51 protein-coding genes, 1 pseudogene and 1 riboswitch (1 of these 53 cut by a window edge) are annotated in these 56697 nt (G+C 73.0%); of the genes and pseudogenes, 25 read left to right on the forward strand and 27 right to left on the reverse strand.

Annotation, left to right across the window (positions count from 1 at the left end):
• Window positions 1-44: 44 nt before the first annotated feature.
• From fxsT to STBA_RS10480, 8 genes and pseudogenes are all read right to left on the reverse strand, one after another.
• A complete protein-coding gene (gene fxsT / locus STBA_RS10445; protein WP_077058983.1) occupies window positions 45-3035 on the reverse strand; it encodes an FxSxx-COOH system tetratricopeptide repeat protein in 2991 nt (996 codons plus the stop codon).
• 109 nt (window positions 3036-3144) lie between these two features.
• Window positions 3145-4476, reverse strand: coding sequence for an HEXXH motif-containing putative peptide modification protein (locus STBA_RS10450; protein WP_077058984.1), 1332 nt, complete (start codon window positions 4474-4476; stop codon window positions 3145-3147).
• A complete protein-coding gene (locus STBA_RS10455) occupies window positions 4473-5642 on the reverse strand; it encodes an FxsB family cyclophane-forming radical SAM/SPASM peptide maturase (RefSeq protein ID WP_077058985.1) in 1170 nt (389 codons plus the stop codon). Before STBA_RS10455 ends, STBA_RS10450 begins: the two co-directional genes overlap by 4 nt.
• A 149-nt stretch (window positions 5643-5791) precedes the next feature.
• The gene (gene fxsA, locus STBA_RS10460) at window positions 5792-5965 is read right to left on the reverse strand and encodes an FxSxx-COOH cyclophane-containing RiPP peptide (protein ID WP_253194632.1); all 174 of its coding nucleotides are present in this window, start codon (window positions 5963-5965) and stop codon (window positions 5792-5794) included.
• A gap of 153 nt (window positions 5966-6118) precedes the next feature.
• Window positions 6119-9412, reverse strand: coding sequence for an SAV_2336 N-terminal domain-related protein (locus tag STBA_RS10465; protein WP_077058987.1), 3294 nt, complete (start codon window positions 9410-9412; stop codon window positions 6119-6121).
• Window positions 9413-9418: 6 nt separating this feature from the next.
• A complete protein-coding gene (locus STBA_RS10470) occupies window positions 9419-10420 on the reverse strand; it encodes a MoxR family ATPase (protein ID WP_077063235.1) in 1002 nt (333 codons plus the stop codon).
• Window positions 10421-10618: 198 nt separating this feature from the next.
• Complete coding sequence (locus STBA_RS10475; RefSeq protein WP_079251840.1) at window positions 10619-12748, reverse strand: trypsin-like peptidase domain-containing protein; 2130 nt, start codon at window positions 12746-12748, stop codon at window positions 10619-10621.
• 17 nt (window positions 12749-12765) lie between these two features.
• Window positions 12766-13149, reverse strand: a pseudogene (locus STBA_RS10480) (CU044_2847 family protein); the annotation flags it as partial.
• A gap of 102 nt (window positions 13150-13251) precedes the next feature.
• Between STBA_RS10480 and STBA_RS10485 the strand changes: the two are divergent.
• From STBA_RS10485 to STBA_RS10495, 3 genes are all read left to right on the forward strand, one after another.
• A complete protein-coding gene (locus STBA_RS10485) occupies window positions 13252-13446 on the forward strand; it encodes a DUF6104 family protein (RefSeq protein ID WP_077058989.1) in 195 nt (64 codons plus the stop codon).
• Between the two features lie 128 nt (window positions 13447-13574).
• Window positions 13575-14438 (forward strand): DUF4097 family beta strand repeat-containing protein, encoded by an 864-nt coding sequence (locus STBA_RS10490; protein WP_077058990.1) that lies wholly within the window; start codon window positions 13575-13577, stop codon window positions 14436-14438.
• 1 nt (window position 14439) lies between these two features.
• Window positions 14440-15336: a PadR family transcriptional regulator gene (locus STBA_RS10495; RefSeq protein WP_077058991.1), complete on the forward strand. Its 897-nt coding sequence runs from the start codon at window positions 14440-14442 to the stop codon at window positions 15334-15336.
• A gap of 300 nt (window positions 15337-15636) precedes the next feature.
• Here the strand turns inward: STBA_RS10495 and STBA_RS10500 are convergent, their stop codons facing one another.
• Both STBA_RS10500 and STBA_RS10505 read right to left on the reverse strand, forming a co-directional pair.
• Window positions 15637-16311, reverse strand: a complete 675-nt coding sequence (locus STBA_RS10500) for a permease prefix domain 1-containing protein (RefSeq protein ID WP_077058992.1) — start codon at window positions 16309-16311, stop codon at window positions 15637-15639.
• The gene (locus tag STBA_RS10505) at window positions 16308-16649 is read right to left on the reverse strand and encodes a helix-turn-helix transcriptional regulator (RefSeq protein WP_077058993.1); all 342 of its coding nucleotides are present in this window, start codon (window positions 16647-16649) and stop codon (window positions 16308-16310) included. The genes STBA_RS10500 and STBA_RS10505 overlap by 4 nt, the downstream gene beginning before the upstream one ends.
• Before the next feature lie 96 nt (window positions 16650-16745).
• Between STBA_RS10505 and STBA_RS10510 the strand changes: the two genes are divergently transcribed.
• The 3 genes from STBA_RS10510 to STBA_RS10520 are packed head-to-tail and all read left to right on the forward strand — an operon-like array spanning window position 16746 to window position 18147.
• Complete coding sequence (locus STBA_RS10510; RefSeq protein ID WP_077058994.1) at window positions 16746-17183, forward strand: DUF2269 family protein; 438 nt, start codon at window positions 16746-16748, stop codon at window positions 17181-17183.
• Window positions 17184-17188: 5 nt separating this feature from the next.
• A complete protein-coding gene (locus tag STBA_RS10515) occupies window positions 17189-17461 on the forward strand; it encodes a DUF3817 domain-containing protein (protein WP_079252378.1) in 273 nt (90 codons plus the stop codon).
• Complete coding sequence (locus tag STBA_RS10520) at window positions 17458-18147, forward strand: HD domain-containing protein (protein ID WP_077058996.1); 690 nt, start codon at window positions 17458-17460, stop codon at window positions 18145-18147. The genes STBA_RS10515 and STBA_RS10520 overlap by 4 nt, the downstream gene beginning before the upstream one ends.
• Here STBA_RS10520 and STBA_RS10525 read toward each other — a convergent pair.
• Window positions 18137-19099: a zinc-binding dehydrogenase gene (locus STBA_RS10525; RefSeq protein ID WP_077058997.1), complete on the reverse strand. Its 963-nt coding sequence runs from the start codon at window positions 19097-19099 to the stop codon at window positions 18137-18139. The two genes, STBA_RS10520 and STBA_RS10525, sit on opposite strands and share 11 nt — an antisense overlap.
• 82 nt (window positions 19100-19181) lie before the next feature.
• Here STBA_RS10525 and STBA_RS10530 point away from each other — a divergent pair, with 82 nt between their 5' ends.
• Window positions 19182-19715 carry a hypothetical protein gene (locus STBA_RS10530; protein WP_253194634.1) on the forward strand — a complete coding sequence of 178 codons (534 nt, stop codon included), beginning with the start codon at window positions 19182-19184 and terminating at the stop codon, window positions 19713-19715.
• 90 nt (window positions 19716-19805) lie between these two features.
• Here the strand turns inward: STBA_RS10530 and STBA_RS10535 are convergent, their stop codons facing one another.
• Genes STBA_RS10535 through STBA_RS10545 form a run of 3 tightly spaced genes read right to left on the reverse strand, consistent with a single transcriptional unit; the run spans window position 19806 to window position 22503 of the window.
• On the reverse strand, window positions 19806-20582 hold the full coding sequence (locus STBA_RS10535) for an amino acid ABC transporter ATP-binding protein (RefSeq protein ID WP_290443782.1): 777 nt from the start codon (window positions 20580-20582) through the stop codon (window positions 19806-19808).
• A complete protein-coding gene (locus STBA_RS10540; protein ID WP_077063238.1) occupies window positions 20579-21523 on the reverse strand; it encodes an amino acid ABC transporter permease in 945 nt (314 codons plus the stop codon). Before STBA_RS10540 ends, STBA_RS10535 begins: the two co-directional genes overlap by 4 nt.
• 5 nt (window positions 21524-21528) lie before the next feature.
• On the reverse strand, window positions 21529-22503 hold the full coding sequence (locus STBA_RS10545) for an ABC transporter substrate-binding protein (protein ID WP_077058998.1): 975 nt from the start codon (window positions 22501-22503) through the stop codon (window positions 21529-21531).
• Window positions 22504-22914: 411 nt separating this feature from the next.
• Here STBA_RS10545 and STBA_RS10550 point away from each other — a divergent pair, with 411 nt between their 5' ends.
• Complete coding sequence (locus STBA_RS10550; protein WP_077058999.1) at window positions 22915-24111, forward strand: NADP-dependent malic enzyme; 1197 nt, start codon at window positions 22915-22917, stop codon at window positions 24109-24111.
• Between the two features lie 72 nt (window positions 24112-24183).
• Here STBA_RS10550 and STBA_RS10555 read toward each other — a convergent pair whose 3' ends face one another.
• Window positions 24184-24942, reverse strand: coding sequence for a class I SAM-dependent methyltransferase (locus STBA_RS10555; RefSeq protein ID WP_077059000.1), 759 nt, complete (start codon window positions 24940-24942; stop codon window positions 24184-24186).
• Between the two features lie 98 nt (window positions 24943-25040).
• On the opposite strand from STBA_RS10555, the gene STBA_RS10560 reads away from it, so the two are divergent.
• The gene (locus tag STBA_RS10560) at window positions 25041-25661 is read left to right on the forward strand and encodes a CGNR zinc finger domain-containing protein (protein ID WP_077059001.1); all 621 of its coding nucleotides are present in this window, start codon (window positions 25041-25043) and stop codon (window positions 25659-25661) included.
• On the opposite strand, the gene sodX is transcribed toward STBA_RS10560, so the two are convergent.
• Entirely contained in the window at window positions 25574-25960 is a 387-nt protein-coding gene (sodX, locus tag STBA_RS10565) for a nickel-type superoxide dismutase maturation protease (protein WP_311615423.1), read from the reverse strand. The two genes, STBA_RS10560 and sodX, sit on opposite strands and share 88 nt — an antisense overlap.
• A 162-nt stretch (window positions 25961-26122) precedes the next feature.
• On the opposite strand from sodX, the gene sodN reads away from it, so the two are divergent.
• Window positions 26123-26518, forward strand: coding sequence for a superoxide dismutase, Ni (gene sodN, locus STBA_RS10570; RefSeq protein WP_077059003.1), 396 nt, complete (start codon window positions 26123-26125; stop codon window positions 26516-26518).
• A 141-nt stretch (window positions 26519-26659) separates the two neighbouring features.
• A complete protein-coding gene (locus STBA_RS10575; protein ID WP_077059004.1) occupies window positions 26660-27004 on the forward strand; it encodes a hypothetical protein in 345 nt (114 codons plus the stop codon).
• Between the two features lie 1286 nt (window positions 27005-28290).
• Here STBA_RS10575 and STBA_RS10585 read toward each other — a convergent pair.
• Together STBA_RS10585 and STBA_RS10590 are read right to left on the reverse strand one after the other, a co-directional pair.
• Window positions 28291-29658 carry a cation:proton antiporter gene (locus tag STBA_RS10585; RefSeq protein ID WP_077059006.1) on the reverse strand — a complete coding sequence of 456 codons (1368 nt, stop codon included), beginning with the start codon at window positions 29656-29658 and terminating at the stop codon, window positions 28291-28293.
• A 192-nt stretch (window positions 29659-29850) separates the two neighbouring features.
• A complete protein-coding gene (locus STBA_RS10590) occupies window positions 29851-31206 on the reverse strand; it encodes a cation:proton antiporter (RefSeq protein ID WP_077059007.1) in 1356 nt (451 codons plus the stop codon).
• Between the two features lie 152 nt (window positions 31207-31358).
• Here STBA_RS10590 and STBA_RS10595 point away from each other — a divergent pair, with 152 nt between their 5' ends.
• Complete coding sequence (locus STBA_RS10595; RefSeq protein WP_077059008.1) at window positions 31359-31619, forward strand: hypothetical protein; 261 nt, start codon at window positions 31359-31361, stop codon at window positions 31617-31619.
• Between the two features lie 6 nt (window positions 31620-31625).
• Here the strand turns inward: STBA_RS10595 and STBA_RS10600 are convergent, their stop codons facing one another.
• A complete protein-coding gene (locus tag STBA_RS10600; RefSeq protein WP_077059009.1) occupies window positions 31626-33914 on the reverse strand; it encodes an ATP-binding domain-containing protein in 2289 nt (762 codons plus the stop codon).
• A 161-nt stretch (window positions 33915-34075) separates the two neighbouring features.
• On the opposite strand from STBA_RS10600, the gene STBA_RS10605 reads away from it, so the two are divergent.
• The 3 genes from STBA_RS10605 to STBA_RS10615 all read left to right on the forward strand — a co-directional run bounded on the left by STBA_RS10605 (window position 34076) and on the right by STBA_RS10615 (window position 36152).
• Window positions 34076-34552 carry an NUDIX domain-containing protein gene (locus STBA_RS10605; RefSeq protein WP_077059010.1) on the forward strand — a complete coding sequence of 159 codons (477 nt, stop codon included), beginning with the start codon at window positions 34076-34078 and terminating at the stop codon, window positions 34550-34552.
• 284 nt (window positions 34553-34836) lie between these two features.
• Window positions 34837-35250: an anti-sigma regulatory factor gene (locus STBA_RS10610; RefSeq protein ID WP_077063240.1), complete on the forward strand. Its 414-nt coding sequence runs from the start codon at window positions 34837-34839 to the stop codon at window positions 35248-35250.
• A complete protein-coding gene (locus tag STBA_RS10615; protein ID WP_077059011.1) occupies window positions 35247-36152 on the forward strand; it encodes an RNA polymerase sigma factor SigF in 906 nt (301 codons plus the stop codon). Before STBA_RS10610 ends, STBA_RS10615 begins: the two co-directional genes overlap by 4 nt.
• A 19-nt stretch (window positions 36153-36171) precedes the next feature.
• Here the strand turns inward: STBA_RS10615 and STBA_RS10620 are convergent, their stop codons facing one another.
• A complete protein-coding gene (locus STBA_RS10620; RefSeq protein WP_077059012.1) occupies window positions 36172-36606 on the reverse strand; it encodes a hypothetical protein in 435 nt (144 codons plus the stop codon).
• 62 nt (window positions 36607-36668) lie between these two features.
• On the opposite strand from STBA_RS10620, the gene STBA_RS10625 reads away from it, so the two are divergent.
• Both STBA_RS10625 and STBA_RS10630 read left to right on the forward strand, forming a co-directional pair.
• Complete coding sequence (locus STBA_RS10625; RefSeq protein ID WP_077059013.1) at window positions 36669-37637, forward strand: diacylglycerol kinase family protein; 969 nt, start codon at window positions 36669-36671, stop codon at window positions 37635-37637.
• Window positions 37638-37973: 336 nt separating this feature from the next.
• Window positions 37974-38231, forward strand: a complete 258-nt coding sequence (locus tag STBA_RS10630; protein WP_059012246.1) for a WhiB family transcriptional regulator — start codon at window positions 37974-37976, stop codon at window positions 38229-38231.
• Window positions 38232-38407: 176 nt separating this feature from the next.
• Here the strand turns inward: STBA_RS10630 and STBA_RS10635 are convergent, their stop codons facing one another.
• Both STBA_RS10635 and STBA_RS10640 read right to left on the reverse strand, forming a co-directional pair.
• Entirely contained in the window at window positions 38408-39898 is a 1491-nt protein-coding gene (locus tag STBA_RS10635) for a PAS domain-containing sensor histidine kinase (protein WP_077063241.1), read from the reverse strand.
• 311 nt (window positions 39899-40209) lie between these two features.
• Window positions 40210-40809 (reverse strand): TetR/AcrR family transcriptional regulator, encoded by a 600-nt coding sequence (locus STBA_RS10640; RefSeq protein ID WP_077059014.1) that lies wholly within the window; start codon window positions 40807-40809, stop codon window positions 40210-40212.
• Window positions 40810-40890: 81 nt separating this feature from the next.
• Here STBA_RS10640 and STBA_RS10645 point away from each other — a divergent pair, with 81 nt between their 5' ends.
• Window positions 40891-41652: an SDR family oxidoreductase gene (locus STBA_RS10645; protein ID WP_077059015.1), complete on the forward strand. Its 762-nt coding sequence runs from the start codon at window positions 40891-40893 to the stop codon at window positions 41650-41652.
• Between the two features lie 12 nt (window positions 41653-41664).
• On the opposite strand, the gene STBA_RS10650 is transcribed toward STBA_RS10645, so the two are convergent.
• The 5 genes from STBA_RS10650 to STBA_RS10670 form a co-directional block, all read right to left on the reverse strand.
• A complete protein-coding gene (locus tag STBA_RS10650) occupies window positions 41665-42738 on the reverse strand; it encodes an SIS domain-containing protein (RefSeq protein ID WP_077059016.1) in 1074 nt (357 codons plus the stop codon).
• A 29-nt stretch (window positions 42739-42767) separates the two neighbouring features.
• Window positions 42768-44315, reverse strand: coding sequence for a glycoside hydrolase family 3 protein (locus STBA_RS10655; protein WP_077059017.1), 1548 nt, complete (start codon window positions 44313-44315; stop codon window positions 42768-42770).
• 9 nt (window positions 44316-44324) lie between these two features.
• A complete protein-coding gene (locus STBA_RS10660) occupies window positions 44325-45137 on the reverse strand; it encodes a carbohydrate ABC transporter permease (protein WP_077059018.1) in 813 nt (270 codons plus the stop codon).
• Window positions 45134-46114 (reverse strand): sugar ABC transporter permease, encoded by a 981-nt coding sequence (locus STBA_RS10665; protein ID WP_077059019.1) that lies wholly within the window; start codon window positions 46112-46114, stop codon window positions 45134-45136. Before STBA_RS10665 ends, STBA_RS10660 begins: the two co-directional genes overlap by 4 nt.
• A gap of 127 nt (window positions 46115-46241) precedes the next feature.
• A complete protein-coding gene (locus STBA_RS10670) occupies window positions 46242-47501 on the reverse strand; it encodes an extracellular solute-binding protein (protein ID WP_077059020.1) in 1260 nt (419 codons plus the stop codon).
• A gap of 273 nt (window positions 47502-47774) precedes the next feature.
• On the opposite strand from STBA_RS10670, the gene STBA_RS10675 reads away from it, so the two are divergent.
• The 7 genes from STBA_RS10675 to STBA_RS10705 form a co-directional block, all read left to right on the forward strand.
• Window positions 47775-48593 carry a GntR family transcriptional regulator gene (locus STBA_RS10675; protein ID WP_077059021.1) on the forward strand — a complete coding sequence of 273 codons (819 nt, stop codon included), beginning with the start codon at window positions 47775-47777 and terminating at the stop codon, window positions 48591-48593.
• A gap of 210 nt (window positions 48594-48803) precedes the next feature.
• Complete coding sequence (locus tag STBA_RS10680) at window positions 48804-50924, forward strand: carbon starvation CstA family protein (RefSeq protein ID WP_171987874.1); 2121 nt, start codon at window positions 48804-48806, stop codon at window positions 50922-50924.
• Window positions 50921-51136 carry a CstA-like transporter-associated (seleno)protein gene (locus STBA_RS10685; RefSeq protein WP_077059023.1) on the forward strand — a complete coding sequence of 72 codons (216 nt, stop codon included), beginning with the start codon at window positions 50921-50923 and terminating at the stop codon, window positions 51134-51136. Before STBA_RS10680 ends, STBA_RS10685 begins: the two co-directional genes overlap by 4 nt.
• A 127-nt stretch (window positions 51137-51263) precedes the next feature.
• A complete protein-coding gene (locus STBA_RS10690) occupies window positions 51264-52760 on the forward strand; it encodes a DUF2079 domain-containing protein (RefSeq protein ID WP_253194636.1) in 1497 nt (498 codons plus the stop codon).
• 90 nt (window positions 52761-52850) lie between these two features.
• Window positions 52851-53378, forward strand: coding sequence for a GNAT family N-acetyltransferase (locus tag STBA_RS10695; RefSeq protein WP_077059024.1), 528 nt, complete (start codon window positions 52851-52853; stop codon window positions 53376-53378).
• Between the two features lie 16 nt (window positions 53379-53394).
• Window positions 53395-53534, forward strand: a riboswitch (cobalamin riboswitch).
• Window positions 53535-53601: 67 nt separating this feature from the next.
• The gene (locus STBA_RS10700) at window positions 53602-56010 is read left to right on the forward strand and encodes a ribonucleoside-diphosphate reductase subunit alpha (RefSeq protein ID WP_079251843.1); all 2409 of its coding nucleotides are present in this window, start codon (window positions 53602-53604) and stop codon (window positions 56008-56010) included.
• Window positions 56001-56697, forward strand: partial view of a ribonucleotide-diphosphate reductase subunit beta gene (locus STBA_RS10705; RefSeq protein WP_077059026.1) — the 5' portion only. 329 nt of this gene lie beyond the right edge of the window; 697 of the gene's 1026 nt are visible here — the first part of the coding sequence; the start codon lies at window positions 56001-56003; the stop codon falls past the right edge of the window. Before STBA_RS10700 ends, STBA_RS10705 begins: the two co-directional genes overlap by 10 nt.

Raw genomic sequence — 56697 nt, forward strand, 5'->3', positions numbered from 1 at the left:
CACCGGCCCGTTCGTGCGTCCGTTGAAGACGGACCCTAGGTGACCTAGGTGAGCAGCGGCTCGAAGTCCCAGTGGGGCCTGACCCTTGAGCGGGCGCTGACGGTGTGCGCGTGCTGGGAGCCGAGGCCGGAGATGAGGCCGGACAGCGCCTCTTCCTCCACCTTGTCCGCCTCCTCGCGCAGCCGCAGCCCGCGCAGATCCGTGGCCAGGCCCACCTGGGAGGACAGCACGAGCGGGTGCTTGCGGCCGAGGCGCTCCACGCCGCGGCGCACCGTCTCGCGGCTCAGCTCCACGGCGCCCTCCACGTCGCCTTCCAGATTGCGCCCCGCCGCCGTGTTGAGCGCAATGCCGAGGGTCCAGGGGTGGTCGTCGCCGAGCGCGCCGCTCATGTCGGCCAGGCACTCCTCGATCAGCAGCAGCGACTGCTGCCGCTCGCCGGCGGCGCGCAGCACCAGCGCGTGGTTGGCGCGGGAGCCGATGGTGAACGGGTGCAGCTCGCCGAGGCCGGTGCGGTAGCGCTCCATGGTGCGCTCGCCGAGCGCCCTGGCCAGGTCGAGGTGCCCGTGGGCCCGCTGCACGAAGGAACAGCAGGTGGCGACGGCCTGGGTGAGCGGCGAGGTGTCGCCGAGGACACGCTCGGCGCGCTCCAGGAGCGCGGAGAGCTGGGCGTGGGCCTCGGCCCTGTCACCGGAACGCAGGACGCACATCGCCAGATTCAGCTCGGCGGTGATGGTCTGGGGATTGTCCCGGCCCATGACGAGGCGGTGCGTCTGCACGCTGTTCTCCATGACGGACAGGGCTTCGCCGTAGCGGCCGAGCAGGCGCAGGTCGAGGGCGTAGTCGTGCTCGGAGTTGAGCGAGAGGGTGTGCCGGGGCCGGTGCAGCTCGCGGCGGGCCCTGAGATTGTGCCGGTCGGCGGCCAGGGCTTCGTCGTAGTGCCCGAGCAGGCGCAGGGAGGCCGCGAGATTGTGCCGGGCGTTGAGCGTCCTGGGGTCGTGCTCGCCGACCAGCTCCAGGTAGGTGTCGTAGACCCGCTGGTTGACGCGCAAGGACTCGTCGTAGCGGCCCTGGCCGCTGAGGTCGGCGCCCAGACCCTCCTCGGCCCGCAGCACGGTCAGGTCGCGCGGGCTGCGGTGGACGCCGAGGCGCTCGATGACCTGCCGGTCGATGCGCTCCGTCTGCCGGTAGGCGCCGGTGGCGCGCAGCAGCGTGGCCTTCTGGGAGGCGAGGTCCCACACCAGGGGGTCGTCCGGGCCGAAGACCTGCCGCCAGGCGCGCTCCGTGCGCTCCGCGAGCTGGATGCCGGTGCTGTACTCGCCGGCCAGGTAGAGGTAGCTGAGGGAGTGGAAGATCAGCTGGTGCATGTCCGTGTCGCGGCTGGTGAGGGCGCCCGAGGCGTCCAGGTGCGGCACGACCTTGGCGAAGCGGGACCAGCGGCGGGTGTCGGAGGGCCGCCCCGGGTTGGCGGCGGACAGGGCGCGGCGCACGGCGCGCGAGAACAGCTCCTGGTCGTCCTTCGACATGCCGTCGCGCACGGTCTGGTGGACCATGCGGTGCACGTGGATGGTGCCGGTGTTCTCCGGGTCGCTCTCCTCGTCCGGCGTGTCCCAGCGGATCACCGAGTACTGGACGAGCTTGCTGATCGCCGCGTTCCACCGGAGGGAGTCGTCCATGAGCCCGGACAGCTGCTCGGGCAGGCTGGCGGCGGGGACGCCGCGGACGAGCTGGACCGGGATGGCGCCGGGCGCGAAGTAGGCGCAGAGCCGCAGCAGCTCGACCGCCTCGGGAACCGTCTCGCGCAGCCGGTTCAGCAGTATGGAGAAGGCGGTGTAGTACGTCATCGGGAAGTCGGCCGCCACCCGCAGCCCCACATCGAGGTCGGAGCCGCTGCTCAGCAGCTCGATGTACTCGGCCACGGACATCTGCGAATCGCTGAGCCAGCCCGCCGTCTGGTCCAGGGCGAGCGGCAGGTCGCCAAGCGCGGCGGCGAGGGCGTCGGCGTCGTCGGAGGGGATGCGGGGGGCGCGGCGGCGGATGAACGCGACGGACTCGTCGCGGTCGTAGACCGCGACCTCGTGCAGCGCCGTATTGTGCTCGGCCCACTCGCGGTTCTGCGAGGTGATGATGACGTGGCCGGGGCCGCTGGGCACCAGGTCGGCGATGGGGCCCGGATCGTCGGCGCCGTCCAGGACGATCAGCCAGCGGCGGTACGGGTCGCCGCGGCGCAGGGCGTCGCCCACGGCGCGCAGCCGCTCGCCGTACTCGGGCCCCGTGGTGAGGCCGAGGGCGGGCGCCAGCTCGGCCAGGCGCTGCCGCAGGGTGCCGCGCTGGTCGGCCGGGACCCACCAGACCATGTCGTACTCGGAGCCGAAGCGGTAGACGTACTCGGCGGCGATCTGGGTCTTGCCGACGCCGGACATGCCGAGGAGGGTGGCGACGCCGGCGCCCGGCTCGGCGCGCTGGAAGAGGTCGTAGACGTGCTGGAGGGTCTCCTCGCGGCCGGTGAACCTGATGTTGCGCCGGGGGACGCCGCCCCACACGTGGGGCTGGTCGTGCGGGTAGCGGGGGGAGCCCCGGCCGCCCAGGGTGGCGGTGGAGACGGCGCCGGGGGCGGGCCCCAGCACGTTCATCAGGCGGCGCTCGGCCTCCCTGGCGCCGATCCCCCACAGCTCGGTGGTGCCGCCGAAGGCGGCGGCGGCCGTGGGCATGGGCTCGGCGGCCACGGAAACGGCGGCGAAGCGGTGGGCGTTGGGGGCGACGACGGAGCGGAGCGCCACATTCCACTCGGCGTCGGTGCGCGGGCCGAGCTTGAAGTACCAGTCGCTGAGCACGACCAGGATGCGCCCCTCGACGAGCAGCAGGTCGCGCAGCGCGACGTCGAGCGGGACTTCGACCGGCGGGTTCCACCGCTGGAAGATGACCTGCCAGCCGAACCGCTCCAGGCGGTCCCCGATCCAGGCGGCCCAAGCCCGGTTGAACCCCGCGAAGCTGACCGTCACCCGCGGGCTGTGCACGCGACTCTCCTCTGCGGCCATCCGACCGTCTCCCTCGTCCTTGCGGACGGACCCCCGCGCTACGGACGGTCCGTCAGATGTCCATGCTGGGAACATACACCTCGGGTACGACAGGTAATCACGCTCGCCCCTACCGCCGGTGCTGGCGCAGCCACACGGTGCGCGCGGTCTCCACGTAGGCCGCGGCGCGCACCAGGTGCCCGGTGGGCGGCGCGGGCGCGCGCAGCCGTTCGTGCCGCTCTGCCATGGCGTCGACGAACACGCGCCCGGCGTCGGTGAGTCTGCGGGTGCCGCGCAGCATCGGCAGCACGGCGCCGACCTGCGTGCGGCAGCGGGCGTGGGCGGCCCACGCCTGGTCGCGGATCTCCGCGTCGTCCAGGGCGACGGCGAGCCGCTGCCAGAAGCCGGCGAGCGCGAGGTGGGCGTACGTGCCGTGCAGGAGGCTGTGGAACGGCCGCGGCTCCGGGCGCCAGGGGGCCCAGTGGCGCGGCTCGTCGTCCACGGTGTGCAGGGGCACCAGCTCGCTGAGCGCGGTGAGTTTGGCGTGCTGGAGTTCGTGGGCGAGCCCGGCCGCGAGGTGGGCGGGCCCGGGCGGCGGGCTGGCCATGACGGCGCCGAACGCGGTGGAGCTCGTGCCGCTGGTGTGGGCGCCGTCGTGGGCGTCGGCCGCCGGGCCGAGGGTGGGCACGATGCAGTCGAGCAGGGCGAGTTCGGCGGAGCGCGCGGCGCCGCCGAGGCCGAGCAGCGGCAGCGCGTCGCGCCACAGCTCGCTCCACCGGGCGCGCTCCTCGGGGCGCAGCGCGGCGCGCGCGCCGATGCCGAACGGGCCGGGGTCGAGGTCGTCGAGCAGCACGGGCCGCGGGCCGCCGTCGAGGGTGTGCAGCGGCAGCCAGCCGGGGTCCGCGGAGCGCCAGGTGCCGGTGGCGTCGCGGTGGACCTCGGCCGGGGGGCGGCCGGCGGGGTGCAGCACGAGCCGGTCGGACTCGCCGTGGAGCTCCGCGGGCGTGCCGTCCGGGGCGGCGCAGTGGAGCGCGCCGAGGGTGGGCAGGGTGATGCGCCCGCCGTGGACGGGCACGCGGGTGGCGAAGCCGATGCCGGAACGGGCCGCCGCCGCGGCGGCGAGTGCGCCCAGGCGCGCGAGGTCGCGGGCCGCGCCCGGGTGCGCGCCGGGGTGGCTGCCGGTTTCGAGCCACTGCACGCACCGTTCCGCCCAGGGGCCGGTGAGGGAGTAGAAGAGCACCTGGCGCGCGGCGGCGGGGGCGGCGCGTTCGACGGTTTCGAGCAGCCCGGCGTGGTCACGGGCCGCGCCCGCCGCACCCGTCGCGTCCACGGCGTCGAGGAGGACGCGGAGCAGCAGGAGGCGGCGGGTGTGCTGGCCGGCGGCGAGGCGGGCGATGGTGGCGCTGCCGCCCTCGGTGTGGCCGAGGTCGCGCACTTCGTCCGGCGTCAGCGTGGCGGTCACGGGGTGCCTGCCTCGCGCAGGGCGGCGGCGATGTGCCGGATGAGGCGGCGCAGGTCGGCGCAGTAGACGGAGGGGTTGCAGAAGCCGTGGCCCTCGCGGTAGCGGTGCGCGTAGTGCCCGCCGCCGCAGACGTCGACCACCGGGCAGCGCAGGCAGGTGACGGGGAGCGCGGCGCGCCCGGCCTGCCGGGCGGCGACGCCGGGGTGGGCCAGCGCCTCGTCGAAGGCGTGGCGGTGGACGTCGAGGCCGGTGGCGGCGGCCCCTTCGTAGGCGGTCTTGAGGGAGTCGACCTGCTCGATGCTGCCGTCGGTCTCGATCACGACGGCGGTGAACGGCTGGAGGCCGAGCGCTTCGGTGGCGGCGGGCAGGCCGAGGAGGAGGGCGATGCACTCCTGGAACAGGCGCACGCGCACGGTGCGCCGTTCGGCCTGCCACCAGCGGTCGAAGACGGCGCACAGCCAGTCGCCGTAGGGCGCGGGCGCGGCCGCGGGGGCGGGCAGACCGGCGGGCGGGCGGGTCCAGTTGCCGTGCGGGAGGAGGAAGTCGACGGCGGGCGGGCCGAGCCGGACGAGGGAGTCGTACACCTCGACGGGGTCGGTGTCCAGGTCGATGACGCACAGCACCCCGGACCAGGCGTCGCGGTGCCGCCGCTGCGCGAGCAGCCGGGCGGCGCGGCGCGCGGCGGGCCAGGCGGGGCGCCCGGCGTGGTCGACGCGCTGCCGGTTGTGGTGGGCGTTACCGCCGTCGAGACTGAGGCCGATGCGGATGCCGTGGGCGGCCAGCGCGGTCAGCCGGTCCTCGGTGAGGAGCACGCCGTTCGTCTGCACGGCGGCGTGCACGGTGCAGCCGGCGGGCACCTGACGGCGCACTTCGCGGACGAACGCGCCGAGGTCGGCCGGGTCGGTGAGGAGTGGTTCGCCGCCGTGCAGGACGAGGGAGAGCGCGCGCAGCCGGTGGACGGTCGCGTGCTCGCCGATCCGGCGGGCGGTGCGGTGCAGCATGCCCGGTGCGGCGGTCACCGGCTGGCGGCGCCAGCCGGTGTCGGCGGCGAAGTACATGTAGCAGTAGCGGCAGGCCAGGTTGCAGCGGCTGTTGACCTTCACGATGAACTGCTGGAAGGGCGCCGTCGGCGGTCCTTCACCGGCCGTCTGCGCTGTCGCGTGCACGTCCCGCGGGTGTCCCCCTGTTCTGGTCTCGTTCCGCCCCGCGGGGGAGTCTTCCGAAACCGACGCACCATAAACGAAATCGGTCAACTTCTGTCCGTTTCACGACGCGTCAGGTCTGAAAGCGACTACTCGCGCCGTCGCAGCACGCCTCACAGATCGACATTGTTGTCGAACTGCGTGAACCCCCACAGGCCCTCGCCCTGCCTGACCACCCGCTCGCGCAGCTCGTCCAGCACCTGACTGAGCACAGGGTGATTCAGGTCGCGCAGCTCCGCCAGGCTCAGACCGAGCAGATCCGGCAGCGGCTCGCGCCCATCGTTCACGGCTCCTCCCCTCCCCAACTCCTCGCCGGCTCATCTCGCCAACGCCTCTCGTCGGCTCTGCTCGCCAACAAGGGCCGAAGGGAGATTCCCGCCCGCGCCACCGCGAAAACCCCCGGACCGCCGGCGGGCGCGGGCGGCGGGGGCCGCAGGCGCTCAGTGCTCGCGCCGCAGCGCGTCCAGACGCGCGGTCGTGTCCGCCGCGCCGGACGCCTCCTCATCCGGCAGCCGGCTCCACAGGCTCAGCGCCGAACGGTACGCCTGCCCCGCCGCCAGCGGCTTGCGCGCCGCCTCCAGCACTACGCCCCGCTGGTGCAGCGCCATCGCCGCCAGCCGCGCCGGCTCCCCCGGGCCCGCCGGCCCCGGCGTCGCGACGCGCGCCACCGCCGCGGCCCGCCGGTAGGCGTCCGCCGCCTGGTCGAGCCGCTCGGTGCGGCGCGTGTGCCGGTAGGCCCTGCGGTGCGTCTCGCCCAGCTCGAACCACGCCCTGGCCTCGACCAGCGGCGTCTGGGCATCGTGCGCGGCCCGTGTGAACAGGTGCTCGGCCTCCCGCAGATCCACCAGATCGGTGCCCTCCTGGTAACGGACGATCAGCGCCTGACCCAGCATCAGCAGCCGCCCGGGCAGCCGCGGGTCCCCGGCCGGGGTCTCCATCCGGCAGTCCCGCAGCACCCGCACGGCCCGCGAGATGAACGCGCTCCCGTCCAGCCGCGACGCGCGCCGCAGCAGCACCGCGCCCCACTCCTCGATCAGATCGCCGTACCCGGCCAGATCCCTGGACATGATCCGGCCCGCCTCCTCGAACCTGAGGGCCGCCACCTCCAGGTCCCCCGGGCCACCGCCCGCGTCGTACCGGCGCACGGCGAGCCGCCCGGCGCGCGTCAGGCACGCCACTACGAGAGCCGGCCGCTCGGACAGCCGCCGCGCCCGGTCGATGACCTCCGCCGCCCGCGGCCAGTCGTGCTCCGTCAGCAGCAGCGCGTCGACGAGGTCGAGCAGCGCCCACGCCCGCGGCACCACCGGCGCGCTCTCCGCCTCCAGCGCCCAGCATCCGCGCCGCAGCGAATCCGCGGCCTGCCCGGCCCACACCCTGGCCCGCTCCGCGTCCGGCGCCGCCACCGCCAAGCGCAGCAGCGCCCGGCCGTGGGCCAGCGGCAGCCCGCTCGGCTCCGGCTCGTCGGCGGGCCAGGCGTCCGCCACGGCCTCCACGATGCCGATGCTCTCCTGGAGCAGCGCCGAGTCCTCGCTCAGCCGCCACTGCTCGGCCAGCACCTCGACCCGCTCCAGGGTCAGGCCCACCGCCACCCTGCGGTCCAGACCCGGCGTCGCGCACACGGCCGCGAACTCCGCGTCGGCGCGCCGCCACAGATCCAGCGCGGCGCCGCTGTCCCCTGCCGCCCGCCGCTCCCCCGCCATCGCGCGCAGCACACGTGCCAGCGCGGCGCGCGCCACCGTCGAACCCGGATGCGTCGCCGCGGTCCGCGCCGCGTCCTGCGCCTCGTTCAGCAGCGCGCCGTCGCGCTGGGTCCGCCACAGCCCGAGCAGCTGCTCGGCCAGCTCGCTCCACAGCTCGGGATCGGTGCCGAGCCCCGCGGCACGCTGGCTGCTCGCGGCCTGCCGCAGCAGCCGCACCGCGTCAAGACGGTGCTGCACCTTGCCGTCCGCGGCGAACCGCTCGGCCAGCGCCCTGGCCTGCCCGACGGCGACCGAAGGCTCGGGCACGTGCACATCGCCCTGCGGCCCCTGCACGAGCAGCGGCGCCTCGGGCAGGAAGCGGCGCAGCACCTTTGCCGCCACCTCGGCGAACGGCCGCGGCAGCCCGGGGCCCTGCTGCTCCTCCGGCGCGGGCGCCGGCTGCTCGTCCTCGCCGGATAGCTGGGCCAGCGCGAGCGCCGGGAAGTTGGGGCCCGTTCTGCCGAAGCGCTGCTCGACGTACCCCGAGCAGTGCTTGAGGACGAGCAGCGCCTCGTCGTGCCCCAGCTCGCGCAGCAACTCGTCGTGCACGCCGTCGGCGAACTCGTACCAGCGGCCGTCGTCGGCCGCGCCCGGCAGGCGCCGCAGCAGCCCGCTCAGCAGCACCTCCGACAGCTCGGCCGGTCCCGAATCGGGCAGCATGGTGCGCTGGATCAGCTGCATCACGGGCAGGTACAGCGGCGCCGCGGACAGGTACACGGCGAGCTGCCCCGCGCCGGGCGACGCCGTGGAACGGAACCGCGCCACCAGCGCGGCCGAGGTGCGCGGCACGCCGCCGGGCCGCCTGGGCGGCGCGGGCGGCTGATCGGCGCGCAGCCAGCCGACCGCGCCCTGCACCGCGCCCGCGCCCGGTCCTGACAGCAGCCCGGCCCACGCGCCGAGCGAGGCCGGGGCGGGCGGCAGCACCGGCACCGGCACGGCGCCGGGCGGCTGGGCGGCCGGCTGCCCGGCGCCCGGGGTGAACCGCAGCCTGGCGGAACCCGCGGGCCCCTCCTCCCGCGTCAGCAGCCCCTGCCGCACCGGCAGCCGGGTGCGGGCCCACAGCCGCTGCGGCAGGGGCTGAACGACGGCGACCGGGGCGTAGCGGGTCAGCCGGTGCAGCAGCCGGTGCGCCGCGCCGGAGCGCCACAGCGGCCCGGTGCAGTCGCTGACGACGACGGTCAGCCGCCGCCCGGTGGGGTCGGCGAGCTGGCTCGCGGGGTGCAGCGGCGCCTCGGCCGGGTCGAAGCGGCGGCTGATGGCCGGGCTGCCGTCGGGCGAGGCGTGCAGGTAGTGCACCTGGATGTCGCGGAACGCGCCGAGCCTGCCGAACACTTCGGCCAGCTCGCCGAACATCCGCTGCCAGACCCGCATCGGCGAGGCCGCGTCCATCAGCAGCTGGAGCTCGGTGTGGCCGCGTGCGCCCTCGCGGAACGCGGGCGTCAGCAGACCGCCGGCCCGCGCCGTGCGGTCGACCGTCTCCCGTTCGTCCAGATCGCCGGCCGCGGGGCGGCGGGGCGGCCGGGCCGGGGGCCGGTAACGCTGTAACGGCCGCAGCGCACGCTCCAGGTCGAGCAGGCTGGGCAGCGCCCTGGCCTCCGGCACGCCGACGCGCAGCGCGTCCTCAGGCAGCCCGGGGGCGGGCCGCCCCGATCCGCCCGGGTCGGCGTACAGCCGGACGGTCTCGTCCGCGGCGTGCGGCGCCCGGCCCGGGGCCGAGGGCGGCACCGGCTCGTGCCCGCCCGGCGCGCGCCCGGCGTCCGCGCCGGGCGCGGGGCGGTGGGCTTGCCCCGGACCGGGACCGGCGCCCGCGTCGCGGTGGCCGTCCGGCCGGTCGTCCGCGCCGTCGCCGCGGGCCGCGGTGCCGCAGGGGCGGGAGAACTGGGCGAGCCACAGCGCGTCTGCGAGGCCCGCCCAGTCCGGGTCGAGCCCGGCGCCGCGGAGCGCGCCGATGAGGGTCGCGAGGTCGTCGCGCCGCCCTTCTGCCGGATCGGACATGACGGCCTACCTTGGCCGGTCGAGGCGCTGGATGAGCATGTCGGCCAGCCTGTCGCGGGTCGGGGGCTCGGCGTGGTGGGTGAGGTAAATCGCGTTCAGCAGCTGATCGGTGGCCAGCTGCTCGGTGCGGGACCGTTCGAGGAAGCGGCTGATCAGGTCCTCGCCGACGCGGGTCAGCTCGTCCCCCAGGTGCGCGCGCACGACGGTCGCCAGCCGCTCGTGGTCCGGCTTGCCGATCTCCAGGTGGATGCAGCGGCGCAGCAGGGGCGCGGGGAAGTCCCGTTCCCCGTTGCTGGTGAGGACGACGAAGGGGAACGCGTGGCAGCGGATGCGGCCGTCGCGGACGGTGACCTTCGAGCCGTCGTCCGTCAGGACCTCCACCTCGGGCTCGCGCTCGGCGATGCGCTCCAGCTCCGGAATGGAGAACTCGCCCTCCTCCAGCACGTTCAGCAAGTCGTTGGGGAGGTCGATATCGCTCTTGTCCAGCTCGTCGATGAGCAGCACCCGGGGCTTGGCCGTGGGCAGCAGCGCGGTGCCCAGCGGGCCGAGCCGCAGATAGCTGCCGATCCCGCCGGGCACGGTCGCCGCGGGCAGGCCGTCGGCCCGGCTGCTCGCCGCGATCTGCATGTCCTGGAGGCGGGCGATGGCGTCGTAGTGGTACAGGCCGTCGCCCAGGCCGGTGCGGCTGACGATGGGCCAGTGCAGCACGCGGCCGAGCCCCAGCTCGTAGGCCACGGAGTGGGCGAGGGTGCTCTTGCCCGTGCCGGGACTGCCGGTGACGAGCAGCGGGCGCCTCAGGTAGAGGGCCGCGTTTATGATCTCCAGCTCCTCGGCGCTCGGCCGGTGCATCTCGGCCAAGTGCCGGTAGGCGCCGAGGCGGCGGGTGGAGGCGCTGTCCGTGTCGGGCCCGGGCGCGACGAGCGGGCGGCCGTCGAAGTCCCGCCAGGGCGGCGGCTCGGGCAGCGCGCGGATGCCGTCGTGCGGCTCGCCCGCGCCGCGGTAGATCAGCCACTCGTCCGCCGGCCTGCCCTGCTCGTCGGCGGTGGGCGCCGGCCCGCCCGCGGCCGGGTCGCCCTCGGGGCCCGGGAACGTGTCAGTCACTGCCACAGCTTGCTCCTCGTCGCTTGGTCACCGTCCGGACACGCCGCTGTCGACCGTATCGGGGCGGGCCCGCGCCGCGGGAGGCTTTCACCCGCTTCGGCCTGTTCACAGCGCCTCCAGGGGATCGTCCGTGCCCGGCAGGGGCCCCAAGGGATCCGCATACAGCAGGGCCAGCCCCCTGGCCCAGCGCGCGTCGGCCATTCCACCGCCGAGGGCGGCGCGCAACTGCCACAGGGCGCCGGGCAGTTTGCCGGCGTGCCCGGCGCCGGTCACCGTGCGATCGACGCCGCGGTGGAAGTCCCCGCAGTCCGGGTCCCGGTCGCTCATCTCGCGTCGCCACAGAATGACGTTGTACCCACTGGCCATCACCCGATGCAGGGCGGCCGGCTCCCCGCCGGTCGCGGGCGTGCGGCACAGCACGGGAACGGTCGCGGGATCGCGGCTGACGAGGGCGGCGGGCGCGGGCAGCGGGCGGGGCGCGCCGTCCGCGCAGTCCAGCACGTCAGAGGCCATACGGCCCACGTGGATCTTGGTCCAGCGGGCCAGGCGCAGCGCGTGCACCTCCTCGCTGTCCTCGGCGTCCGGCACCGGATCGGTGCAGCGCACGACCACCGGCCGCTGCTCGCCCAGCTGCGGCCCGTCCGGCGCCAGGCGCCACTCCTCGACGGGGAAGCCGAGCAGCGAGTACGGCACGGCGACCTGGAGCGGCACAGGGCCGTCCGGCTCGTCCCCGCGGCGGAACGCCTCGGCGAGCGCGGCGCACAGCCGCTCCGGCGGCCGGTCGGGGCCGACGGCGCGGTAGTCCTCGTCGATGGACGTCAACTCGCCCGTGGCGCGGGCGGCGCACACACGCCAGTCGTACCGGCCGCGCTCCCAGCCGTGCGGGGTGATCTCCAGCAGCACGAACGGCTCGGGGCTCGGGCCCGGCTCCGACAGCTCGGCGTCGAGGTACCACGTGTCGGCCGGGGCGCCGCCGGCCGCCTGGACCATGGCGCCGGCGCCGGGAGCCAGGGGGCCGGCGGCGGCGCGGCGGGCGTCGCGCTCGCGGATGCGCGCGTCCTGCTCGATGCGGAGGTTGGCGCGGAACCAGCGGGAGAGCCCGGCGTTCGCGGCGGCGGCGCCGGCCCAGTCGCGCAGCCGCCCCTCGATCCCCGGCTCGGCCGGGTAGGGGCGGTCGGCGGTGGCGGCGTGCACCGCGTAGCGCAGAATCAGCTCCAGCTCCGCCGGGCCCTGCCGCAGCTCGTACAGCAGCCCAAGGCCGTCGCGCCAGCCGCGGGGCGCGGGCAGAGTGCCCTCGTAGGGGCGGCCCCGCAGCGCGGTGATCATCTCGTCGAGCCGCCTGGTGGACACCGGCGGCGGCAGCTGTGCGAGCAGCCCGAGCAGCTCGACGCGCTGCCCGGGGGTCAGCGCGCGGCCCACGGCGGCATGCACGTCGCTCTGCGCGTCGGTCCAGGTCTGCTCGGCCAGGTCGGCGACGTCGAGATGGCGGTCGGCGTGGTGGCGGTCGTGCGCGCCGAGGACCTGCTGGTACAGGTCGTCGGGCCCGGGGTCGGGCGGCAGCGGCATGCGGCGCAGCTGAACGATGGAGGTGGCGAGGCCGCCGTCGCGCCCGGCCGAACGCCTCGCCTTGAGGATGCCGATGACCTCACCGCGTGCCAGGTCCACGACGGGGCCGCCGGAGACGCCCTCGGGCACCTCGTCCTCCCCGCCCAGCTTCAGCAGCCCCTCGCTGCCCAGCTCGCCGCGGATGGTGCACCGGCCGCTGATGTCCTCGATACCGTCCTCGGTCTCCAGGCAGCCGAAGAACGCGACCTCGCTGCGCGTGAACACCTTGGCCGTGCGCTCGGACAGCCACACGCAGGCGTGGGGAACGGGGTCGAGGACGCGAACGAGCGCGAGGTCGGGCGCGGGCCACAGGCCACCCGCCGGATTCTCCGCCGGGCGCGCCCACTCGACCCGCCCGCGGACCGGCCGCTCGACTCCTCGGACCGTCAGCCCCACTTCGCGCCGCCCTCCTTCGCCTCTTCCCCCGCGAAGCGCGACATGGGCGCAGGTGAGCACCCAGTTCGGAGCTACGAAAAATCCACTGCCCCACGGCCGGGAAGCCGGCTCGCCCCCGTCATACCCGGTGGGCGCCGCATGGATGCGCACGGTGGCCGCGGCAGCGAGCGGCGCCAGAGTCTCGAAGGGGTCCACATCCATCGGCTGCACGCCCCCGCCGTCCGCCCATGTCATTCAATCTGCCCCAGCTCCTCCGGCGGTCCCCCCTGCCAGGTGAGCGTGACCGTGATGGCGCCCTTGGCCTCGCCGTCGGCCAGGAGGCCGACGACCCGGCCCGCCTTGGCGGTCAGCTCGATGCCGAACGTGACGCTGACCTCGTCGGGGCGCGCGGCGCGCAGCCCGTCGGCCACGGAGGAGGCGACCCCCGTGATCAGCTCCTGGAGGCTCTCGACCTGGGCGGCGGCCCGGTCGAGCAGCCCGGTGTCGACATAGCCGCTGCCGCTGCCGCCCGCGGTGCCGGTGTCCGCGTAGCCGGACCCCGCGCGGGGCGGGGGCAGCACCTGCTCCACGTCCGAGATGCGGGCCCATACCGGCGTACCGTCCGGCAGGCTGACCCGGGTGACTCCGCTGCTCATCCGACCCCCCGTCGCGCGTTGTGTGCATGCAGGTTAACCGGCAGTACCGACAGCTGCCTATCCTGGCTTTTTCCTTCCCCTTCTGGCGTCCGGGAGCACGTCGTGTACTTCACTGACCGCGGTATCGAGGAGTTGGCACAAAGGCGTGGCGAGGAGGAGGTCACGTTCGACTGGCTGGCGGACCAGCTGAGGGTGTTCGTGGACCTGAACCCGGACTTCGAGGTGCCGGTGGAACGGCTGGCGACATGGCTGGCCCGGCTGGACGACGAGGACGAGGACGAGGAGGAGGAGGAGTGAGGGCGCGCGGGCGGCGGTGGTCCTCGTGCGGGTGATGGGTCCTTGACTTCCGCGGTACGCGATATATCGTGTCTGGTGAAGACGCGATATATCTTTGCGTGCTGTGCGTACAGCGGGGAGGTCCCACCATGGCGGGGAAGTCCGAGTGGTCCGTCACCGAGGCGCAGACCCTCACTTTCGGCGACCGGCAGATCGACGAGGTCGAAGTGCGCATCGTCAACGGCGCGGTCAATGTGGTGGGCACCGACGACGCGGCACCGCGCATAGAGATCAGCGAGATCTCCGGGCCGCCGCTGGTCGTGCGTCTCGACGGCGGCCGGCTGACCGTCGCCTACGACGACCTGCCCTGGCACAACTTCCTGAAGTGGCTGGACCGGAAGGGGTGGCGGCGGACCGCGGTCGTCTCGGTGTCCGTGCCCTCGCGCAGCCGCCTGTCCGTGGGCGTCGTCGGCGCCTCCGCGGTGATCAGCGGCATCGCCGGGCGCACCGACGTGCGGGGCGTCAGCGGGAGCACGACGCTGGTCGGCCTCAGCGGCCGGATGCGCGCGGACACCGTCTCGGGCGACATCGAGGCGCAGGCCCTCAGCGGCAAGCTGACCTTCAATTCGGTCTCAGGCAATCTCACGGTGATCGACAGCGCCGGCCCCGGCCTCAAGGCCGACTCGGTCAGCGGCGACATGGTGGTGGACCTGGCGGACAGCGACCGCCCCGCCGACATCCGGCTCAACACCGTCTCGGGCGAGGTCGCGGTCCGGCTGCCGCATCCGGCGAGCGCGCGGGTCTCGGCGAGTACGGCGAGCGGCGCGGTCTCCTCGGCCTTCCCCGAGCTGTCGGTCTGCGGCACCTGGGGGGCCAAACAGCTGGCGGGGACGCTCGGTTCCGGCTCAGGAGCCGTGCATTGCTCGACGGTGTCGGGTGCGATAGCGCTGCTGCGCCGCCCACCCGCCGAGTTCGACACCGCCGCCGCCTCCACACTGCGTAAGGATGTCTGAGATGCCCCCCGTCTTCGGCCACGGCCGGCTCCGCCTCTACCTGCTGAAGCTGCTGGCAGAGGCGCCCCGGCACGGCTACGAGGTGATCCGGCTGCTGGAGGAGCGCTTCCAGGGCCTGTACGCGCCCTCCGCGGGGACGGTGTACCCGCGGCTGGCCAAGCTGGCGGCCGAGGGCCTGGTCACGCAGACCGAGGAGGGCGGCCGGAAGATCTACTCGCTCACGGCGGAGGGCGAGCGGGAGCTGACGGCCAGGGACGAGGAGCTGACCCAGCTGGAGCGGGAGATCCGCGAGTCCCTCGCCGCCCTCGCCGCGGACATCAGGGAGGACGTCAGCGGCTCGGCCAGGGATCTGCGCCAGGAGGTCAGGCAGGCCACGGCCGCCGCCCGCACCTCGACCGAGACCGCGGCCGGCCGCGCGGCGTGGGCGGCGCAGGCGCGCCGGGCCAAGGAGGAGTCCCGGCGGGCCCGCCAGGAGGCCAGGCAGGCGCAGCAGGCCAGCGAGGCGGCACGGCACCACTTCGAGGAGGCCGCCCGGCGCATCCACGACCGGGTGCAGTCCCATGCGAACGCGGGGGACTGGCCGGGTGCGGTGCGGGAGGGCCTGGAGGGGCTGAGCAGCGAAATAGGCGGCTGGACCAGGTTCGTCGAGCACCCCTCCGCCCCCTGGCCCGGCGGCTGGGACGCCGGACCGCCGGACACGGAGGAGGACGGGCCGGGCGCGGAGCCGGTGGACGATCCGGTCCGGGAGCTGGAGCGGCTGCTCGACAAGTTCCGCGACGACGTCCGGGACGCGGCCAGGGACCACGGGGTGTCGCAGACCGACCTCGTGGAGGCCAGGCGCCACCTGTCCACGGCTGCCGCCCACTTGGTCGCGCTGCTCCGCTCGCCGCACGGCTGACGTCGCCGCCGGGCCGCGCGGGGACGGCCTCTCCCGCTCCCCCGGCGCCTCGGGCCCGCGGGGCGTGCCCGAGGCAGGGCCGACCGCCGGTGCGGCGGCACTCCCGGGGGGCGCGTCCGTCCGCCGCCCGCCACGAGCGGCACGGCGAGCAGCCGGAGTTCGTCGACGGGCCCGGCCCGCGGGGCGTGCGCGGCCGGGCCCGGGGGCCCGGGGGCGTTGACGCCGTGGTCCCCCGGTCCGCCGCCGTCTTCGGCCCACGTCTTCCGCCCACGTCTTCGGCCCACGCGCGGCCGGGACGGCCTACCCCGGCACCGCGCGGGCGCAGCGGCGGCATGCTCGCGCCGAGGCGGCCACCAGGCCGTGTGAGGTGACCGTGAGCGCTCCGGCGAGGGCGAGCAGCGGCCAGGCGGCCGACGCCGCACCGGCCACGGCGAGCGTCAGTGTCGCCAGCGCCATGGCCACGCTCGCGACGGTGCCGGTCCAGGCGACGGCGAGCGGCAGCCGGTCCGGGGTGGGCAGCCGGCGGGCGAGGGCCCCGGTGGCCGCCAGCGTGCCCGCCGCCAGCAGCGCCGCGCCGGCCGCCACGGCGGCCAGCAGGGCGGCCGTGAGCCGGGCGGCGGGCGGGAGTTCCGCTCCGACGATCAGGTACCAGCAGGCGATGAGAAAGGGGGAGGTGACGGCGACGACCCCGGCGGTCCGCCGGGTCTGGGCGATGGTCAGCTCGCGCTGGCAGGCGGGCGCGAGCTCCTCCGCCGCGCCGAACTCACGGACCGCCTCCTCGGCAGCCCGCCGGTACGGCAGCCCGAGCGCGGCGTGCGCCGCCACCGAGTCCGCGAGCCCGTCGCGGATCTCCCGGACCATCCGCGCCTTCGCGCGGGGCGGGCCGTGCAGCGCGGCGGAGAGCGCCGCCGCGTGCTCCTCGACGGGGTCGGTGTCCTCGTTCGGGCCGGCGGGCCTGGCCGCGGGGGCGCTCATATCGCGGGCCGCGTGGTGGGGCCTGCGTCCAGCACGGAGCCGATGGCGGTGGTGAACGCGCGCCAGGCGGTGCGCTCCTCCGCGAGGGCGCGCCGCCCGGCGTCGGTCAGCTCGTAGCAGCGGCGGCGACGTTCGCCGAGGGACTCCCAGGTGCTGCGGAGCAGGCCGAGCCGCTCCAGGCGGTTCAGCGCGGGGTAGATGGTGCCGGTGCGCAGCTGGAGCGCGCCGGCGCTGCGGTCCTGGACGGCGGTGATGATCGCGTACCCGTGCAGGGGGCCCGGCTCCAGCACGGCCAGCAACAGCCCGTCGAGATGTCCGCGCACTGCGTCTGCCTTCATGAGTAGGCAGACTACCCAATGAAGCAGTAGCTGTGCTACCTATTGGCAGCCAACACATCACCACCCCGCACCACGTACGAGTTGGAGTGTTCCGCGGTGACCAAGCTGCTGCTGTCCGTGCATGTCCTTGCGGCGATCCTGGTGGTCGGGCCGATCGCCGTCGCCGCCTCGATGTTTCCGCGTCACGCGCAACGCTCCGCCCCCGGCGCGGAGTTGCTGCACCGTATATGCCGCGGCTACGCGGTGGTCGGCATCGCGGTCCCCGTCTTCGGTATCGCGACCGGCGCCGCGCTCGGCGTGCTCACCGACGCCTGGCTGATCGCCTCGCTGCTGCTCACCGCGCTGGCCGCGGGCCTGCTCGCGCTGTCCATCCTGCCCGGACAGCAGCGCCTGCTCGCCACGCCGCCCGCCGAGGAGGAGCCGCGGCGCGCCACGGCGGCGCGGCTGACCATGCTCACCGGCATGTTCAACCTGCTGTGGGCCGTGGTCGTCGTGCTGATGATCGTCCGCCCCGGCTCCACCACCAGCGCGTGACGGCCGTGCGCGCGCTGCGCGTCGCGGCGGGCGCCGAGGCCGTGAGCCTGGCCGTGCTGCTGCTCAACCTCGCCACCGTGCACGCCGACGCCGTCTCCGCACTGGCCGGACCCGTGCACGGCACGGCCTACCTGGCGGTGATCGCGACCGCCCGGCCCGTGCCGCCCGCCCGCCGCTGGTCGCTGCTCCCCGGCGTCGGCGGCCTCCTCGCCACCCGTATCGCGGCGGCCCACACCACGGCCGCCACCCCCGCCGACCCCCGGAGCCGGAACCGATGATCCCCTACGCCGAACTGCCCTTCCCCCGCACCGATGCGGCGCTGAACGCCCTCCGCTTCGCCGCGGGCATCGAGGCCCCGGCCATCTTCAACCACAGCCTGCGCACCTACCTCTACGGCCGGGCCGCAGGCGAACGGCGCGGCCTGCGCCCCGGCCGCGACTACGACGACGAACTGCTGTTCCTCGGCTGTGTGCTGCACGACGCGGGGCTCAGCGACGAGGGCAACGGCGACCAGCGCTTCGACCTCGACGGCGCCGACCTGGCGGCCAACTTCCTGACCGAGATGGGAATGCCGCCCGACCGGGTCGAGGTGGTGTGGGACGCGATCGCCCTGCACCTCTGCTTCGACCTCGCGCAGCGCAAGCGCCCCGAGATCGCGCTGGTTTCGGCGGGCGCCGGGCTCGACCTCGGGGACGACGACCCGCCGGTCCTGCCGCCCGGGTACGCGGACCGCGTGCACGCCGCCCTCCCCCGCCTGCACGCGGCAGCGGTGCTGCACGACACGATCGTCGGCCAGGCCCGCGCCAAACCGCACAAGGCGCCCCCGTTCAGCATGCCCGGCGAGCTGCTGCGGCAGCGGACCGGGCAGCGGTGGCCGACCTGGCGCGAGCTGAACGAGGCCGGCCCGTGGAACGACTACGCGGGCCTCCCACCGACAACGGGCCCTGACACCGTCAGGGGTTGAACACGATCTTTCCGAAGACGTCCCCGCCCGCCATCCTGGTGAAGCCCTCCCGGGCCCGCTCCAGCGGCAGCACGCTGTCGATCACCGGCCGCACGCCGGTGGCCGCGCTGAAGGCGAGCAGCGAGGCCAGTTCCTCCTTGCTGCCCATGGTGGAGCCGACGACCTTCAGTTCGAGGAAGAAGATCCGGTTCAGCTCGGCGGACGCGGGCGCCTGGCCGGAGGTCGCGCCGGAGATCACCAGAGTGCCGCCGGGCCGCAGTGACTTCACCGAGTGGGACCAGGTGGCCGCGCCGACCGTCTCGATCACCGCGTCGACGCGGTGCGGCAGCCGGGCGCCGGACTCGAACGCCGCGGTGGCGCCCAGTTCCACGGCCCGCTTGCGCTTCGCCTCGTCGCGGCTGGTGACGAACACCCGCAGCCCGGCCGCCGCACCCAGCGCGATGGCCGCGGTCGCGACGCCGCCGCCGGCCCCCTGCACCAGGACGCTGTCGCCGGGCCGGACGCCGGCGTTCGTGAACAGCATGCGGTAGGCGGTCAGCCAGGCGGTGGGCAGGCAGGCCGCCTCCTCGAAAGACAGCTCCTTCGGCTTCGGCAGCACGTTCCACTTGGGCACGGCGACCCGCTGCGCGAACGTTCCCTGGTACTTCTCGGTCAGAAGCGTGCGCCGTTCGTTCGGGCCGACGCCGTGTCCGGTCGCGCCGATCACGGAGTGGAGCACCACTTCGTTGCCGTCGGCGTCGATCCCGGCCGCGTCGCAGCCGAGGGTCATCGGCAGCGCCTCCGCGCCGATCCCGACGCCGCGCAGGGTCCACAGGTCGTGGTGGTTCAGCGAGGCGGCCCTGACCTCGACGACCGTCCAGTCCTGCGGGGCTTCCGGCTCCGGCCGGTCGCCCAGTTCCAGCGCGTTCAGTGGCTGTTCCCGGTCGAAGCGGGCGACATAGGCAGCAAACATGTCCTCACGCTAGCCGCCGCGGGGCTTTCCATTCCAGAACCGCGCGTGACGTGGGACGATGGACGCTCGCGGGGAGGTTGGCATGAGCACGGTGTTTCTGCGGCGGCTGAGCAGGTGGCAGGCCGAGACCGAACGGACGGACATCGGCGATCTGTACGCCGACGCGCATCGGGACGCGCCGGGCGTGCGCCCGCTCGAACGGGACGCGTTCCTGCGCCGGTTCGTGGACCACGACCTGCAACAGACCGGGTTCGACATGGTGGTCGCCGGCGACCCGGCGCTCGTCGGCTGCGCCTACGGCTTCCGTGCGGACCGGGGCGGCCGGTGGTGGGACACGTTCACCGCGGTGCCGACCGAGATAGAGGAACTGTCCGCGGCCCGGCAGGTGTTCGTCGTCGCCGCGCTGATGGTCGCCCGCCACAGGCGCCGCGCGCACGTCGCGACCCGCCTGCACAAGGAGCTGCTGTCCCGCAATGCCACCGGCCCCGCCATCGCCCTGCTCCAGCCGGGCAACACCCCCGCGCGGGCGGCGTATCAGTCCTGGGGCTGGAACAAGGCGGGCCAGCTGACCCCGCGCGACGGCGGCGAGGCCCCGCTGGAGGCGTGGGCCAGGTAGCGGGCCGGGCCCCGCCGAGGCCCGGGGACCGGGGCACGCGCGAGCGGGGGCACGCACGAAACGGCCGCGCGGCGCGCGCCGCGCGGCCGGCTACAGCACCTTGGACAGGAACGCGCGAGTGCGGGCGTGCTGCGGATCGTTCAGCACGTCCCGCGGGCGGCCCGACTCGACCACGACGCCGTCGTCCATGAAGACCAGCGAGTCGCCGACCTCCCGGGCGAAGCCCATCTCGTGCGTGACGACGATCATCGTCATGCCGTCCGCCGCCAGCCCGCGCATCACGTCGAGCACCTCGCCGACCAGCTCCGGGTCGAGCGCCGAGGTCGGCTCGTCGAAGAGCATGAGCTTCGGGTCCATGGCCAGCGCGCGGGCGATGGCGACGCGCTGCTGCTGCCCGCCGGAGAGCTGCGCCGGGTAGGTCTCCATGCGGTCGGCGAGGCCGACGCGGCGCAGCAGCTGCTCGGCCCGCTCCCGCGCCGCGGCCTTGCCGATGCCCTTGACCTGGACCGGCGCCTCCATCACGTTCTCGGCGGCGGTCATGTGCGGGAAAAGGTTGAAGCGCTGGAACACCATGCCGATGTCCCGCCGCTGTTCGGCGACCTCGCGCTCCTTCATCTCATAGAGCCGGTCGCCCTTCTGCCGGTAGCCGACCAGGCCGCCGTCCACCCACAGGCGCCCGGCGTTGATCTTTTCCAGGTGGTTGATGCAGCGCAGGAACGTCGACTTGCCCGAGCCGGACGGGCCGACGACGCAACTCACCTCGCCCGCCTCGACCTTCAGGTCGATGCCGCGCAGCACCTCCACGGGCCCGAACGCCTTGTGCACGCGCTCGGCCAGCACCATCGGGTGTTCGCGTCCGCCGCTCATACCGTCGTCCCTCCCACCTGGCTCTTGGTGCGGAAGCTCGTCAGCTGCGCCCGCAGCCGTTGCAGCGGCGTGGGCGGCTGGGTGCGCCCGGAACCCTTCGCGTAGTGCCGTTCCAGGTAGTACTGGCCGACGCTGAAGACGGTGGTGAGCAGCAGATACCAGACCGTCGCCACGACGAACAGCTCCATCACCCGGGTGTTGCGCGACCCGACGATGTCGGCCGCCCAGAAAAGTTCCTCGTAGTGGACGACGGACACCAGGGACGAGGTCTTCAGCATGTTGATGAACTCGTTGCCCGAGGGCGGGATGATCACGCGCATGGCCTGCGGCAGCACGATACGGCGCGTGGTCTTGGCACCGTTCATGCCCAGCGCGTGCGCCGCCTCCGTCTGGCCCGGGTCGACCGACAGGATGCCGGCGCGGGCGATCTCCGCCATGTAGGCGGCCTCGTTCAGGCCGAGGCCGAGCAGCGCGGCCACGAACGGCGTGATGATGTCGTTCGTCTCGTCCTTGTAGAAGCCGAAGTTCATCGTGTCGAAGATGAACGACAGGTTGTACCAGAGGACCAGCTGCACCAGGACGGGCGTGCCGCGGAAGAACCAGATGTAGCCCCAGGCGACGTTCGACAGGACCGCGTTGTCCGACAGCCGCATGACGGCGAGCAGCAGGCCGAGCACCAGGCCGATCGCCATGGACAGCACGGTGATCCACAGCGTCTTGGCCGCGCCTTCGGTGATCCGGTCGTAGGTCAGGTACTCGCCGACGACGTCCCAGTGGATGTCGGAGTTCACGAACGACCAGGCCAGCCACGCCAGCAGCGCGCACACCGCGACCGCGCTCACCCAGCGGCCGTAGTGGCGTACGGGTATCGCGACGATGGACTCGGGCGGGATCTGATCGTCGCCGGGCTCCCGGCCCGGCTCCTTGGAGAGATCGGGCACGCCGGTCACCCGTCGGAGCTGCCGGCGTTGATGGTGGCCTCCGCGACGGCGCCGGCCTCGGCGTCCCACTCGGCCAGGATCTCCGCGTACGTCCCGTCGTCGATGATCTCCTGAACGGCGGCCTGGAGGGCGTCCCGCAGCTCCGGCTGGTCCTTCGGCACGGCGATCCCGTAGGGCGCGGCGTCGATCTGCTCGCCGACCACCTCGTACTCCTCGCCGCCGCCCGCCTCCGCCGCGTTGTACAGGGCGACCGGGTAGTCGGTGATCACGGCGTCGGCCCGGCCGCTCTGGAGAGCGGTGATCGACTCGGAGTCGACCGAGCTGATGATGTCCTCGATCGGCTCGTCGCAGGCGGCCGCCTGCTCCTGCACGACCGCTTCGTTCGCCGTGCCCTGCTGCGCCGCGACGGCGAGCCCGCACAGGTCGTCCAGGCCCTGGATGCCCTCGGGGTTGCCCGCGGGCACCAGGATGGCGGACCCGGCCTGGAAGTAGTTGACGAAGTCGGTGCCGCCCTGGGCGTCGTCGGTGCCGCCCTCCTGGCGTTCCTTGGTGTCCGTCATCGCCGACATGATGATGTCGTACCGGCCGCTGTTCATGCCGAGGATGAGGCCGTCGAACGTGCCGTTCTCGAAGACGAACTCGACGCCGAGCACCTCGCCGAGCGCCGCGCCGATGGCCGGGTCGATGCCGGAGACCTCTTCGTTCTCGTCGTAGAACTCGATGGGCGGGTACGCGATGTCCGAGCCGACGCGGATCTCCCCGGCATCACGGATCTCCTGCGGCAGCAGGCCGGCCGCGTCGCCCGCGGCGTCGCCCTCGCCACCGCCACCGCCCGCGGACTCCTGGGCGCTCTCGTTGTCGCCCCCCTCGTTCCCCGCGTCATCGGTCTGGTCTCCGCAGGCGCCGAGCAGCAGCGCGCCGCTCGCGACGAACGCGCCGACCGCGGCAAGGCGCAGACGGCGGGGGGAGCTGGAGATCATGGCGTGATCCTCCTGGGGTGGCGGAAGGTCCGAGAAGCGGCACGCGTCTTCGAGTGTCACGAGCTTGTGCGTTTTTCGATGCACGGCATCCTGCCACCCGAACCAGCGTCCCCGGCCACCCCGAACGTCAAGATCGGATAACGGACACGGAACACCGGTCACCGGGAGTGATACACGGCAACTGGTGACTGCCCGAAGTGCGGTCATTCACCGTCCGGTTACCGAACACTGTCGTTGTCGGTGGACTTCATCGGGTAGAACGAATCGTTATCACCCCTCACCCGGGGACCAGGGCGCGTGTGCGACGCGTCCGGCGTCCGCCGCTCACCCAGGCGGACGTGGTGCCCGCCCGCCCCCTGACCTGGGAGCGGCTCCCACCCTCAACCTGTGATGCGAATAAGGGGTCAATCAGTGGCATCGGAGATCGTCAATCCGAGGAACGAGCTTGCGGACGCGGGGCTCGATCCCGCGTTCGCCCTGCACCGCGGCGGCAAGATGGCGGTCGCCGCCACGGTGCCCGTGCGGAACGCGGACGACCTGTCCCTCGCCTACACGCCCGGCGTCGCGCGGGTCTGCGGCGCGATCGCCCAGCAGCCGGAGCTGGTCCACGAGTACACCTGGAAGTCCCAGGTCGTCGCCGTGGTCACGGACGGCAGCGCCGTGCTGGGCCTCGGCGACATCGGTCCGGAGGCGTCACTTCCGGTGATGGAGGGGAAGGCCATCCTCTTCAAACAGTTCGGCGGCGTGGACGCGGTGCCCGTCGCGCTCGACTGCCGGGACCCGGACGAGATCGTGGAGACCGTGGCGCGGCTCGCGCCCTCGTTCGGCGGAGTGAACCTGGAGGACATCTCGGCGCCGCGCTGCTTCGAGATCGAACGCAAGCTCCAGGAGCGGGTGAACATCCCCGTCTTCCACGACGACCAGCACGGCACGGCCGTCGTCACACTCGCCGCCCTGCGGAACGCGGCGCGACTGACCGGCCGCGACCTCGCCGACCTGCGGGTGGTGATCTCCGGCGCCGGGGCGGCCGGCGTCGCCATCGCGAAGATCCTGCTCGGCGCGGGCGTCGGGGACGTCGTGGTCTGCGACCGCAAGGGCATCGTGTCCGCGGACCGCACCGACCTGACCGACGTCAAGCGGGAGCTGGCCGCGCTGACCAACCGCACCGGCCTGACCGGTTCGCTCGCGGCGGCGCTCGACGGGGCGGACGTCTTCGTCGGCGTCAGCGGCGGCACCGTGCCGGAGCCGGCGGTCGCCAAGATGGCGCCGGGCGCGTTCATCTTCGCCATGGCCAACCCGGACCCGGAGATCCACCCCGAGGTCGCGGCCCGCTACGCCGCGGTGGTGGCCACCGGGCGCAGCGACTACCCGAACCAGATCAACAACGTGCTCGCCTTCCCCGGCATCTTCTCCGGCGCGCTGTCGGTCCGGGCCACGCGGATCACCGAGGGCATGAAGCTGGCCGCGGCCGAGGCCCTCGCGGCCGTGGTCGCCGACGACCTCAGCCCCTCCCGGGTCATCCCCTCCCCCTTCGACGAACGCGTCGCCCCGGCCGTCGCCGCGGCGGTCGCGGCGGCCGCGCGCGCCGAGGGCGTGGCCAGGGCGTGAGACCACGGCCCGGCGCGGCCTCCCATCGGCAGGGAGGCCGCGCCGGGACCGCGCCGGGACCGCGCCGGTGCGTTACTTCAGTGCGATGACCACCGCGTCGGTCAGGGAGCTCCACGCCGTCCTGGCCTCGGCGAAGCCCGCCCCGCGCAGGGTGTCGGTGTGCCACCGGAGGGTGGCGAACTCGCCGTTGCCGTGGTCGCCCTCCCTGGGCCTGCCGAAGATCGCGAACCGCTCGGCCGCTTCCTCGGCCAGCTCGGGCGCCGCGGCGACCGCGTCCCACCAGTCCGCCCAGTCCTGGACGCCGGCCGCCTTCTCCCGCTCCTGCCTCGCCTTCCTGAACGCGCGCTCCGCCGCGTTGATCCGCGGGGTCGACTCGTCCGGCATGTGGTCCGCGTTCAGGAACACCCCGCCCGGCCGCACCAGACCGGCCAGCCGGCCGTACAGCGCACGCAGCGGCTCCTCGCGCAGCCAGTGCAGGGCCGTCGCCGTGAGCACGGCGTCGTAGGAGTCGTAGGGCAGCGTCTCGGCCCAGTCGGGCGCGGTGAGGTCCGCGCGGACGAACTCCACCCGCTGCTCCCCCTCGAACGAGCCGCGCGCGATCGCCAGCAGCGCCGGGTCCAGGTCGACGCCGGTGCTGACCGCGCCGGGGAAGCGCGTGAGCAGCCGCCTGCTGATGCTGCCCGTGCCGCAGGCCAGGTCGAGCACGCGCGGCCGGTCGCCGACCAACGCCTCCACCGCGTCCAGCATGACCCGGAAGCGCTCCTCGCGGTCCGGCAAATACCACTCCTGCTGCCGGTCCCAACTGTCCTGCCACTGCTGCCAGTCGGTCATGTCCACTCCTCCACGCACACCTGCGGTAAGAGACACCTGCGGATGGCGGCCCTTACTAGTACGCTGATGACCATAGCTGGCACGCGTAAGGAACACAATTGGAACTGACCTATTACTCGGACTTCGCCGTGCGGCTGATCAACACCGAGGAGCCACTGCGCGGTACGGACGCGCTGACCTCGGTGGACGCCGTGCGCCGCCTGTTCGGCGAGGCCCAGCAGGCCGCCCGGCGGGCCGGCGAGGGCGACGTGACCCGGCTGCGCGGGGTGCGGACCCGGCTGCGCGCCGTCTTCGCGGCCGCGGCGGAGGGCGACGAGGTGCGGGCCGTCGACCTCCTCAACGCGCTGCTGCTCGAATACCCGGCCAGCCCGCAGATCTCAGGACACGACTACCTGGACGAGGCCGGCCGCCCCCGCTGGCACCTGCACCTGGCCGAGCACCCGTCCAGCGCCACCGCCGGCTACGCGGCCATCGCCTGCATGGGCCTCGCGTTCCAGCTGACCGACCTCGGCGTGGACCGGCTCGGCATCTGCGGGGCCGAGCCCTGCCGCAACGCCTACCTCGACACGTCGACCAACCGCTCCAAGCGCTACTGCTCGGACCGGTGCGCGACGCGGGCCAACGTGGCCGCCTACCGGGCGCGCAAGCGCCGCGAACGGGCGCTCAGCGGGCGCACCGCCGATGGCAGCCCGGTCAGCGCCGACACCAGCGAGACCTGACCCCGGCGGAGCGGCGCGCGCAGCCGCAGCAGCGCACGCGCCACCAGCAGGCCGTCCGGCACCGCCCCGAACTCGCGGCTGTCGTTGACCACTTCCGGGTTGTCCCCGACCACCCACCAGCCGCCGCGGCGGCGGCCGACGGCGCGCTTGACGATCAGCAGATCGTGCTGGAACGGATGCCGCAGCACGACCACGTCCCCCGGCCGCACCCGGGACCCGTAACTCAGCAGCAGCTGATCGCCGGGCCGCAGGGTGGGCAGCATCGAGGGGTTGTAAACCTCGGCCAGCCCCAGCCTCATCGCGCTCCTCCACTCGTCGGCGGCCATCGTCCGCCATCGGCCCCAGTCAAGCATTGGACTTTTGGCCTAAGCCGGGGTACCCGGCCCGGGTCGGCCGAGAAAACCCGCCCTGCACGGAGTAATGTCGGCCAGGAGAAGACGATCACGAGGAAGGACAGCTTCATGCTCTCCCGCCTGTTTGCCCCGAAGGTCAAAGTCAGCGCCCACTGCGACCTGCCGTGCGGCGTGTACGACCCGGCCCAGGCCAGGATCGAAGCCGAGTCCGTCAAGGCCATCCAGGAGAAGTACCAGGCCAACGACGACCCGCACTACCGCGCCCGCGCCACGACCATCAAGGAGGAGCGGGCCGAGCTGGCCAAGCACCACATCTCGGTGCTGTGGAGCGACTACTTCAAGCCGCCGCACTTCGAGAAGTACCCCGAGCTGCACCAGCTGGTGAACGACACCCTGAAGGCCCTGAGCGCCGCGAAGGGCTCCACCGACCCGGCCACGGGCCAGAAGGCGCTGGACTACATCGCCCAGGTCGACAAGATCTTCTGGGAGACCAAGAAGGCCTGACCCCCGGGCCCAGCCCAGCACTCCGCCCCCGGCACACAGCTGCCGGGGGCGGCTGCATGCCCGCACCGCGCCGCGGCGGCCCCGGGGTGTGCGGCCCTAGGATGTGCGCGCAGCCAGTTCTCGAGTGCACCGGGGGAGCGAGTGATTCAGGACCACGGCCGGGCGGGGGCGGGGGACGGGGAGTCCGCACAGGTCGCGCCGGCCCAGCCACCGGTGCAGACACCGGCGGAGACCCTGACGTTCGTCGTGGCGGTCGGCGACGACCCGCACGACCCCGGCGCCGGCGGCGAGATGGGGATTTTCCGCCGCCGCGACGAGAGCGCCACCGCGCTCCGGGACATTCCGGTCGCCGTACTGCGGCGCAACCTCAGGCGCACGGTCCCGGGACTCCAGCAGGTGCTGAGCGAGATCGATCCGCCGGAGGGCGGCATGCGGCTCCGCGAGGCGCAGGTGTCCTTCGAGGTGACGGCGGCGGGATCGCGCTGATGGGCACCTCGGCCGAGACGTCGGCCACCGGCGCCATCACCCTCACCAGGTCGATATCGCGGGCCCCGGCGCGCTGTTCCGCATCCGGCGGCTCGGCCGCGGGCACGACGCGGGCACGACGGTGCGCCTGTACCTCCGCTCGCCCGAGCGCGCCCCCTCGTGCGTCCGCCTGCTGCGGCGCCTGCTGTGGCTCTCGGAGTTCACCGTCACGGCCACCGACGGGGCCGAGACGCAGCGCTGGCGGCCCGGCGTGCTGTCGCCCGCGGCGCCGCTGGACGAGCACTCCCCCGGCTCCCCGGGGGGGGGCAGCGGAGAGATCAGGACCCTCGCCGGCGCCCGCCCGCAGGTGTGGTGGTGCAGCCGGGGCGGCGGCATCCTGGCCGACGGCCTGTGGGCCGGTGCGCCGCTGTTCGGCGCGGTGGTCAATCTCGAAGGTCCGCACGTTCCCCGGCTGAGCGTGGACCGCAACCAGATGCTGGAGCACGACCGGGAGCACGTCGGCCGCCTGCTGCGGGAACAGATCCCGGCGCTGCTCGCGCCGGAGGCGGGAATCCTCGACCACGAGTGGGCGTGCACCGTGGCGCTGCATGACCCGCGGCTCGCGGACGAGGTGTTCGCGCGGGCCGTCGCGACAGGCTTCTCCCCCTGGACGGTCGGCGGGCAGGACGTGGACGCGGCGGCCGTGGGCTGCTTCCAGGGCGATGCCCCGCGTTTCTCCCGCGATCAGCCGCTGCTCCGGCGGGCGCTGTTCAGCGCCCCTTCCGAGCATGTCCCGCAGTGGCGCGCCCTGGCGTGGATCAAGGCGGGAGCCTTCCCCGGGGTGACCGTGACCGAGCCGGAGACGGTGGCACTGACCCGTCCCAGTGACACCGTGCTGCTCAGCCTGGGGGGCGCACGGACGCCCAACTTCTGGCGGACAACCGCTGGCTCGAGCCGGAATGGCTGCCAGGCGACGCGCCCGTGCCCCTCGGCCACATCCTCCGGGCGGCGCGCGACATCGGCCGCACGCCGGCCGACGTCGCCGACCGCCTCACCCACCTCGGCCACCCCCTCCCCGCCGGCCGCCCGCTCCCCGACACCCCCCCCACCCCGACGACATCACCCTCCTCAGCGTCGACCTCGACGGGCAGCCCCCGTGGCTGGCCGCCGGGAAGCCGGTGCCGGCAGGTCACATCCTGCGCGCCGCGGCACTTACCGGTCGCACGCCGGCCGAGGTGGCCGGGCGGCTCGCGGAACTCGGGCTCCCGCTTCCGCCGGGCGTGCGGTTCGGTCCGGCCCGCTGAGCGCTACGCGGGGCTCCTGGGCTCGTCCGGGGCCGGAGGGTCGCGTTCCTCCGCGGCACCGCTCAGTTCGAGGACGCGGCGTTCGCGCAGCCCCTCCTCCGCGGTGTGCTCGACGCGGCTCATCGCCAGCCTGAGCAGCGGCGGTGCCATGAGGGAGGTGAGGACCGCGACGAGCACGATGATGCTGTACATCTCGACGGTCAGCAGTCCGAGTCTGACGCCGATCATCGCGATGATCACTTCGATGACGCCCCGCGCGTTCATCCCGGCGCCCAGGGCCAGCGCCTCCCACCGGGTGACGCCGCTGAACAGGCCGCCGAGGAACGCGCCGAGGAACTTGCCCGCGACGGCCACGCCGACCACCGCCAGCGCCCACAGCGCGATATCGGGATCGCCGAGCGCGGTGAGGTCCATCCGCAGCCCCGCCGTGGCGAAGAAGAGGGGGGCGAGCACGGTGACGACCGTCGTGTTCAGCGGTTCGAGGGCGCGCATGTCGACGCCCTTGGCGGCCCCGATGAGCACGCCGCACAGGAACGCCCCGAAGACCGCTTCGAGTTCGAGGGCCTGCGTGCCCGCGGCCGAGAGGACCACCAGCACGACCGCCGCGACCACCGGCATCCCGCGCACCCCGGAGCGCAGGGCCGCGCTCATCACCCACCGGACGACGAACCGGCCCACCGTCAGCACGATCAGCAGGACCAGAGCCAGGTGCGACAGAGAGGTCAGCACGTCGCCGCCGGTCAGCCCGGCGGTGGTGGCCATCGCGGCGACCAGCGAGACGAGTACCCAGCCGACGGCGTCGTCGACGGTCCCGGCCACCAGGATCATCTGCCCGATGTTGCGGTGGATCAGCCGCAGGTCCATCAGGGTCCTGGCGATCACCGGGATCGCGCTGACGCACATCGCGACGCCCACGAAGCAGGCGAAGACCGTCTGGTCGGCGCCGTCCGCCCGCAGCCGGTCGGGCAGCAGCAGGCCGATCCAGATGCCGAACGCGAGCGGCACCACGAGCCCGGCGATGCTCACCCCGGCCGCCCGGGAGCCCTGCCTGCGGACCAGCTTGAGGTCGACGTGCATGCCGGTGAAGCCGACGAGCAGGATCACGCCGAGCTGCCCGAGCGCGTCCAGCAGGTGCATCTGGCCCGGCTCCTGCGGGAACAGCCACGTGCCCACGCCGGGCAGGAGCTGCGCCAGCAGGGAGGGGCCGAGCAGGACGCCGGCCGACAGCTCGCCGACGATGGCCGGCATGCCGAGCCGGACGGCCAGGCGGCCGAGGAGGATCGCCGCAAGCAGCAGTACGCCTATCTGGAGGAGGAGGACGAGGAGTTCGTGGTGCGCGATCGGGGCTACCACGGAGGTGGCCGGCGTCATCGAACGTCCTTTCGCCGCGGAATGGGCGCGCACGGGGGCGGGAGCAGGAAAGGGGAGGGACAACAATGGCCCGCGTGCCAAATCCGGGCACGCAGGCCATTGTTGCCGTCGGCAAAAGCACCGATCAATCTTTGTCAGGTTATATTCACGCAGTTTCCGAGGCGTAAGGGCGCGCGGTATTCACCACCGGTCTCACCGCTTTTCCTCCGGTCGCGACCGGGCGTCCCGCCCCGCCGGGTGCCGGGGCGGCGGGCGCCGGTCGTCCGGCGGGGACGCGGGGGCGACGACCCCCGCGCCGCGCGCGCCCGGCGCGTCCTGCGGCGGGCGGGGCAGCAGCGGGCCGGCCATCATCGACGTGAGCAGCGCCATCACGACCATCATCGTGAAGATCTGGTCATCCAGAATGCCCAGCTCCATGCCGACCTTGAGGATCACCAGCTCGGTGAGACCGCGCGTGTTCATCAGCACGGCGACCTGCCGCGTCTCGCTCCAGCTGCACCCGGCGAGCCGCGCCGGAACGCCCGCACCGAGGAACTTCCCCGTGCACGCGACACCGATGATCGCCAGCAGTTCGAGCGCGCCGTCCGCGCCCAGCGCGCCGAGGTCGACGGACAGGCCGGTGACGACGAAGAACACCGGCAGCAGCAGCCCGCCGGTCTTGCGCAACGGCTCCCGCACCCGCCGCGCCAGCACGTCCCGCGGCGTCCGCGGCGTCACCAGGCCGAACGCGAAGGACCCGAAGATCGCGTCGATCCCGATCCACGAGGTCGCCCAGCCGCTGAGCAGGAGGCCGGAGAACAGCACGGTCAGTACCGCGGCCCCCGACCGCCCGGGGCCGAGCGCGCCGGCCAGCCACCGGGCGAGCAACGGCCGTACGACGAAGGCGAGCAGCCCCATGAACGCCGCGAGGCACGCCAGCATCGACAGGTAGCCGCTCGGCCCGCTCGCGGTGACGACCGCCGTCACCACGGCGAGCAGCGCCCAGGCCAGCGCGTCGGCGACCGCGGCGCACGCCATGACCAGCGCGCCCACCGGCGTGGACTGGAGCCCGTTCTCCACCAGGATGCGCGCCAGCACGGGGAAGGCGGTGATCGCCAGCGCGGTGCCGAGGAACAGCAGGAACGACAGCCGCGGCACCGTGGCGCCGTCCACCTCGCTGTGCCGCGTGTACAGCATGGCGGCCAGGCCGAAGCCCAGAGCGAACGGGACCGCCATCGACCCCAGCGAGACGGCGACGACCGTGCCGCGGCGTCTGCGCAGCGAACCGCCCTCCATCTCCCAGCCGACCAGGAACATGAAGATCAGCAGGCCGACTTCGGCGATGGCGAGCAGCTGCTCGCGCGCCGCCTCGGGGAACAGCAGCTGCGGCAGATCGCCCGGCAGCAGGCCCAGCACGCTGGGGCCGAGCACGATGCCCGCCGTGATCTCCGCGATGACGACGGGCTGGCGCAGTCTGCGCATCTGCCGGGCGAGGAGCGAGCCGACGATGAGCACGAGGGCGACATCGGCCATGACGATGGCGACCGGGAAATCGGATGAGTGCGTCAACACGTGTTCCGCCTATCGGGCAGGGACAGGTGAGCTGATCAACGCCGGTTCGCCCATGGTCGTCACGATCGCTACTTGACGAACAGTTAAGGATCGGTAGATAGCTTCTCCTGACCCCTCATTACCGTCGGATGAGAAAGGAGGGCCACCCGATGACCGAACATGCTTCAGCCGGGAAACGCCCTACCGGGCTGCGCCACTGGCTGCTCCGCGGGCTGACCACGCTCGGGGTCATGGCCACCGGGTACGCCCCGCGCGCGTGGTGGGACGCCCCGGGCGACGCGTGGTGGGAGCGGGGCGACATCGAGCAACTGCCGCCCGCGCAGGCCGCACCGCCCGGGCCGGCGGAGCCCACGGCGCCCGCCCCCGACCCCAGGCATGCGTTCATCCCCGTCTGGCACCCGGAACGCTGACCCGCCTCATCCCGCCGCGGCGGCCGGCGGGCGCAGCAGCGCCAGCGGCTCGGGCGGGGTACGGCCGGTGTGCAGAACGCCCAGCCGCTGGGTGGCGCGGGTGAGCGCCACATACAGGTCGTTGAGCCCGCGCGGCGACGCGGCGGCGATGCCGTCGGGGTCGGCGACCAGGACGGAGTCGAACTCGAGGCCCTTCGCGCGGCCGACGTCCAGCACGTCCACCCGGTCCGGCAGCCCGGCCGCCGCGGCCCCCGCGGCGAGGGCGGGCACCAGCGCCGCGGGTGCCAGGACGGCGACCCGGCCCTCGGGCGAGCCCGCGCACTCGCGCGCGGCCCGGCGCACGGCCGCCGCCACCAGCTCCTCCCGCGGCACGGCGAGCCGCCACGGCTCGGCCGGAGTGTCGCGCACCGCGCGCGGCGGTCTGGCCGCGGGGTCGATGCGGTGCAGCACCCCGGCGGCGACGGCCGCGATCCGGGCGGGGAGGCGGTAGTTCACAGTCAGCTCGGCCCGCCGGAACCGGCTGCCGACGTGCGGCCCGAGCACGTCCGCCCAGGAGCCGCGGGACCCGCCGGGCGCGCCGGTCTGCGCGATATCGCCGACCACGGTCATGGAGCGGGCCGGGCAACGGCGCATCAGCACCCGCCAGGCCATCGCGGACAGCTCCTGCGCCTCGTCGACGACCACGTGCCCGAACGCCCAGGTGCGGTCGGCGGCGGCGCGCTCCGCGGCGTCGCGCGTGTCCCGTTCCGCCTGCCGCTCGGCCAGCCGTTCCGCGTCGATCAGGTCGAAGGCGGCGAGCTGTTCGGCCTCCTCGCCGTCGTCGAAGTCGGTCGTGCGCGAGCCGTAGGCGATGTCCAGCGCCTCCCCGGCCAGCGCGAGCCGCTCCGCACGCTCCGCGGCCGCCTCCTCCTCGGCCGCGCGCAGCACGGCCGGATCGTCCCCGAGCAGCTCCGCGGCCTCGTCGAGGAGCGGCACGTCGGCCACCGACCAGCCGAGGCGGTCCAGGGGGCGCAGCAGCCCCGCGCGTTCCTCCGCGGTGAGCCCTGGCGCCGCGGCGGCCAGTCGTTCCGGCGAGGCGTACAGCTCCCGCAGCAGCCGCTGCGGCGTGAGCCGCGGCCACAGCGCGTCGAGCGCGGCCGACACCTCGGGGGACGCGGCCAGGTCCGCCGCGATGATCTCCAGGTCCTCCGCGGTCAGCAGACTGCTGCCGTCCAGCACGTCCTGGCCGAACTGCGCGGCCACGCCGCGGGCCAGCGCGGCCAGGGCCAGCTCGCGGAAGACGGCCGCCGCCTGGTTGTGCGGCAGTCCGCTCTCCCTGGCCACCCGGCGCGCCTCGGCGCAGTCGTCCGGGTCGAGGCGCGCGGTGCCCTCGTCGTAGACGATGTCGAACGGGGCGTCCGGCACCTCCTGCCGGTCGCGCACGGCGGCGGCCAGCACGCCGGCCATCGACGCCCGCCCCTTCACCTCGGCCGCCGCGGGCGCCTCCGGGCGCCGGGCGCGCACGCCGGGGTACAGCTCCCCGACCGTGGCGAGCAGCACCCCGCTCTCGCCCAGCGAGGGCAGGACGTCGCCGATGTAGCGCAGGAACGTGGTGTTCGGGCCGACGATCAGGACGCCGCTCCTGGCGAGCCGTTCGCGCTGCGTGTAGAGCAGGTACGCGGCGCGGTGCAGCGCCACCGCCGTCTTCCCCGTGCCGGGTCCGCCCTGGACGACGAGGACCCCGCTGTGGGGGGAACGGATGATGTCGTCCTGCTCCTTCTGGATCGTGGCGACGATGTCGCTCATGCGGCCGGTCCTGGCCGCGTCGACGGCGGCCAGCAGCGCCGCGTCCCCGGCGGGCTCCGCGAGCCCGTCGAACTCCTCGTCCAGCACGCCGGTCACGCGCCGGCCGCTGGTCCTGATGTGCCGGCGCCGCCGCACGCCCTCGGTGGAGCGGGCGGTGGCGGCGTAGAACGGCCGGGCCGCCGGGGCGCGCCAGTCGATGAGCAGCGGCTCGAAGTCGGCGCTGCCGTCGAGGATGCCCATGCGCCCGACGTAGCGCCGTTCGTCGTCGTCCATGTCGAGCCGGCCGAAGCACAGCCCGTTCTCCACGGCGTCGAGCCGGGCCGCGCGCCTGGCCAGTTCGTCCGCGGCGACGTCCCGTTCCGCCAGGCCCTGGTGGCCGAGCCCGGTGGCCGCGAGCACCCCTTCGAGCCGCGCGCCGGCCTCGGCGCGCAGCTCGTCCAGACGCCCGTAGAGCCTGGTCAGATACGCCTGTTCGCCGGTCAGGTCACCGGTTCGCCCGCCTGTTGACACGCAACTCCTCTATTCGCTAAGATGCATTCTGCGAGCAGTCTTGGATTTTCAGGTCCAACGCCTGTCAAATCCAGCAATCTAGCGCGGTCTTCACCTCGTCGCAAACAGCGACGGGGTTTTTCTGTGCGCGCTGCGCGGGCGCCCCCGCCTAGGCTGCGGGCATGCACCGGTCCCTGCCGCCCGCCACCGCCGCCATGACGATGCTCGCCGCCGCCGTCATCGTCCACGACCCCGCCGCCGACCGCGTGGTGCTGCTGCGCCGCGGGCCCGCCGCGAAGTTCGGGCGCGGCCTGTGGGACCTGCCGGTCGGCAAGAGCGACCCGGGCGAGCCCGTCACCGTCACCGCCGCACGGGAACTGGCGGAGGAGACCGGGCTCGTCGTCGACCCGGCCGAGCTGCGCCTGGCGCATGTGATTCACGCCGCACGCGGGGCGGAGGCGCCCAACGGGTTCCTCACCGTGATCTTCCTCGCCCGCCGCTGGCGCGGGACGCTGCGCAACGCCGAGCCCCACAAGCACTCCGAGGTCCGGTGGGTGGACGCGAAGGCCCTGCCGGCGGACATCGTGTTCGCCGCGGACGACATCATCAGGCAAGCCCTGGCAGGCGAGTCCGGCGTCGGGCTGCACGGCTGGGCGTGACGGGCGCCGCCGCACTGCGCACGCCGGCGCGGGTACCATCGGCGATCATTGCGGCGCGCACGCGCAACGCCGCGGGAAAATCGAGGAATTGACGCTTCCACCATGGCCACAGTACGCACCGAATGCATTACGATGAGTAATACCGTCGAGGTGGTCGGAAGGTTCCGCCGCATCCCGGGCCGGGCGACAGCACGCCATGGATCGCGGTAGCGTCGCAAGGCGACCCGGGCATCTCTGCGGTGCCCGGGAGCGCTCAATCAGTATGAGTCTCTGTGGAGGTGAGGGTGTCCCCCATCCCAGGTGAGCCCGGATCGCAGGACTTCGTCGAAGTCCGGCTGCCGGCGGCGGGTGCCTATCTGTCAGTGCTGCGAACGGCCACGGCCGGTCTCGCGGCGCGGCTGGATTTCACCCTGGACGAGATCGAGGACCTGCGCATCGCGGTCGACGAGGCCTGCGCCATCCTGCTCCAGCAGGCAATTCCGGGGAGCGTCCTCGAGTGTGTCTTCACCCTGGTCGGCGACGCCCTGCGGGTCACGGTCTCGGCGCCCACCACCGAGGGCCACGCGCCGGAGCGGGACACCTTCGCCTGGACCGTGCTGACGGCGCTCGCGGGTGAGGTCGAATCGGCCGTCGGAGAGGACAAGACGGTCAGCATCAGCCTGCACAAAAAGCGCGGCGGCGCCCCCGGAGCGCCGTGACCGGCGCACAGGGGCCGCCACGGGACGAGGGGGCCGAGGTGAACGAGGTGGAACAGGCCGCAAGACCCCGCCGGGAGCCGGCCGGGGCAGCCATTCCCGGACAGCAGGAGCCTGCCGCGCCCGCACAGCGGCGGGTACTGCCCGACCCGCACGACCGCGGGGCGGCACGTGATCTCTTCGTCGAGCTGCGCAAGCTGCCCGACGGCTCGTCGGAGCGAGCCGAGCTGCGCAACAGCCTGGTGCGGATGCACCTGCCGCTGGTGGAGCACCTGGCCCGCCGCTTCCGCAACCGCGGGGAGCCGCTCGACGACCTGACGCAGGTGGCGACCATCGGCCTGATCAAGTCGGTGGACCGCTTCGACCCGGAGCGCGGCGTGGAGTTCTCCACGTACGCCACGCCCACCGTGGTCGGCGAGATCAAGCGGCACTTCCGGGACAAGGGCTGGGCGGTGCGCGTGCCGCGGCGGCTCCAGGAGCTGCGGCTGTCCCTCAGCCAGGCGACCGCGGAGCTGTCCCAGCAGCACGGCCGGGCGCCGACCGTGCACGAGCTGGCGCAGCGCCTCAGCATCTCCGAGGAGGACGTGCTCGAGGGCCTCGAATCGGCGAACGCGTACAGCACCCTGTCCCTCGACGTGCCGGACACCGATGACGAGTCGCCTGCCGTGGCCGACACTCTGGGCGCCGAGGACGACGCCCTGGAGGGCGTGGAGTACCGCGAGTCGCTGAAGCCGCTGCTCGAAGAGCTGCCGCCGCGGGAGAAGAAGATCCTGCTGCTGCGCTTCTTCGGCAACATGACGCAGTCGCAGATCGCCCAGGAGGTCGGCATCTCGCAGATGCACGTCTCCCGGCTGCTGGCCCGCACGCTCGCGCAGTTGCGCGAGAAGCTGCTGGTGGAGGAGTAACGGCCGCGGCCACGTCCCCTCAGGCAGTCCCGCGGGGCGCGGCGCCCAGCGCCGCGGTGGCCGTCGGATTGATCAGGCAGCCGAGCGCGGCGATGGCCGAGAGGCCCAGCGCGGCCGCCGCCACCGGCCAGAGCCCGCCGCTGCCGAACAGGGTCCAGGTGACGGGGACGGCGAGCAGCTGCGTCAGCACGGCCGGGCTGCGGCTCCAGCGGCGCAGCCGCCACAGCCCGTGGCCCGCGGACAGCGGCAGCGCGGACAGGGCCAGCAGCGTCACGGCGCCGGTGAGCGCCTGCGTCGGGTCGTCCGGGTCCCCGGTCACCACGAGGAGCAGCATGGCCGCGCCGACCGCCGCGATCGCCGCGCCCTGGAGGCCGTTCAGCACGGCCGCGACGGTCACCGTACGCGGACGTCCGGTCACGTCCTGCCCGCTTTGCTGAGTGCTGTTCTCGCCCACCCCGCAAGCGTATAGCCCACCGGCGGCGCCCCGGCCGCCGTGGCCTGGGTACTCTGCCATGCATGCGCGCACTACTCGTGGTCAACCCGGTCGCCACCACCACCAGCGCGCGGACCCGTGACGTCCTCACCCACGCACTCGCCAGCGACCTGAAGCTGGAGGTCGCCGCGACCGGTTACCGCGGGCACGCGCGGGAGCTGGCCAGGGAGGCAGCCGAGCAGGGGACCGCGGACCTGGTCATCGCGCTCGGCGGCGACGGCACGGTCAACGAAGTGGTCAACGGCCTGCTGCACCACGGCCCGGACACCGGGCAGCTGCCGCGGCTCGCGGTCGTGCCCGGCGGCTCCACGAACGTGTTCGCGCGGGCACTCGGCCTCCCCAACGACGCGGTCGAGGCCACCGGGGCGCTGCTGGACGCGCTGCACGCGAAGTCGGAACGCGCGGTCGGTCTCGGCCTCGCGGCCGGCACGCCGGACACCCAGGACGCCGAAGTCCCGCGCCGCTGGTTCACGTTCAACGCGGGGCTCGGTTTCGACGCGGGTGTCGTCGGCCGGGTGGAGTTGCAGCGGGAGCGCGGCAAACGGTCCACGCACGCGCTGTACGTGCGGCAGGCGATGCGGCAGTTCCTCGGGGACCAGCACCGCACCGCGGGCACGATCACGCTGCGGCGCGCGGGGCACGAGCCGGTGACGGGGCTCGCGCTGGCGATAGTGTGCAACACCGCGCCGTGGACGTTCCTGGGGAACCGGCCGATGTACGCGGCGCCCCGCGCCTCGTTCGACACCGGGCTCGACCTGCTGGGACTCACCCGGCTGTCGTCCGCGGCGGTGACGCGGTACGCGACGCAGCTGCTGCGCAGTTCGCCGGACCGCGGGCCCCGCGGGAAGCATGTGGTGGCCCTCCACGACGAACCGGACTTCACCTTGCAATCGCAGGTGCCACAGCCGTTTCAGCTTGATGGTGACCACCTCGGACTGCGTACAAGTGTGACCTTCACAGGCGTACGCCGTGCACTGCGTGTGATTGTGTGAGCAGAAGCCCGCAAACTCCTTCCAGTCGAACGTTTAGTGCAGGCTCCACCCGTCGGAAGTAGGGCTGTGAGCTAGGCGACACCAAGGATTCAAAAAAAACTTTCCGGAAGGGGTTGTATCCGCAGCCCAGGTTTGCGAACCTCTACATGGCGATCGGGACGGCCGGGACACACCTCGGCCCCCTTGAGAGTCCGAATCCTCTTCGAGCCTGCGGGTGCCGCAGCGAAGGTCCTCACTGAAGATGCCTGAGCAGCAGCCCGATCTTTGTCTGGGGATTCGTGAAAGCGTTCACATTCACAAGCAATGTAACTGCAACGTGCAGGAGATGGAGCAGACATGGACTGGCGTCACAGCGCCGTTTGCCGCGAGGAGGACCCCGAGCTGTTCTTCCCCATCGGCAACACCGGTCCTGCGCTGCTGCAGATCGAGGAAGCCAAGGCCGTCTGCCGCCGCTGCCCCGTCATGGAGCAGTGCCTGCAGTGGGCTCTGGAGTCCGGCCAGGACTCCGGCGTCTGGGGCGGAATGAGCGAGGACGAGCGCCGTGCCATGAAGCGCCGCGCCGCTCGCAACCGGGCGCGCAAGGCCAGCGCCTGAGTTATCGGGCGCGCCCTCACGCCCCCGCCACCCGCTGCCCCGAGCCGCAGCACGCGCAGCACCCGTCAGGTGCCCAACGCGAAACGCGCCGATCCCCGACCCGCGAGCACACATCACCGCGGGCCGGGGATCGGCGTTTGTGCGTCCCGGGCTCAGCAGTTCAACGGCTCAGCGGCTCAGCGCTTGGCCCCGTGCCGCTCCAGCGGCAGGTCGAGCGACACGCGCGTGCCGCCGTCCTGGGCCGGCACCATGTCGAAGGTGCCGCCCAACTCCCCCTCCACCAGCGTGCGCACGATCTGAAGGCCCAGATTCCCGTCGCTGCGCGGATTGAACGTGCGCGGCAGCCCCTGCCCGTCGTCCTGAACGGTGACCAGCAGCCGCCCCGGCTCGCGCGTGCCGTCGGTGCGGGTCGCGTTCACCTCGATCGCGCCGCGCTCCCCCGAGGGGAAGGCGTGTTCAAGTGCGTTCTGGAGCACCTCGGTCAGGACCATCGACAGCGGGGTCGCGGTCTCGGCGTCCAGGATGCCGAAGCGGCCGGTGCGGCGGCCGATGACCCGGCCGTCCGGGGCGAGTTCGGCAACCATGGTGATGACGCGGTCGGCGATCTCGTCGAACTCCACCCGCTCGTCCAGATTCTGGGACAGCGTCTCGTGCACGATGGCGATGGAGCCGACGCGGCGCACCGCCTCGTCCAGGGCGGCTCGCGCGCTGCTGTCGCCGGTGGCGCCGATACGCCGGGACTGGAGGCGCAGCAGCGCCGCGACGGTCTGGAGATTGTTCTTCACCCGGTGGTGGATCTCCCGGATGGTGGCGTCCTTGGTCATCAACTCGCGCTCGCGCCGCCGCAGTTCGGTCACGTCGCGGAGCAGTATGAGGGAGCCGATCCGCTCACCCTTCGGCTTCAGCGGGATAGCGCGCAGCTGGATCACACAGTCGTTGCCCTCGATCTCCGCCTCCCGCGGCGCCCAGCCGCTGGCGAGCTTGACCAGTGACTCGTCCACCGGGCCGCGGGTCGGGGCGAGGTCCGCCGTGGTCGGGCCGAGCGGCAGGCCCACCAGGTCGGCGGCCAGGCCGAGCCGGTGGTAGGCGGACAGCGCGTTGGGGCTGGCGTACTGCACGACGCCCTCGGCATCCAGCCGGATGAAGCCGTCGCCCACGCGCGGCGCACGGTCCATGCCGACCTGCTGCCCCGGGAAGGGGAAGGCGCCCCCGGCGATCATCTGGGCGAGGTCGGACGCGCTCTGGAGGTAGGTCAGCTCCAGGCGGCTGGGGGTGCGCACGGTCAGCAGGTTGGTGTTGCGCGCGATCACGCCGAGCACCCGGCCCTCGCGGCGCACGGGGATGGACTCCACGCGCACCGGCACCTCCTCGCGCCACTCCGGGTCGCCCTCGCGCACGATCCGGCCCTCGTCGAGGGCGACGTCGAGCAGCGGGCGCCGGCCGCGCGGCACCAGGTGGCCGACCATGTCGTCCTGGTAGGAGGTGGGCCCGGTGTTGGGCCGCATCTGGGCGACCGAGACGTAGCGGGTGCCGTCGCTGGTCGGCAGCCAGAGCACCAGGTCCGCGAAGGACAGGTCGGAGAGCAGCTGCCACTCGGACACCAGCAGGTGGAGCCAGTCGAGGTCGTCGTCCGTGAGCTCGGTGTGCTGGCGGACGAGGTCGTTCATGGAGGGCACACGGGCGAGCTTACCGGCGCGCGCAAACACGCTCCGGCGCGCTTGAGCCGCGCTCAAGAACCGACGGCGCGAGCCGGGGCAGTCGGACAAGTGCTTTCAGAGCATGGACACACGACCGCAGTGCGGTTCAGAATGGGGAACGCCAGCGTACTTCTGCTCTCCCCGCACAGGAGGGCAGAGCGAGGCCGCACGACGCTATCTGCCCTGACGGCGTCGAAGGCCCGCATCGCTCCGGGCTGCGGTGCCGAGAGGGTTGAGGGTCCCTCCCCGGCGCCGCGGCCCGCGGGTGTGCCCGGCCCCGGTCACGGGGCGGCGGGCCAGGCGCGCAGCGCCGCCTCCGCGACGGCCTCCAGGGCCGCCCGTTCCACCCCGTCCCGCGCCTGCTGGCTCATGCCCTGGAGGACCGCGCCGACGAAGCGGGCGAGACCCGCCGCGTCGGTCCCGGCCGGCATCCGCCCCGCGGCGATGTCCGCCCGGATAAGGCTCTCGAACGCACGCACGTTTTCCTCACGGCGCGCACGCAATCCGGTGGCCACCTGATCCACCGGGCAGTTGAGCGCGGCGGAGGCGATCAGGCAGCCCGGTGGGCGACCGGGGGCCGTGTACTCGGCGGCGGCCTCGCGCAGGACGCGGGCCACGACCTGCTGCGCGGTGGGCTCCTCGGCCAGGGCCCGGCCGATGAACCCGCCGAAGCGCTCCCCGAAGCGCTCCACGACCTCCTCGAAGAGGGTCTGCTTGTCCCCGAAGGCGGCGTACAGGCTGGGGGCCCCGATGCCCATGACGCGGGTCAGCTCGGCGACCGAGGTGGCCTCGTAGCCGCGCTCCCAGAAGACCCACGTCGCCTGGTCGAGGGCGGCCTCCCGGTCGAAGGACCGAGGGCGTCCGCGTGTTCTCTCCGCCATGCCCACATTCTATAGCGCCCGCTTAAAAATGCGTGCTAGCGTTCTTTCTGTAGCAGCCACTAGAGAAAGGCGGGCGGCGCCATGGGCACGCTCACGGGAAAGACGGCGCTGGTCACCGGCGCGAGCCGCGGCATAGGGCGGGCCATCGCCGAGCGGTTCGGCCGCGAAGGGGCCCGCGTCGCGGTGCACTACGGCCGGGACGAGGCCGCGGCCGAGACCACCGTGAAGGCGATCGAGACGGCCGGCGGCAGCGCATTCCCCCTCCGGGCCGAGCTGGGGGCGCCTGGCGACGCGGAGGCCCTGTGGGAGGCGTTCGACGAGCGGGCCGACGGCCTCGACATCCTCGTCAACAACGCGGCCATCAACGGCACGCGCCGCGGGGTCGCCGACACCGACCGGGCCGAGTTCGAGCAGATCTTCGCGGTGAACGTGACCGCGGTCTTCTTCCTCGTGCAGCACGGCCTCGGCCGGCTGCGGGACGGCGGACGCGTCATCAACATCAGCACCGGACTGACCCGCAGGGCGGCCGATATGACCGAAGTGCTGGCGTACACCATGTCCAAGGGCGCGCTCGACCAGTTGACGGTCGGCCTCGCCAAGGAGTTGGGCCCGCGCGGCATCACCGTCAACGGCCTGGCCCCCGGGGTCGTCGACACCGACATGAACGCCGACTGGCTGCGCGCCGGGGGCGAGGAGGCGCGGCACACGGTGTCGGCGATGTCACCCCTCGGCCGGGTCGCCGACGGCAGTGACATCGCCGACGCCGCCGCGTTCCTCGCCTCCGACGACGGCCGCTGGGTCACGGGCGACTGGCTGAACGCGACCGGCGGCGCCGTGCTGTGACGGGCCGCGGGGTCAGCGGGTCTCGGTCACCTTGGCCAGGGCCCGCGGGGCGTCCGGGTCCTGGCCGCGGGCCAGGGTGACCTCGTAGGCGAGCAGTTGCAGCGGAATGATCTCCAGGATCGGCTGCAACTCCTCGCGCACACCGTCGGTGGGCAGCGCGAATCCGGCCGACGCAGCCGCCACCTGCGCGCTTGGCCCGATGACCACCAGGTCGGCGCCGCGGTCCTTCAGCCGGTCGAGCACCGGCTGGAGCGCCTCGCCGCCGCGGCCGTCGGTGACGATGGCGATGACGGGGAAGATGTTGTCGACCATCGCCAGCGGGCCGTGCAGCAGGTCCGCGCCCGAGTACGACAGCGCCGGGATGTAGCTGGTCTCCATCAGCTTCAGCGCCGCCTCCTTGGCGGTCGGATAGCCGTAGCCGCGGGAGGTCAGCACCATCCGTTCGGCGAAGCGGTAGCGCGCCGCCAGCTGCCGGATCTCGTCCTGCCGCGCCAGAATTCGCGTCGCCAGCTCCGGGAGCCGGCCTGCGGCGGCGGTCCCGTCGCCGCCGCGCAGGCCCTCGGCGAACAGGTAGAGCGCGAGCAGCTCAGCCGTGTACGTCTTGGTGGCCGGCAGGGCCCGCTCCGGCCCGGCCAGCACGTCGACGTGGAACTCGGCGGCCTCGGCCAGCGGCGAGTCCGCGTTGTTGGTCACGGCCAGCGTGATCGCCCCGCCCGCGCGGGCCGCCTTCGTCGAGGCGACCAGGTCGGGCGAGCCGCCGGACTGGCTGACGGTGATCACCAGGCAGTCGGCGAGATCCTGCTGGGCCGCGTAAGCGGTCGTCGTCGACATGGACGTCAGGCCGCACGGCTTCCCCACCAGGATCTCCAGCAGGTACTTCCCGTACAGCGCCGCGTTGTCCGAGGTGCCGCGGGCGGTCAGCAGCACGAACCGCGGCCGCCGCGCGGCGATCCGCGCCGCGACCTCGCGGATGCGCGGCGCGCCCTCGGCGAGCAGCCGGCGCAGCACGGCGGGCTGCTCGGCCATCTCGGCCGCCATCAGACGGCCGGGCGGTGCGTCGGGCGGCGCGACAGGGGTGGCTTGCATCGAGGGTTCCCTCCCGGTTGCGGTACCGGTCACCGCGGGGCCCGGCCCGCGATGACCTCGGCGGCGGCCCGGCCGCAGACGCGGGCGGCGCCGTGGGTGGCGATGTGCAGAGCGCCGGACGGCGGCGCGTGCGGCACGCCCATCTCGACGACGACCGTGTCCGGACGGGCCGCGAGCAGCCGGGCGAGCGCGTCGGCCATCCAGGCGTGGCGGTGCACGTCGCGGACGACGGCGACGATGCGGCGCTCCCCCGCGGCGGCCAGGATCTCGGCCACGAACCCGTCGCCGCCGGCCCGTTCCGCCTCCTCGCGGGTGTGGCTGCCGGTGGCGGTGCCGGGCAGCAGCCCGGCCAGCTCGGGGCCGACACCCCACGGGGTGTGCTCGCCGACCGCGATGTTGGCCACGGGCGGGAACGAGGCGACGTAGGGCGGCGCCGCCAGCGGGACGAACGGGTCCGCGCCGTCGGGCCGGTGCAGGCGCAGCGCGCGGCGGGCGGCGGTCAGGCCGACCTCGCCTGCCGGGTCGGGCGCCCCGGCCCGCGCCGCGGCCCCCGCGGTCCAGTCGGCCAGCTCCCGCACGCGCGTGGCGGCGTCGTGCAAACGTTCCTCGGGCAGCTCGCCGCTGTGCACGGCCCGCACCAGGGCGTCGCGCAGGCGCAGCACCTCGGCCTCGTCGGACGGGGTGCCGCCGATGCAGAGGGCGTCGGCGCCCGCGGCGATGGCGTGGACGCAGCCGCCGTCCAGGCCGTAGGCGCCGGCGACGGCCTTCATCTCGATGGCGTCGGTGAAGATCAGCCCGTCGTAGCCGAGACCGCCCTCGGCGGCCGGGGCGCGGAGCAGGCCGGTGAGGACGGCGGGGCTGAGCGTGGCGGGCCGGTCGGGGTCCAGGGCGGGCACGAGGATGTGGGCGCTCATCACGCAGCGGGTGCCGGCCGCGATGGCCGCTTTGAAGGGCGCGAGCTCCCGGGTGTGCAGCGTGTCGGAATCCAGGTCGATCAGCGGCATCGCGTGGTGGGAGTCGACGCTGGTGTTGCCGTGTCCGGGGAAGTGCTTCACGCAGGCGGCGACGCCCGCGCTCTGGAGCCCCTCCACGTAGGCGACGGTGTGCCGGGCGACCAGCTGCGGGTCGTCGCCGAAGGAGCGGACGCCGATGACCGGGTTGTCCGGGTCGGTGTTGACGTCCGCGGAGGGCGCCCAGTTGAGGTTGACGCCGCAGACGGCCAGGCGGCGGCCCAGCTCGGCGGCGACCTCGCGCGTCAGGGCGGTGTCGTCCACGCTGCCCAGGGCGTGGTTGCCGGGGAACGAGGAGCCCCCGTGCACTTCGAGGCGGGTGACGTCGCCGCCCTCCTCGTCGACGGAGACCAGCACGTCGGGCTTCGCGGCCCGCAACTGGGCGGTGAGGGCGGCCACTTGTTCCGGCGAGACGATGTTGCGGCCGAAGAGGCCGACGCCGGTCATGCCGTTGGCCAGCTGCCGCGGCAGCCAGTCGGGCAGGTCCGTGGTCCCGGCGAAGGTCGGCTGGAGAACGGCGAGCGCGTCGCGGGTGACGGTGTCGGAGTCGCGTACGGCAGTCGTCATGAGCGAGTGCTATCCCTTCACGGCACCCGCGGAGAGGCCGCCGGTGACCCGTCGCTGGAGCAGGATGAAGAGGATGAGGACCGGGATGGTGAACATCGAGGAGGCGGCCATGGTCGCGCCCCAGTCGTTGCCGAAGTTGGTCTGGAACTGCGTCAGCCACAGCGGCAGCGTCGCGGCGTCCGGCGCCTTGTTCAGCACCAGGACCATGGCGTACTCGTTCCAGGCCGAGATGAAGCCGAACAGGGACGTCGCCATCAGGCCGGGGGCGAGCAGCGGGAAGATGACGCGGAAGAACGCCTGGGTCCTGGTACAGCCGTCGATCATGGCGGACTCCTCCAGTTCCTTGGGCACCGCGGCGATGAAGCCGCGCAGTGTCCAGATGGTGAACGGGAGCGCCATGACGAAGTACACGAGCGTCAGGGTGCCGATGCTATTGAGCATTTCGAGGTCGCGGGCGTTGAGGTACACGACGATGATCAGGATTTCCCACGGCGCCATCTGCGCCATCATCACCGCGATGACCATGCCGCGGCGCCCGCGGAAGCGCATGCGCGCGATGGCGTAACTGGCCATCAGGGCCACGCCGAGCGCGAGAAGTACGGCGCCGATGGTGACGATGAAGCTGTTGCCGACGTACGTCCAGAACAGGTCGACGCCGGTCGCGGTGGAGTAGTGGTCGAAGGAGGGGGTGAAGAAGAACACCGGGTCCTTCGAGAGCACATCGGTATTGCTCTTGAAGGAGGTGGAGAACATCCAGTACACGGGGAAGAGGAACAGCACGACCAGCACCAGGGCCGTGCCGTTGAGCATGACCTTCCTCATGATTCCTCCTTCTCCTGCTTGAAGATCAGCCAGAAGTAGAACGACATGGCGACCAGCAGGATGATCAGCGTGAGGACGGAGATCGCGGCCGCGGCGCCGTACTGGTTCTGGCCCATGCCCTCCATGTAGGCCATGACCGGCAGTGTTTCGGACTGGCGGTCGGGGCCGCCCTCGTTCATGGCGTAGATCTGGGTGAACGCCTTGAACACCCAGATGATCTCCAGGAAGGTCGTGATCAGGAAGAACGGCCGCATGATCGGGACCAGGATGGACCAGAAGACGCGCCAGTCGGAGGCGCCGTCCATGCGGGCGGCCTCCCAGATCTCTCCGCTGACGGTGGTGAGCCCCGCGTAGAGGTTGAGCGCGACGAACGGCACCGACGCCCACACGATCAGCACGGTCACGATGGCCAGCGTCGAGGTGCCGCTGCCGAACCAGTTGTGCTGCTCGTAGCCGGAGAAGCCGAGGCTGCGCATCACCCAGTTCGCGACGCCGAACTGCTGGTCGAACAGCCACTGGAAGACGGTGGTGCTGGCGATGACGGGCATGGCCCAGGCCGCGACGAGGCTGATGGACAGGAGCAGCCGCATCTTGGTGCCGAGTGCGTTGAGCAGCAGGCCGATCAGCGTGCCCAGGATCATGATCACCAGCACGTTGGCCGCCATGAAGACGAACGTGCGGACGGCCGCGTCCCAGAAGCGCTCGTTCTCCAGAACGGCCCGGTAGTTGTCCAGGCCCGTCCACTCGGTGGTCCTGGAGATCAGCTGGCGGCGGCCGAACTCCTGGAAGGAGATGACGAGATTGCGGACGAGCGCGTAGCCGAGGACGGCGGCCAGGGCCAGTACGGCGGGGGCGAGCAGCAGGTACGGCAGCCAGCGCGCGGAACGCGGGCGGCGCGGCCGCGGCGGGGGCAGGCCGGCCGTGGAGGGGTCCGGACCCGGTACCCGGGGCGGGGCGTCCTCGATATGCACGGTCATGCGTGGTATCCCTCGTCTTCCTCGGTCTTCCCTCGGTTCCCCTCCGTCCCGGCACCGCCGCCCGAACGGCCGGGACGGGGTCTTGAGGGGTGCCGCCGGCGGGCCGGCGGCACCCCGGTGTCACGTGCTACTCGCGGTTGATCCGGGTGGTGATCTCCGCGTCGGCCTCCTCGGCGGCGGTCTGGTAGTCGTCGCCGTTGAGTGCCTTGGTCATCAGTTCCTTGATGGGGTTGGGCTCGGTCTCCACGTTCGCCCAACCGGTGGTGAGGGGCGGCAGGAAGCCGACGTCCGCGGAGGCCACCATCGCCTCGGCGAAGCTGCCCGGCTCCGGCTCGGCCGTGACGTCGGTGCGGTTGGGCACGACGCCGTCGCCGTTGGCGTCGACGAACTTCTGCGCGTATTCCTGCGAGGTGGCCAGGCGGAGGAACTCCATGGCCAGGTCCGGGTTTCCGGCCCGCTCGGAGACGGCCAGGTTGGAGCCGCCGAGGAAGACGTTGCCCAACTGGTCGGCGGTCTTGCCCGGCACCGGGAAGTAGCCGAAGTCGGCCTCGCCGCCGGCCTCCTCGATGGCGGCGATGGCGCCCGCGGCCTCCCAGCCGAGGCCGATCCAGGAGCCGATCTCCTGGTTGGGCACGATGTCGACGGACTGCTGCGGCTCGGCCTCGTCGATGTCGGCCGGCGCCTCGGAGAAGGACTGGAGCGTGCGGTAGAACTCCATGCCCGCCTCGCCCTCGGGCGTGGCCAGCGAACCGGCCCACTCCTCGCCGTCCTCGACGGCGAACGCGCCGCCCTCGTCGGCGACGAAGCCACCCATCACGTAGTAGCTCTGGCCGGGCAGGTAGATGGGCTGGGCCTCGGTGTTCTCGTCGATCAGCTCCAGCGCCTCGACCCACTCGTCCCGTGTGGTGGGCACCTCGGCGCCGGCGTCCGCCCAGACGCTCTGGTCGTAAATGACCACCCGGTTGGCGCCGTACCAGGGCACGGCGTACAGCGTGCCGTCGACCTCGGCGGAGGCCAGCATGTTTTCCGACCAGGGCTCGTCCGCCAGGTCGCTCAGGTCGGCGAGGCCACCGGTGTTGGCGTAGCCGACGGTCTGGGTGTTGCCGAGCTCCAGCACGTCGACGGTGCCGTCCTCGGACAGGGCCGTGGTCAGCCGGTCCTGGATGCCGTCCCACTGCTGGATCTCGACATTGACCTGGACGTCGTGCTCCTCCTCGAACGCCGCGGTCAGCTCGTCGACCCACGGCTCCGGAGCGGAACCGTCCATGAGCCAGACGGTGATGGAATCGGCGTCGCCGCCGTCCCCCCCACTGCCGTCGTCGCCGCAGGCGGCCAAGGCGGCCGTCAGGGCCGTCACACCGACGGCAGCGATCAGCTTGCGCTTCACGTCACCCTCCTCAAAAAAGAGCCGGACCCCCCACTCTGTGGCCTGGGGACGACCGTTACGTTAGTGGTGTAGACAAGAGGTGTAGACCAGTTGCACGGAGCCTGGACTAGACCACGCCGGGGTGTCAAGGGCCCACGAGCGGCAGCCGCTGTCCGTTACCGGACCGACATCTGCCCGGGGGCACCGCGGTTGTCGGGCCCGTGTCACGATGTCAGCTGCGATGTGTCGGAGGAGCCGGTGACGGCAGAACAGAACGAGTCGGGAAGGCGTGCCATGGCCAGGGACGGTGGAGTGACCGCAGGCGCCGCCGGCCCCGCGGGCGCCACTTCCCCCGCCACAGGCCCGGACGGCACCGACCGTACCCGCACTGCCCGTGTCCCTAAGTACTACCGCCTCAAGCGCCATCTGCAACAGATGACGGAGACTCTTCCTCCCGGCACCCCCGTGCCGCCGGAGCGCTCCCTCGCCAGTGAGTTCGACACCTCGCGCACCACGGTGCGTCAGGCGCTCCAGGAGCTGGTCGTCGAGGGCCGCCTCGAACGCATCCAGGGCAAGGGCACGTTCGTCGCCAAGCCGAAGGTCTCCCAGGCCCTCCAACTGACCTCCTACACCGAGGATATGCGGGCCCAGGGCCTGGAGCCGACCTCCCAGTTGCTGGAGATCGGCTACATCACCGCGGACGAACGGCTCAGCCGCCTGCTCGACCTGCCCGAGGGCGGCCGGGTGCTGCGCATCGAGCGGCTGCGCCTGGCCAGCGGCGAACCGATGGCGATAGAGACCACGCACCTGTCCCAGGAGCGCTTCCCCGCGCTGCGGCGCAGCCTGGTCCGCTACACATCGCTGTACACGGCCCTGGCCGAGGTCTACGACGTGCACCTGGCGCACGCCGAGGAGACCATCGAGACCTCGCTGGCCAACCCCCGCGAGGCGGGCCTGCTCGGCACGGACGTCGGCCTTCCGATGCTGATGCTGTCGCGCCACTCGCGCGACAGCGGGGGCGAGCCCGTGGAGTGGGTCAGGTCGGTCTACCGGGGCGACCGTTATAAGTTCGTGGCCAATCTGGAACGTCCGCACCCCTCCGCGCCCCGCTGAGGGGCCCGGTTCCCCGCCGATGACCGCGGACCGTGTCCGCCCCATGGTCTTCCAGCCGCTCCTGGCCTAGATTCCGGCGAGTCAGCGAGTGATCACCGGCGGGAGGACATCGTGCAATCCCCACCACGAGCACGTCAGGGGCGGCAGGTACACCCACGTTCCATCGTCGTCTGGACGGCCGTCGCCGTCGTCGGCGGGGTCGGCTGGGCCATGCTGGCGCTGTCCCGCGGCGAGGAGGTCTCCGCCGCGTGGATGGTCGCCGCGGCCCTCGGCTCGTACGCCATCGCGTACCGCTTCTACGCCCGTTACATCGCCACCCGGGTCCTGCGGACCGACCACACCAGGGCCACGCCCGCGGAACGGCTCGCCGACGGTCTCGACTACCACCCGACCGACCGTCGGGTGCTGCTCGGCCACCACTTCGCGGGCATCTCCGGCGCCGGGCCGCTCGTCGGCCCGGTGCTGGCCGCGCAGATGGGGTACCTGCCGGGCACCATCTGGATCATCGTCGGCGTGATCTTCGCGGGCGCCGTCCAGGACATGGTTGTGCTCTTCTTCTCCACCCGCAGGGACGGCAAGAGCCTCGGCCAGATCGCCCGCGAGGAGATCGGCCCGGTCGGCGGCACCGCCGCGGTCCTGGCCATCTTCGCCATCATGATCATCCTGCTGGCGGTGCTGGCCCTGGTGGTGGTCAACGCGCTGGCGGAGTCGCCCTGGGGCGCGTTCTCGGTCGGCATGACCATCCCCATCGCCCTGTTCATGGGCATCTACCTCCGCTTCCTGCGCCCCGGCCGCGTCGCCGAGGTCACCGTGATCGGCATCGCGCTGCTGCTGTTCGTCATCGCGGCCGGCCGCTGGGTCGCCAACTCCAGCTGGGCCGAGGCGTTCACGCTGGACCCGAGCACGCTGGTCATCTGGCTGGTGCTCTACGGCTTCGCCGCCTCCGTGGTGCCGGTGTGGCTGCTGCTCGTGCCGCGCGACTACCTGTCGACGTTCATGAAGATCGGCACCATCGCCCTGCTCGCCGTCGCCATCGTCGTCACCCTGCCGGGGCTGCAGATGGAGGCGGTCACCGACTTCGCGTCCAACGGCGAAGGGCCGGTGTTCGCCGGGTCGATGTTCCCGTTCGTCTTCATCACCATCGCCTGCGGCGCGGTCTCCGGCTTCCACGCGCTGATCTCCTCCGGGACCACGCCGAAGATGATCCAGAAGGAGACGCAGGTCCGCAGCATCGGCTACGGCGCGATGCTCATGGAGTCCTCGGTCGCGGTCATGGCCATCACCGCCGCCTGCGTCCTCGACCCCGGCGTGTACTTCGCGATGAACGCGCCGCCCGCCGTCATCGGCGACACCCTCCAGTCCGCCTCGGACACCATCTCCTCCTGGGGCTTCATGCTGACCCCCGAGCAGCTCGCCGAAGCGGCGGAGTCCGTCGAGGAGGAGTCGCTGCTGTCCAGAACCGGCGGGGCGCCGACGCTGGCCCTCGGCCTCGCGGGCATCCTCGCCGACATCATCGGCGGCGACAGCATGATGAGCTTCTGGTACCACTTCGCGATCATGTTCGAGGCGCTGTTCATCCTCACCGCCATAGACGCGGGAACGCGCGTCGGCCGGTTCATCCTCCAGGACGCCCTCGGCAGCATTCCGGGGCTCGGCCGTCTGCGTTCCAACACCTGGCTGCCCGGCGTCTGGCTCACCAGCGCGATCGTCGTCGGACTGTGGGGCTGGCTGCTGTGGGTCGGCGTCAACGACCCGCTCGGCGGCATCAACACGCTGTATCCGATCTTCGGCATCTCCAACCAGCTCCTCGGCGCCGTGGCCCTGGGCATCTGCACTCTGCTGCTGATCAAGGCGGGGCGGCTCAAATACGCCTGGGTGACCTTCGTGCCGTTCGCCTGGGTGTCCCTGGTCACGCTCACCGCCAGCTGGCAGAAAGTCTTCTCCGGCGACCCGGCCGTCGGCTTCCTCGCCCGCCGCGACCAGTACCAGGACGGCATCGACGCGGGACAGCTGCTGCCGGGCGCCGCCGACATGGACGACATGCGGACCATCGTCAACAACGCGACCGTCGACGCGGTGATCTCCGCCGCGCTCGCGCTGCTCGTCCTCGTCGTGTTCGCCGACGCGCTGCGCGTGTGCCTGAAGGCCATCCGCACCCCGGCCTCCGTCACGCTGAAGGAGGCGCCGTACCAGGAGTCGAAGATGATCGCCCCGGCCGGACTCGTCGCCACCAAGGAGGAACGCGCCGAACTCGCCGCGGCCGGGCTCGGCCCCGGCGGTGGCATCCCCGAACAGGCCGCGGGCGACCGCGCCCCCGAGGCCCGCACATGAGCCGCCTCGTCACGGCCCCGCGCCGCGCCGCGGCCTGGGTGCGCTGGTACGTCACCGAGTTCACCGGCGAGACCGCCTACGAGCGCCACGTCGCCTGGCTCGCGCGGCACGACCCCGGCGCACCGGTGCCCACCCGCCGCGAGTTCGAACGGCGCCGCACCGACGCGCGCTACGCCGACCCGCGCAACGGTCACCACCGCGGCTGCTGCTGACCCGCGCCGGGCCGGGCCGCGCGGCCCGGCCCGGCCCGCCGGGCCCGGTCGCGCGGCCCCCGGCTGCCCGCGCCCCCCGGCGTTCTCGTACCGTTCTTCGATGACCAGGCGGGCGTGGAGGAGAACGGTGTCCGAAGAAGGCCGTACCGGCCCACCGGCGGCGCCGCCCGCCCCCGCGCCCGGTGAGCCGGCGGCGGCCGAGCCGCCCGCCGGCCGGCGAATACGCGCGGCGCGCGCCACGGCGCGCGCCTGGCGCACCGGGCGCCTCGACCCGTGGCTGCTCGCCGCCGCGTTCTTCGCCGTCTACGCGGCCATATCGGTGACCCGCTGGCTGCGCTGGGAGAACCGCTCCTGGGACCTGGGCATCTTCGAGCAGGTCGTCCGCTCCTACGCCCGCCTCGAAACCCCGGTCTCCGACCTCAAGGGCCCCGACTTCCCCATCCTGGGCGACCACTTCAGCCCGGTGACCGCGCTGATCGCCCCGTTCTACCGCCTCTTCCCCGGCCCGGTGACGCTCCTCGTCGCGCAGGCCGCCCTGTTCGCGCTCGCCGTCGTCCCCGTCACCCGCGCCGCCGCGCACCTGCTGGGCCGCGCCGCGGGCGCGGCCCTCGGCACCGCCTACGGGCTGTCCTGGGGTGTGCAACGCGCCGTGGACTTCGACTTCCACGAGATCGCGTTCGCCGTGCCGCTCATCGCGTTCGCCCTCGAAGCCGTCCTGCGGGAACGGTGGCGCGCCGCGCTGTGCTGGGCCGTTCCGCTGCTGTTCGTCAAGGAGGACCTGGGGCTGACCGCCGCCGCGATCGCCTTCGTCGTCGCCGTCAGGACGTGGCACTCCCGCCCCCGCGCCGCCACCGGCGCGCTCACCACCGCCGCGCTGTGCGTGGCGGGCTGCGCGCTGACCCTGGCCGTCCTCATACCAGCGTTCAACGCGGGCGGCGAGTACGACTACTGGACGAAGCTCGGCGAGGGCGGCGGCGGCCCCGCCGACGCCCTGCTGACCGGGACCGAGGAGAAGCTGCGCACGCTGCTGTGGGTGCTGGTGCCCACCACCGGGCTGCTCGCCCTGCGCTCCCCGCTGCTGATCGCCGCCCTGCCCACCCTCGGCTGGCGGTTCGTGTCCCAGGACCCGCACTACTGGTCCACCGACTGGCACTACAGCGCGGTGCTCATGCCGGTCACCGCCCTCGCCCTGGCCGATGCCGTGGCGCGCAGCCGCCGCTCCCTGCGGCCCTGGCTGCGCACCTACGCCCACCACCTGCCCGCCGCCGCCCTGGCCGCCGCGCTCGCGCTCAGCACCGCCCTGCCCGCCGCCGCCCTCACCCGCGCCGAGACCTACCGGCCGGGGCCCGTGGCGGAGGCGGGCGCCCGCGTGCTCGACACCATCCCCGACGGCGCGGAGGTCGCGGCGAACGTGCGGCCCATCTCCCAGCTGACGCAGCGCTGCCGGGTCTTCTGGATCGGCGGCAGCGGCGACCTGGTGCCGGACTGGGTCGCCTACTACGACCCGGCGCACAGCGCCGAGTCCGTGGCCGACTACGTCGCGCAGCTCTACCCGGAAGGCCCCCGCTGGCAGGTGACCGCCCAGGAGGCCGGCTTCTTCGTCCTGCGGGCCGCGGGCCGCTGACCGGCGGCGGACGGCGGCGGACGGCGGCGGACGGCGGCGGACCGCGGAAAATCCGCTGAGCGGCACACCGTCCGCGGCGAGGATGGCCCCATGGACATCGTCATCAGGAACGCCGAGCCCGGCGAGCTCGACCGCGCCGGGGAGCTGGTCGCCGCCACCTACCTCGGCGACGGGCTGCTGACCTTCGGCACCGAGGACCCCTACCTGCCCACACTGCGCGACGCCCGCGGCCGCGCCCGGCACGCCGAGGTGCTGGTCGCCACGGAGCCCGCCGGTGAGCTGCTCGGCTGCGTCACGTTCGTCGGCGACGGGGGCCCGTTCGCGAACGTCGCGGGGCCGGGCGAGGCGGAGTTCCGGATGCTCGCGGTCGTGCCCGCGGCGCGCGGCCGCGGTGCCGGGGAGGCGCTGGTGCGCGCCTGCCTGCACCGGGCGCGCCGACTCGGGCAGCGGCGTGTCGTCCTTTCCAGTCAGTCGCGAATGCACACGGCCCACCGGCTGTACACGCGGCTGGGGTTCGTTCGGGCGCCTGAGCGCGACTGGGAGGCCGTTCCGGGGTTCCCGCTTCACGTGTTCGCACGTGAGCTTGCGGATGAGGGAGACGAACAGCACAACATATAGGGGCCCTCGAATCGCTCGGCACAACATGTATGCTCGTGCTCGCTGTCGCCGCAGGGAATCCGGTGTAAATCCGGAACTGTCCCGCAACGGTGTGCGATGGGCGGACTCGTGCTGCCCGTCGTGAGTCCGACCACTGCGGACGGCACCAACCATGTCCGGGCCTCGTGGGCTGGGCCGACGGACGTCTCGCGGTATGCCTTTGCCTTGTCACACGCATGCCTCGATGCGCCCGCCTGCCCTCAAGGGGCCGCCGCGATTCGAGGGAGAGCATCGAGTGACCACTGCACCCGTCGCACCCGCGGAGCCGGTTACAGCCGCGCTGCCGCGCCTGCTGACCGACCTCACCGCCGACCTGCAATACGCCGACCCCGACCGGGTGGCGACCGCCGTGCTCCGCGGCCGTCACGCCGGTTCGGACGAGGCCGAGTTGCGCTCGCTCGCCATCGAGGCCGCGGCCGGACTCATCGCCGAGGAGCCCGCCTACTCCCGGCTCGCGGCCCGGCTGCTCACCCTCGCCATCCGCGACGAAGCCGCCGCGCAGGGCGCCGTCTCGTTCTCCGCCTCGATCGCCACCGGCCACCGCGAGGGGCTCATCGGCGACGCCACCGCCGCGTTCGTGCGCCGGCACGCCGACCGGCTCGACGCGCTGGTCGAACGGGCCGTCGCGGACGGCGCCGACGACCGGTTCGAGTACTTCGGGCTGCGCACCGTCGAGTCCCGCTACCTGCTGCGGCACCCCACCGAACGCCGCGTCATCGAGACCCCGCAGCACTTCCTCCTCCGCGTCGCCTGCGGCCTGGCCGACGGCGACTCCGACCGCGCCCTGGCTGAGGTCGCCGAGCTGTACCGGCTGACCAGCACCCTCGCCTACCTGCCGTCCTCCCCCACCCTGTTCAACTCCGGTACCAGGCACCCGCAGATGTCGTCCTGCTACCTGCTCGACTCGCCCAAGGACGAGCTGGACTCGATCTACGAGCGCTACCACCAGGTCGCCCGCCTCTCCAAGCACGCCGGCGGCATCGGCCTGTCCTACAGCAGGATCAGGGCCCGCGGCTCCCTGATCCGCGGGACGAACGGCAAGTCCAACGGCATCGTCCCGTTCCTGCGCACCCTCGACTCCTCCGTCGCCGCCGTCAACCAGGGCGGCCGGCGCAAGGGCGCCGCCTGCGTCTACCTGGAGACCTGGCACGCGGACCTTGAGGAGTTCCTCGAACTGCGCGACAACACCGGCGAGGAGGCGCGCCGCACCCACAACCTGAACCTGGCGCACTGGATTCCGGACGAGTTCATGCGCCGCGTCGAGGCCGACGCCGACTGGTCGCTGTTCTCGCCCGCCGACGTGCCCGCGCTCACGGACCTGTGGGGCGAGGACTTCGACGCCGCCTACCGCCGCGCCGAGGCCGAGGGGCTCGCGGTGCGGACGCTTCCGGCCCGGCAGCTGTACGCGCGCATGATGCGGACGCTCGCGCAGACCGGCAACGGCTGGATGACGTTCAAGGACGCCGCCAACCGCACCGCCAACCAGACGGCGGAGCCCGGCGCGATCGTCCACTCCTCCAACCTGTGCACGGAGATCCTCGAGGTCACCGACGACGGGCAGACCGCCGTGTGCAACCTCGGCTCGGTCAACCTCGCCGCCCACCTCGGTCAGGACGGCTCCCTGGACTGGGACCGCCTCGACGCGACCGTCCGCACCGCCGTCACGTTCCTCGACCGCGTCGTGGACATCAACTTCTACCCGACCGAGCAGGCCGCGACGTCCAACTCCCGCTGGCGCCCCGTCGGTCTCGGCGTCATGGGCCTGCAGGACGTGTTCTTCCGGCTGCGGCTGCCGTTCGACTCGCCCGAGGCGCGCACGCTGTCCACCCGCATCGCGGAACGCATCATGCTCACCGCCTACGAGACCTCCGCCGACCTGGCGGAACGGCACGGCCCGCACCCCGCCTGGGACGCCACCCGCACCGCGCGCGGAGTGCTGCACCCGGACCACTTCCCCGACGCCTCGCCCGCCTGGGCGGACCGCTGGGCGGCCCTTCGGACGCGCATCGCCCGCACCGGCATGCGCAATTCGCTGCTGCTCGCCATCGCGCCGACCGCGACCATCGCCTCCATCGCCGGCGTGTACGAGTGCATCGAGCCGCAGGTGTCCAACCTGTTCAAGCGCGAGACGCTCAGCGGTGAGTTCCTCCAGGTCAACACGTACCTGGTGGCCGACCTCAAGCGCCTCGGCCGCTGGAACGACACCACCCGCGAGGCCCTGCGCGAGGCCAACGGCTCGGTCGAGGGCCTGCCGGACCTGCCCGAGGAGGTGCGGGCGCTGTACCGCACGGCCTGGGAGCTGCCGCAGCGCGCCCTGATCGACATGGCCGCCGCCCGCACGCCCTACCTCGACCAGAGCCAGTCGCTCAACCTCTTCATGGCCTCGCCCACCATCGGCAAGCTCAGCTCGATGTACGCCTACGCCTGGAAGCGCGGCCTGAAGACGACGTACTACCTGCGTTCGCGCCCGGCCACCCGGATCGCCCAGGCCGCCGGGGCCGGGGCCCAGACCGTCACCCCCGTCCCGTCCGTCCCCGAGCAGGCCGTCGCCTGCTCCCTGGAGAACCCCGAGTCCTGCGAGGCATGCCAGTGACCGCCCCCGCCCAGCACAAGAACCTGCTCGACCCCGGCTTCGAACTGACGCTGCGCCCGATGCGCTACCCGGAGTTCTACGAGCGCTACCGGGACGCCATCAAGAACACCTGGACCGTGGAGGAGGTCGACCTCCACTCCGACGTCGCCGACCTGGCGAAGCTGTCGCCCGGCGAACAGCACCTGATCGGGCGCCTGGTGGCCTTCTTCGCCACCGGCGACTCGATCGTCGCCAACAACCTGGTGCTCACGCTCTACCGGCACATCAACTCCCCCGAGGCGCGCCTCTACCTGTCGCGGCAGCTGTTCGAGGAGGCCGTGCACGTCCAGTTCTACCTGACGCTGCTGGACACCTACCTGCCCGATCCGGACGAGCGGTCGGCGGCGTTCGCGGCCGTCGAGAACATTCCGTCGATCCGCGAGAAGGCGCAGTTCTGCTTCCGCTGGATGGACTCGGTGGAGGACCTGGCGCGCCTGGAGAGCCGGGCGGACCGGCGGCGCTTCCTGCTCAACCTCATCTGCTTCGCGGCCTGCATCGAAGGGCTGTTCTTCTACGGCGCCTTCGCCTACGTGTACTGGTTCCGCTCCCGCGGGCTGCTGCACGGCCTGGCGACCGGCACCAACTGGGTGTTCCGCGACGAGAGCATGCACATGGAGTTCGCGTTCTCGGTCGTGGACACGGTCCGGC

Origin of the sequence: Streptomyces sp. MP131-18 (assembly GCF_001984575.1) — a bacterium.
GTDB classification, from domain to species: domain Bacteria; phylum Actinomycetota; class Actinomycetes; order Streptomycetales; family Streptomycetaceae; genus Streptomyces; species Streptomyces johnsoniae.

Coding starts and splice junctions, on each gene's coding strand:
- STBA_RS10660 (WP_077059018.1), bottom strand. CDS start 45,137: ATGAGGAAGGTCATGCTCAACGGCACGGCCCTGGTGCTGGTCGTGCTG.
- STBA_RS10495 (WP_077058991.1), top strand. CDS start 14,440: ATGCCCCCCGTCTTCGGCCACGGCCGGCTCCGCCTCTACCTGCTGAAG.
- STBA_RS10490 (WP_077058990.1), top strand. CDS start 13,575: ATGGCGGGGAAGTCCGAGTGGTCCGTCACCGAGGCGCAGACCCTCACT.
- sodN (WP_077059003.1), top strand. CDS start 26,123: ATGCTCTCCCGCCTGTTTGCCCCGAAGGTCAAAGTCAGCGCCCACTGC.
- STBA_RS10685 (WP_077059023.1), top strand. CDS start 50,921: ATGAGCCGCCTCGTCACGGCCCCGCGCCGCGCCGCGGCCTGGGTGCGC.
- STBA_RS10605 (WP_077059010.1), top strand. CDS start 34,076: ATGCACCGGTCCCTGCCGCCCGCCACCGCCGCCATGACGATGCTCGCC.
- STBA_RS10630 (WP_059012246.1), top strand. CDS start 37,974: ATGGACTGGCGTCACAGCGCCGTTTGCCGCGAGGAGGACCCCGAGCTG.
- fxsT (WP_077058983.1), bottom strand. CDS start 3,035: ATGGCCGCAGAGGAGAGTCGCGTGCACAGCCCGCGGGTGACGGTCAGC.
- STBA_RS10700 (WP_079251843.1), top strand. CDS start 53,602: ATGCGCCCGCCTGCCCTCAAGGGGCCGCCGCGATTCGAGGGAGAGCAT.
- STBA_RS10520 (WP_077058996.1), top strand. CDS start 17,458: ATGATCCCCTACGCCGAACTGCCCTTCCCCCGCACCGATGCGGCGCTG.
- STBA_RS10645 (WP_077059015.1), top strand. CDS start 40,891: ATGGGCACGCTCACGGGAAAGACGGCGCTGGTCACCGGCGCGAGCCGC.
- STBA_RS10665 (WP_077059019.1), bottom strand. CDS start 46,114: ATGACCGTGCATATCGAGGACGCCCCGCCCCGGGTACCGGGTCCGGAC.
- STBA_RS10525 (WP_077058997.1), bottom strand. CDS start 19,099: ATGTTTGCTGCCTATGTCGCCCGCTTCGACCGGGAACAGCCACTGAAC.
- STBA_RS10635 (WP_077063241.1), bottom strand. CDS start 39,898: ATGAACGACCTCGTCCGCCAGCACACCGAGCTCACGGACGACGACCTC.
- STBA_RS10505 (WP_077058993.1), bottom strand. CDS start 16,649: ATGAAGGCAGACGCAGTGCGCGGACATCTCGACGGGCTGTTGCTGGCC.
- STBA_RS10675 (WP_077059021.1), top strand. CDS start 47,775: ATGGCCAGGGACGGTGGAGTGACCGCAGGCGCCGCCGGCCCCGCGGGC.
- STBA_RS10695 (WP_077059024.1), top strand. CDS start 52,851: ATGGACATCGTCATCAGGAACGCCGAGCCCGGCGAGCTCGACCGCGCC.
- STBA_RS10625 (WP_077059013.1), top strand. CDS start 36,669: ATGCGCGCACTACTCGTGGTCAACCCGGTCGCCACCACCACCAGCGCG.
- STBA_RS10530 (WP_253194634.1), top strand. CDS start 19,182: ATGAGCACGGTGTTTCTGCGGCGGCTGAGCAGGTGGCAGGCCGAGACC.
- STBA_RS10535 (WP_290443782.1), bottom strand. CDS start 20,582: ATGAGCGGCGGACGCGAACACCCGATGGTGCTGGCCGAGCGCGTGCAC.
- STBA_RS10545 (WP_077058998.1), bottom strand. CDS start 22,503: ATGATCTCCAGCTCCCCCCGCCGTCTGCGCCTTGCCGCGGTCGGCGCG.
- STBA_RS10465 (WP_077058987.1), bottom strand. CDS start 9,412: ATGTCCGATCCGGCAGAAGGGCGGCGCGACGACCTCGCGACCCTCATC.
- STBA_RS10555 (WP_077059000.1), bottom strand. CDS start 24,942: ATGACCGACTGGCAGCAGTGGCAGGACAGTTGGGACCGGCAGCAGGAG.
- STBA_RS10595 (WP_077059008.1), top strand. CDS start 31,359: ATGACCGAACATGCTTCAGCCGGGAAACGCCCTACCGGGCTGCGCCAC.
- sodX (WP_311615423.1), bottom strand. CDS start 25,960: ATGAGGCTGGGGCTGGCCGAGGTTTACAACCCCTCGATGCTGCCCACC.
- STBA_RS10475 (WP_079251840.1), bottom strand. CDS start 12,748: ATGACATGGGCGGACGGCGGGGGCGTGCAGCCGATGGATGTGGACCCC.
- STBA_RS10655 (WP_077059017.1), bottom strand. CDS start 44,315: ATGACGACTGCCGTACGCGACTCCGACACCGTCACCCGCGACGCGCTC.
- STBA_RS10585 (WP_077059006.1), bottom strand. CDS start 29,658: ATGACGCCGGCCACCTCCGTGGTAGCCCCGATCGCGCACCACGAACTC.
- STBA_RS10680 (WP_171987874.1), top strand. CDS start 48,804: ATGCTGGCGCTGTCCCGCGGCGAGGAGGTCTCCGCCGCGTGGATGGTC.
- STBA_RS10500 (WP_077058992.1), bottom strand. CDS start 16,311: ATGAGCGCCCCCGCGGCCAGGCCCGCCGGCCCGAACGAGGACACCGAC.
- STBA_RS10650 (WP_077059016.1), bottom strand. CDS start 42,738: ATGCAAGCCACCCCTGTCGCGCCGCCCGACGCACCGCCCGGCCGTCTG.
- STBA_RS10640 (WP_077059014.1), bottom strand. CDS start 40,809: ATGGCGGAGAGAACACGCGGACGCCCTCGGTCCTTCGACCGGGAGGCC.